Below are 47445 nucleotides of genomic sequence, written 5' to 3'. Positions count from 1 at the left end.
CTTAAAAGCATCTCGTGATCAAGCTATCCGCATTCTGCGCGATAAAACCGATATTTTTGAAGATGGCGGTAATATCATCAAATTGGGTCGCCATCGGTTTAGCGTTAACACGCAAGAGCTAGACCTCACTATCTTGCCTAAAAATAACCAACTCTGGGTATATCTCACGGGTACGGATTTTCAGGAACCGATTGAAAATGAAGAGCTCACACAGTTACAGCCTTATTGGACGGCAACCTTAGAATCTGAGTCAGAGACAGTTTATCGCGCGGAGTACCTTGCTTATTCGATTATTTATTCTGCCGCTAAACGCCAAGACGAACTCAACATGGCGTTGTTAACCAGCGCGTTAACTTCCCCTGAAAAGCTGGAAAAAATCGTGCGCGATTTTGCAGGCCCACGCTACAAAGAAGGCTATGAAAAAGGGATTCACGACCACGATGCCATTGCAATCTTAAAAAAATTAATTCCTGTCGGGGAGAGTGCCGATCTTCTGCGTTATAACCCGACTGCGCGTGCAATTGCAGCGATTTACTGGGAAATAGCCCAAAACGAAGAATTCCCCGCTCTTTGGCCTGAACGTGCTAGAACAGCGATGAACATTCATCAGCTGTTCCATAATGATAATGCCTTACTTGACCTACAAGCGGAAATTGAAGCCAATATCAGTTTGTTTTTACAAGATAATCCTATTCAATGCCAAAGTTATGAGCAAACACAAGCTGCGGAATATCTGAGCTTTGCATTAGCACGAACGCCTATCGAACTGGTCTACAGTAAATATGCAAAAGAACTCGTTCTAGCGTTACAAGAACGCTTAGAAGAAGCCCATATGTGGCTCGATTTCAATCGTTCCCAACAAAATTTAGGTACACGCTACGCCCAACGTTGGTCACTTATTCAAAATTGGCTGCAAGGGCTGTGCTCAACCCCTCAATTCGCACATCTAGTACCTTATATACCTGGTGCAATTGCCATTATTATTTTAGATAAAGTGGCTTCTGCCCGCTACAGCGAAGCTGATCTTTACTTTAAAGTCAGCGGTTTACTGGGGGAACACCCAACCATTGAAAACCAAACGCTATCACTCAGCTTAGATAATTACTTTAGCCGGATGCGCGGGCAGCGAAAACGCTTTATCCCTGAATTCCGCCAATACCAAGCTTTGCGACAACGCATCGTAACAGAGGAACGTAGCCGCTTAAAATTGCATGAGTTTAAAGCTAAGCCATTGAGCTCTTTCGTACGTAACAAACTGATTAATGATGTCTACTTACCCATTATTGGCGATAACATGGCGAAGCAAATCGGCGCACTCGGTGAAGGAAAACGTACCGACTTAATGGGGCTACTGTTAATGATCTCCCCGCCTGGTTACGGTAAAACTACTTTAATGGAATACGCCGCTGATCGCTTGGGGCTGATTTTCATGAAAGTCAATGGCCCTGCACTTGGTCATGATGTGCTTTCACTTGACCCTGCACAAGCACCGAATGCTACCGCGAGGCAAGAGCTAGAAAAACTCAATTTAGCCCTTGAAATGGGAAATAACGTCATGCTGTATGTGGATGACATCCAGCATACACACCCTGAATTCTTACAGAAATTCATTTCCCTGTGTGATGGAACACGGCGTATTGAAGGGGTTTGGAAAAACAAAACCAAAACCTATGATATGCGCGGCAAAAAATTCTGTGTGGTGATGGCAGGGAACCCCTATACCGAATCTGGCGAAGTATTCCGTATCCCAGATATGTTAGCTAACCGTGCCGATATCTATAACCTCGGGGAAGTATTAGGTGGGATGGATGAGGCTTTCGCATTAAGCTATATCGAAAATAGCTTAACCTCGAACCCCGTTTTAGCCCCTCTGGCACTCAGAGATCTCAATGACTTATATCTCCTTGTAGATAAAGCCATGGGGAAATCGGTTTCAACCAATACACTGAGTTACCCTTACTCTGACGCCGAAATAAACGAAATAGTTTTAGTCATCAAACAATTAGTTAAACTTCGCGACATTGTGTTGAAGGTCAATCAGCAATATATTGCCAGCGCAGCTCAATCGGACAAATACCGCACTGAACCTGCATTTCGTTTGCAAGGCAGTTACCGAAATATGAATAAACTCAGTGAAAAAGTCTCTTCTGTTATGAATGATGAAGAGCTGGAGCGGTTATTAGATGACCACTACCTCGGTGAAGCGCAATTGCTCACAACGGGTGCAGAGGAAAATTTATTAAAACTCGCAGAGTTACGAGGAACACTAACCGAAAAAGAAGCCGCACGCTGGCAACAAATCAAGAAAGACTTTATGCGTAATAAAGCCCTTGGTGGTGATAATACTGATATTGGTGACCGAGTGGTTGTCCAACTCGCCTCTTTAGTCGAAAGTGTTCAAGCATTAGGTAAAGCCGAATGAAATACCCCCGCGTGACACTATTAGTCGCTTTAGTTGCCATATTAATTGGCATTCAGTTGATTAATAGCCTAACAGCGGGTGAGCTTATTCATTTTGGTATTGTCCCTCGTACTCTCAGTGGGTTGATAGGGATTTTGCTTGCCCCTTTTATTCACGGAAGATGGGATCACTTATTCAGTAATCTTCCACCGCTGATTATACTCAGTGCCCTATTACTCCATCGCACCATCAAGTTTTATCTCGTTGCTTCACTATTTATTATTGTTGTTGGCGGGCTGATGGTATGGCTAGTAGGCCGTAATGCCGTACATGTTGGCGCGAGCGGTTGGATTTTTGGGTTGTGGGGGTTGTTGATTGCCCAAGGTTTTTTGCGCCGAAAATTCGCGGATATCGCCATCGCATTGTTAGTGTTATTTTATTTTGGTGCAATGGCGAGCGGCTTATTACCCGTTCATCAATATATTTCGACAGAATCCCATATTGCTGGCGCGTTATCGGGTATTTTATTTGCTTGGTTGATCAACAAAAGCGAGAAAAAACGTTAGCGCGCTGAAATACGGTAAACACAGCGCCCAGCGCCCTCTAACAAATACTGTTCACGTTCAATACTTGCCTCGTTGCCTATCACTTCTTGAAAAAGCGCTAACTCTGAGCGGCAAAAATTTTGGCAAGCCGTTGCGGCGGCGCAAATAGGGCAATGGTTCTCAATAAAGAGCCAATCTTCCCCCTCTTGCCTTGCCTTGCCTTACCGTGCCCTGCCCCTGGTCTGCCCCCGGCCCGCCCCGTCCTAGTCCTCCGCCAGGACGATTACCCGGTCGTTCGGCCCCAGCGTCACCATCTCGCCCTTGTCGGGGTTGAGATGTACCCCGAAGTTCGGCGCCACCTGCGCCTGCGCCGCCAGCCGGTACCCGATCGCCGTCTCCCCACGGCGGATCGCGCTCTCCGCGACCGTGTAGAACGTCAGCGGCATGCCCAACCGAACGTAGTACTCCGCCGGCTTCAGGTAGATCTCCGAACCCTCCGGGTCGAACAGATCCGCGAACACCGCCGCCAAGTGCGGGTTCTCCGCGATCTGCGTGAGCATGAGACTGATCAGCTTCTCGCTCACGATGAAGTCGTCGGCCTGCGTGACCTGCGCCAGCCCGCGGTTGCGGTCGTCGGACATCTCGCTGACGACGGGGTATTTGGCGCCGGCCTTCTCGGCCATGTCCCGCAGGTGAAGCAGGGTCACCAGGGTGCGCGAATCCGCGAGCTGGGCCGGCACGTTGTCGCAGCACAACACGATGATGTGGTCGTACACGCCGACGTTGAGCCCTTCGAGGGCGCGGCGGTCGGTGGTGTCGTCGGTCTTGTAGTTCAGCCCGATCACGCGCATCTGGTGGCCCAGCTCCGACAGGTTCGCCGCGGCACCGGGATGGTCGGTGACGACGTCGGCGCTCGATCCCGGTGACACGTAGGCGTCCAGCTGGCGCAGAACGCTTCCGGCGCGCGCGTTCCAGCCCAGGATGAGCGTCCGCTCGGGGCGCGCGGAGTGCTTCCCGCGCGCGACGATGCCCTGCTCCACAATGGCCGGCCGACTGCCGTCGAGGTGCACGGCGCTGTCGTCCTCGGCGATGAGGATGAGCCGGTCGCCGGGATTGACGGGGGTGCGCGCGGGCGGGTTGAGGTGGCACTTGCCGTCGGGCGTCTGAAGGCCGATCACCGCCGACTTGCGGTACGCCAGCTGTGCCTGCGCGAAGGAGGCGCCGGCCAGGCGGGGCTCCTCGGCGAGGTAGATCTCGTCGCCGCCGAAGTCGAGCAGGTCGGTGTAGACCACCGACAGCCCGGACTGGCGGCACGTCTGCACCATCAGCCGCGCGGTGACGTCGTCGGCGTCGATGATCTGCGCCTCGCGCCCCCCGGCGAGCTGCGCGGCCGGCAGGTTGCGGCTCTCGGCGACCGAGGCCACGACGTGGTACGGGTTGCTCCGGTCGGGGTTGCCGTGGGTGACCGCGAGCAGCGACTTGACCAGCTGCGCGTCCGGGTCGGGCTCGTCGGAGGTGAGCAGGATGATCGACTTGGCGGTGTCGGGGTTGACGATCCGGATGTCGTCGGGATCGACGGGGTTTCCGGTGCGGCACACCACTTTCGTCGACTTCGTCGACCCGAGCTTCGCCTTGATCTCGTCCTCCATCTCGACCTTGTCGCGGTCGGCGAGGATGGCGATGCAGGCCCGGCGCTCGGACTCGTTGGCCTCCACGAGTTCGCTGATGACGGTGAAGATCTGGTCCGACCAGCCGAGCACGACGGTGTGTCCGGTCTCCACGACCAGCGAGCGGCCCTTGCGCAGCTCGGTGAGCTTGTCGTCGAGGCCGGTGGTCAGGATGCCGACGAGGCTGGAGACGATGACGATCCCGCCGATCGTCACGGCCATCATGATGATGACGAAGACGCCGGTCGGCTCGTCGCCGGTGACGGTCCCGGGATCGAGCACGTGCAGGAGGCTCGTCCAGAGGCTGTCGAAGAAGCCGAGCCGCTTTCCCTCCTCGTCGGTCTGGGGCGAGACGAGCACGACGAGCGTGCCCGCGACCGCGACCAGCGCGAAGGTGATGAGCACGAGCCACGTCACGAGCGCCGGCGCGCCCTTGGACATGGTGTTGTCGAATCTGTAGCGGAAACGCTGCCGCAGTCTGGGTTTTGGCACGGGGGTCCCTTGTCAAGGTGTCGAAAGGGCGGTCCTCCGGTGAGGGCCGATCAGTGAGTGGGCTGACGGATCATGACCGCTTTAGGTCAACTTACGCAGGTCACGCACGGTGGCGGCATGCCGCACGGTGCGGCAGACTGTGCGCGTGCCTTCCATCGAGCAACTGTCCGGCCGTGTCTGGCTGTACCCGGCCGACCCCGACGGCGCCAGAGTCCAGGGCTCCGTAGCGGTCATCACCGGCGACGACGGCAGCGTCATCGTCGACGCGGGGCACAGCCCCGCGCACGGTTCCCTTGTCCGCCAGGCGATGCGCGACGCGTCGCTGCCCGACCCGCGCTGGCTCGTGTTCACCCACCACCACTGGGACCACACCTGGGGCGCGGGCGCCTGGGACGGTGTGGAGATCATCGGCCACGAGGCCGGCGCGCAGATCCTCGCCGAGGAGGCGAAGCGGCCGTGGAGCGAGGAGTACCTGCGCGCGGGCATGGCCGCCGATCCCCTGCTGGAACCCAGTTACGGCGCCCGGATCCGCGCGATGGCCGGATCCTGGGAGGGCTTCGCGGTCCTGCCGCCGACCCGCGTCTTCACCGACACGCTGACCCTTCCCTACGACGTCGAGGTCCGCCACGTCGGCGGGCAGCACGCGCCCGACTCGACGGTCGTCGTGGTCCCCGACGCCTCGGTGATGCTGCTCGGCGACTCCTTCTACGCTCCGCCCTTCAACGTCCGCAAACCCGACGACACCACGGATCTGGCGATGGTGCGGTCCTTCCTGTCGGAGGGGTACGAGTGGTACGTCGACAGCCACAGCCCACCGCGCAGGCGCGGCGGCTGGTCGGCGGCGGCGGGTCTGATGACCGCGACCGGCCGCTTCCGCCGCAGGCCGAGGGGCGAGCAGGAATGACGGTGCTCCTGGTGGGGGCCAACCCCATCGTGCGGCTCTTCGACGAACAGGGCGCGGTCAGCGCCTTCGCCTCGGTGTGGGTCGCCGACTGGTCGGTGCACGGCGCCGGGGCCGCGCTGGTGTTGTGGCACAAGGGATCGGTGCGTCTGTTCGGCGGCGACCCGGTGCTCACGCGCTGGCTGGAGCGCGACTTCACCAGGCACTTCCCCGAAGTGGCCGGCCTCGACTGGCCGGAGTCCACTGTGGAGGAGATCGAGGTGGACGTGCGGCTGAGCCTGGAGTCCCTGGCGGTCAAGGCCGGCGACGTCGAGGTCTACGCCGACGGCGTGCTCGACCGGCGCACCTTCGCGACCGACTCCTTCGACCTCGACGGAGTGCCGCACGGCCTGTCGCTGGTGCTCGCGCCGGTGCGGCACGGTTCGATCCGGGTCGCGGGCGTGGAACTCGCCGGGGCGGTGAGGGTGGAGGGCCCGCCGGAGCGGCCGTCCTCCTCGGCTTTCCTCACGGCGGCGGAGGTGTGGACCGCGGGCAGGTGATGTGGTTCAGGACCCCGGGATCCGGTGCCCGGCCGCCGCCAGGTGCGCCTCGATCAGTGCGGTGAGCCTTGCCAGGGCGGGTTTCTGGTCCTCGCCGTAGTGGTAGAGCAGGTCGAAGCGGGCGGCGCCGTCGGTACGGAAGTCCAGGCCGCTGAGGGTGGGGATCAGGTCGGGGTTGGCGGTCAGGTGTGCGCTCATGTCGGCGGCGAGCTCGTCGACGCGGGGGTCGTCGGGGTCGAGTTCGGCGACGTGGCCGGAGCGCTGGAGGAGCGCCATGTAGCCGGGGTCGGCGATGACGCGCTCGCCGTGGGCGAGGTAGTCGTCGAAGTCGTCGGGCGCGAGGGCCCGGACCAGGACGAGGCTTTCGCGGACGAGGGCGGTGTCGTCGGCGCTGAATCCCTTTTCGGAGGCCAGATCCAGCAGGGCGGTGGCTCTGGCGGGGAGTAGGGCGCGGTCGCCGTCGGCGAGGCGGCGGAGGGTGTCGCGTCGTTCGACGAGGTCGTCGATGCGGTCGGTGAGGCGCTGTTCGACCTCGGCGAGGGTGGTGGCGAACGCGCCGGGTTCGGCTTCGAGCATGTCGCCGATGCCCGCGAGGGGAACGCCGGCGGCGGCGAGAGTGCGGACCTGGACGAGCCGCAGCAGGTCCGCCGACGTGTAGCGGCGGTACCCGGACTTGTCGCGGGCGGGTTCGCCGATCAGGCGGAGGCGGTGGTAGTGCCGCACGGTCTTGACCGTGATGCCCGCGTACGCCGCCGCCTGGCCGATGGTGAGTCCGTCCGTCATGGCATCAGCGAACCACATCGACGGTGGCGGCGACCTCGCGAGTCGCGGCGGCGATGGCGGCGAAGTCCTTGCGCAGGATCGAGCCGTGGTCGCCCGCGACCTTCGCGCTCACCTTGAGGTGAAGGTTGCGGGAGAGCACGGGGTTGATGGTCAGGCGCATGTCCTCCTGCTCGGTTCCCTTGCTGCCCAAGGCTTCTCCGGAGGCTACGACGTAGCGGAAGGGGACCCGGATGGAGTCGAGGACGGGTTCGAGGGCGGCGTGGAGGAGGTGGGACTCGATGGCCGACTCGGCGTGCTGCGCGGCCGTCATGCGGGCGGCGAGGCCGAGGGGCCGGACGAAGGGCATCATCCAGCGCATGCGGGCGAAGAGCTTGCGGATGCGCTCGTGGCCGGCTTCGTCGGTCCAGCCGGCGGGGTAGGGGCCGTCGGCGCCGACGGCTCCGGTGAGGCGGTCGGGGTGGCGGGCGGCCCAGTGGGCGGCGATGAGGGCGCCGTAGGACCAGCCGACCAGGATCGGCCGGGCGACGCGGCGGGCGGTGAGGACGGCGTCGAGGTCGCGGATGCAGCCTTCGAAAGAGTAGTCGGCGGAGCGTTTCGACTTGCCGCGGGCCCGCTCGTCGAAGGTGATGTGGCGGAAACCGTCGCCGAGGGCGGCGATGACGGGTTTCCAGTGGCGGGAGCCGGCGAAGGCCCCGTTGAGGTAGACGACGGGTGTGCCGGGGCCGCCGGTGTCGCTGACGGCGAGGGCGGTGTCCTCGATGGGGAGCATGCCGGTCCAGGGGGTGGCGGGAGCGGCGGAGGGAACGGGCGCGTTGGTCATTGTGGTGTCGTTCATGACGTCAGCTTGCGGCTTGACCTCGGGTCAAGGTCAAGCGCGGATTTCGGTGGGCTGGGTCACAGGGGTGGAACGGTGCCGCTCCACCCGGTCGGCGGAACCTCACGAGGACAGTCGGAGCTCTCGGGCGCGTCGGCGGATTTCGCGATCAGGCACCAGTCAGGGCCGATGTGAAGAGCCCCCATGCCCCACCCCTGTCTCCACCGCGGACCCGAGCCGACGGAGGCGCGACGATGAACTGGCCGTGGGGCTGTGTGGCGACCACCGTCATCCTCGCCTGGTGCACCTTCTGCGCCGTGGACGGCGTCGAGGCCTTCACCGCCTGGGTCTTGGGCGGTGCCGAGGAGCGCGCTGCCAACTCGGCCCGTTAGCCCGGCCGAGCGCCGAAGGCCCGGCTGTCCTGCCCGGCCTTCGGCGCCTACCCTTCCCCGTCCCCCACGATCCCCGCCTCGTACGCGATGATCGCCGCCCGCACCCGGTTCGGGGCGCCCAGCTTCGCGAGGATCGCGCTGACGTGCGCCTTCACCGTCCCCTCGACCAGGAACAGCCTCCGCCCGATCTCGGCGTTGGGCAGGCCCCGGCCCAGCAGCCCCAGCACGTCGCGCTCGCGGTCGGTCAGACCGCTCACCAGCTCCAGGGCCCGCTCGGTCCGCTCCAGCCGCTCCGGGCCGACTCGGCTGATGACGCGTTTGGCGATGGTCGGCGAGAAGTACGCCCCGCCCTCCGCGACCGCCTTCACCCCGGCGATCAGCTCGCGCGGATCCCCCGACTTCAGCAGGAACCCCGCCACGCCCTCGGCCAGCGCCTTGGCGATGTAGGCGTCCTCACCGAAGGTCGTGAGCATGACCACCGCCGTCTCCGGCACGGCCTTGCGCAGCTCGGCGGCGGCCCCCAGGCCGTCCAGCCGGGGCATGCGAATGTCCAGCAGCGCCAGGTCGGGACGGTGGAGGCGAGCCGACTCCACGGCCTCGTGCCCGTCACCGGCCTCGGCGACGACCTCGATCCCCGCGTCGGTGGCGAGGACGGCCTTCACGCCGGCCCGGATCATCAGCTCGTCGTCGGCGAGCAGTAGGCGGATCACGATGACTCCTCCATCGGGAGAACGGCGGTGACGCGAAAGTCGCCGCCGGCGGGGCCGGCTTCGAAGGTGCCGCCGGCGAGCCGGACGCGCTCGGCGAGGCCGATGAGACCTTGGCCGCCGCCTGCGCCTTGTCGGGCCTCGGGCACCAGGGGACTGCGGACGAGTACGTGCGTCCCGTCGGCGGTATGGGTGACACGGACCCGCACGCGTGCTCCCGGTGCGTGTTTGGCGGCGTTGGTCAGGGATTCCTGAACGACGCGGTGAAGGGCGCGGTCGGCGAGGGTGCCCGACGGCGGCACACCGGCGTCCCGGTCGAGCGTCACATCCAGTCCGGCGGCGCGGGCGCGTTCGACCAGGTCCTCGACACTCTCGTCGGCGGGGATCACCGACGGCTCGGCGTCCTCCCGCAGCAGGCCGATCGTCTGCCGCAACCGCTCGGTCGCGCTCCCCGCCGCTGCCCGCAACTCCCCGACGGCCCGCGACTGCTCCTCGCCGAGCCCGGGCGTCAACTCCAGCAACCCCGCGCGCAGCGCGATCAGCGCCAGCTCATGCCCTAGTGAGTCGTGCATGTCGGCCGCGATCCGCTCGCGCTCGCGCCGCCGGGCGTCGGCGGCGATCAGGGCCTGCTCGCGTTCCAGCGCCTCGACACGTTCCCGGCCCGCCGCGATCAACTCCACCTGCTGGCGCCGGAACCGTCCCGCGAACCAGGGCAGGACGATCCCCAGCACGAAGGCGACCGACCCGGTGAACCAGTCCCACGGATCGGCGAAGGCGAACCCCACGCCGGCGACCGCCGCGACCAGCAGCGCCCACCCGTCGCGGGCGACCGAGAACCGTCGCCCGAGCACATACGCGAGCACTCCCAGCACGATCGCCAGGAGCACCCGCCATACGTCGCCGCTCACGGCGAGCTCGACCCCGTTCCACAGGGCCAGGCCCGCCGTGAGCAGCAGCGCGATGGTGATCTTCACGATGCGAAGGCTATCGGGCGACACGAGCCGCACGGACCCTGGCGACCCGGGCGGTGATCACCGCGACCCCCGCCGCCGCACCCGCCACCAGGAGGATCAGCACCGACGGCGCCCGGTACCAGCACTGCTCCCAGGTGATGTCGCGGCGGTAGAGCAGCGCCACGAGCGAGGGGTAGGCCGCCAGGAGCAGCACCGGCAGCGCGAGAGGGCTCAGCCGCAGCGCGAACCGCCAGACCGGGTGCCCCGACCGCCGCTGCGCCCAGCGCCGGGCCCGCACCACTCCCAGAACCCCCAGCCCGATCGCGGCCAGGACCGCTACGCCGATGCCCAGCTCGACCGTCCACAGGGTGCCGACCTCACCGGCGGCGCGGCCCTGGGACATGTCGACCAGGCCGGTGAGCACGTCGTAGGACTCGTCGTAGAGCGCCGAGGACGGGGTCATCACGGCGAAGCCGTAGCCGGTCTCGGGGATGATGACCTGGTTGGCGGTGTAGGTGAACAGGTTCCCGGCGTGGGCGAGCCTGGCCGGGCCGCCGTCCCCGGGCTGTTCGACGCCCCAGCCCATGGCGTACTCGTCGACCGCCGACGAACTGTGCATCGTGGACAGTGACTCGGGTCCGACCAGTTGCGGACCGAAGCCGTTCTGAGTGATGAGCCACCGGCCCATGTCCTCGGCGTTCGACACCACGTTCCCGGAGCCGCCGACCAGTGGGCCGTCGTCGATCTCGGCGGCGGTCGCCCAGACGCCGAAGCCCTCGATGTACCCCTCGGGTGCCTCGCCGAGGGAGGTGCCGGTCATGCCGAGGGCGTCGAAGACCTCGCGGTCCAGGTACTCGGCGAAGGGCTCGCCCGAGGCGGCCTCGACGAGGGCGGCGGCCAGGTCGTAGTTGGCGTTGCAGTACTCGTAGTCGGCGCCCGGGTCGCGCATGAGCTCGCCGTCGGCGAGGCTGGAGGCGACGGCGGCGAGGTCGGGCGAGCCGGTCACGGCTTCGGCGTCGAGGCCGCGGTCGGACAGGCCGGAGGTCTGGTTGAGCAGGTGGCGGACGGTGATCTCGGCGAAGCGGGGGTCGGCCATGGTGAAGCCGGGAAGTTGAGAGGCGACGGTGGCGTCGAGCCGGATCTTCCCCGCCTCGACGAGTTTCATGACGGCCATCGCGGTGAAGGACTTGCTGAGCGAGGCCACGCGCATCGGGGTCAGCGCGGTGACGGCGGCGCCGTCGGTGCCTTCGCCGTAGCCGTGGGCGTAGAGCACTCGGTCGTCCTTGGTGACCACAAGGGACAGTGCGGGCAGGCCGCTGTCGTCGAAGGCCTTCTCGGCGTAGGCGGCGATGGACTCGGGGGTCATCTCGGTGGGCGACTCGGCGAAGGCGGGGGCGGCCGGGGCGACGGCGATACCGGCGACGGCCAGGCCCGTGAGCAGGCGCTTGATCTTCATGTCGGTGAATCTATGGAGTTTCGCGAGGCGTTCCATGGGGCCGAAGCAAGCGGCCACCCCCGACGAAAGTCAGGGGTGGCCGGCGCTCAGCCGAGCTGCCCGAGGACGGTCGCGAGGGCCGAGACGCCCACGATCAGACCGATCCAGCGCGCCACCGTGCCCGCCCGGGGCGCCGGTCCCGACCGACATGCCTTGAGCCCCAAGGGAACCAGCGCGACCGCCAGCCCGCCCACCGCGACCAGCGAGAACACCGTCGCACCCTTGAGCACGCCCAGCGGCAGCGCCGACATCAGCCCGAGCCCCACCGCCCCGACCCAGCCGAGGGCGCCCGACAGCCGCGCGCCGATCGCCAGCACGATCCAGCCGAACATGATCGCCACCGAGAAGGACCGGAAGACGTGGAAGGCGCCGTAGGTGTCGCCGACGACGTCCCCGGCGGCCTGAACGCCGAGCACGTCGGCGAACTGGAACGCCAGGTAGTCGGCACCGGCGTGGAAGGTCCGCGTGAACAGGCCGAGGACCACCAGCGCGCCGCCCCACAGCGCCCAGCCCCGCCGGGTCGCGCCGATCCGGCGGGCCAGTCCGAGGACGGCGGGCAGCAGCAACACCGTCCCGAGCGCGAAAAGCGTGTAGGACACGGTCATTCGGCCCGGCGACTCGGCGTGCGCGGCGAGCTGGGCGGTGAACAGCAGGCCGGCGTCGAAGCGGGTCAGCACGGCGGCGAGCAGCGTCGGCGGGGCCAGGACCATGGCGGTACCGGCGATCCAGCGGTCGAAGGCGTCTTCGGCGACGGGGAAGGCGCGGGCGGGGGAGTCGGTCATGGAAGCCAGTCTGTTGACAACGCGGCGATCGGGCGTCGGACCAGGGGCCCGACTATCCCTACGGCTCCGGTCTGACCAGGACGCCGGGCATCAGACCGTGGTCGGACCCGCCACGGGCTCTCGACGTCCCGCGCGCGCCGCCCCCGCGGCCGCGACCGTCACCAGGCCGACCCCCACGACCTGCCACAACGCCGGAACCTGGTGCAGCGCCACGAATCCCACCACCAGAGCGATCGCCGGCTCCAGGCTCAGCAGCGTCCCGAACGCGCCGACCGCCATCCGCCGCAGCGCCAGCATCTCCATCGCGTAAGGCAGGGCCGGAACCAGCAGCGCGAGGCCGGCGCCGAGCACGAGGTCGCGCGAGTCCATCCGCGCCAGGGCATGCGAAGCGCCGAACACCGCCGCCACCAAGGCCGACACCGTCATCGACATCGCGAGTCCCGACAGCCCCGGCACCCGGTCGGCGACCCGCTGTGTCAGCAGCATGTAGCCCGCCCAGCAGAAGGCGTTGGCGATCGCGAAGGCCAGCCCGGGCGCGTTCACCGAGCCGTGCCAGGGCTCGGTCACCAGCAGGATCCCCGCGAAGGCCACCGGCGGCCACAGCAGCCCCAGCCTCCCGGCCCGGCGCGCCACGGCGACCCCGAGCGGGCCGAGGAAACCGATCGCCACCGCCGTCGACAGCGGCAGCCGCGAGGCGGCCTCGGCGAACAGCAGCGTCATTCCCGCGCTCACCGCGCCCAGCACGGCCACGCCGCCGAGGTCGCGCGGCGAGTACCGCCACGGCTTCGGCCGCACCACGATCAGCAGGAGCACCGCCGCCCACGACAGCCGCAGCCACGTCGTCCCCGCCGGACTCAGGCGCTCGAAGAAACCGGTCGAGGCGGCCAGGCCGATCTGGACCAGCGACATGGACCCGAGGGTGAGCGCGGTCGGCACGAGTGGGCCCGCCGTGCGCGGGGGAGCGGGCGTCAAGACGGTCATGGGCCCATCCGATCCGATCACGACCGTCCACGTCCAGCGAGAAGTTCTGGACCAACTGTTCAGAATATGTGAACATTGGCGCCATGGACCTTCACTTGCTGCGCGTCCTCGTCGAACTGCACCGGCAGGGCACGATGCGCGCTGTGGCGAAGGCCACCGGCTACGGGACCTCGACGGTCTCCGTTCAGCTCGCGACTCTCGAAAAGCAGGTCGGCGCGACGCTGCTGGAACGCGTCGGCCGGACCGTCCGCTTCACCCCCGCCGGGCGCCGCCTCGTCGAGCACGCCGAGCAGATCCTCGCCGCCGTCGAGATCGCCCGCGCCGACATCGGCCCCTCCGGCGAACCCGGCGGGCTCCTTCGGATCGCCGCGCCGGCCAGCGTCCTGTCGGACGACCTGATCTCGATCGCCGCCCGCCTGCGCCGGACGCACCCAGCGTTGCGCCTGGAGATGCAGGAACGCGAACCCGCCGAGGTCGCCGAACTCCTCGACGCCGACGAGGTCGACCTCGGCTTCGTCTACGACTACAACGTCGTCCCCCGCTTCGCCGACAACGGCACCACCGTGCGCCGGATCTGCTCCGTGCCGGTCCTGCTCGCCGTCCCGGCGGGCGAGTTCGGTCCGGTGACGCGCGTCGAGGACCTGCGAATGCTGCAAGACGAGCCGTGGGTGGCCAACTCGCGCGGGATCGACGACACCGAACTGGTCGAGTTCATGTGCGGGATGGCCGGGTTCACGCCGACGGTCGCCCACCGCGCCGACTCGCTCGGCCTGGCCGTCGACTTCGTCGCCGCCGGGCTGGGCGTGGCCTTCGTCCCGGCCTTCGTGCCGGTGCGCGAGGGGGTCGAGATGATCCCGCTGCCCGGTGAGATCGCCTGCCGGCGCATGTTCGCCGTGACCCGGCCGGGCCGCCACATGTGGCCGGCGGTCGCGCTCGTCGTCGACGAGGTCGCCGCGTACCGCGGCTGAGACGCGTCTCGGGGCAAGGTTCGCGCAAGAGAATCGCCGCGCGAGTAGCGCGCTCGCCGGTGAACTCGCCCCTTGAGGCGAAGCGAGGTCCGTAGCCGGCGGTCGGGGGCCCGGCGATCGCCTCGCCGCCTTGGGGGCGGGGTTCTCGTCGAGCTGCCGTCTGATCCGGCTCGTTGCGTTCCTCGCCCCGAGACGGCCTGGCCTTTACGTGGCCAAGGCCGTCTCGTCGTGGACGGTGCTTTCAGCCGCCTTCGGTGCGGCCATCCTCACCACGGGGCCTTGTCCACCGCAGGCGCGGTCAGCGACGGGTGGCCTCGCGCTCGCCGCGAACATCCGGTGAGACGCGGGCCACTCCACACCCCTTCACCAGCGCCGACGCCGCCGTCGGGGCCATTCGGCACACCTTACTGGCATCTCGCACGGTCATGTGTGTTGACGTTAGTGTGCGGCGCACAGTAAAGTGTTTCTCGTGGGCACCGAAGAAACGATTCTCAACCTCGCGCAGGAACTGCGCCGCGGCACCGTGGTGCTGGCCTGCCTGGCCATGCTCGACGAGCCGCAGTACGGCTATGCGCTCCTGGAAACCCTCAACGGCGCCGGAATCACCGTCGACGGCAACACCCTCTACCCGCTTCTGCGCCGCCTTGAGAAGCAGGGACTGCTGACCAGCGAATGGAACACCGAGGAGTCGCGGCCCCGGAAGTTCTACCGAGCCTCCGACGAGGGCTCCCGGGTGCGCGCCGGACTGACGCGTGAATGGCAGGAACTCGCCGCGTCCATCGCCCGACTGACCACGGAGACGACGAAATGACGACCCCCACCCTCACCGAACGCTACGTGGACGCCGTCGTCCGCCGCATCCCCGCCGACCAGCGCAAGGACGTCGCCGACGAACTGCGCGCCACCATCGCCGACACCGTCGAGGGCCGCGACGAGGCCACCCCCGAGGAGGCCGAGCGCGCGGTCATCATCGAGATGGGCGACCCGATCCGCCTCGCCGCCCAGTACGCCGACCGGCCCCTCGCGCTGATCGGACCCGACTTCTACCCGACCTACATCCGGCTGCTGAAGATGCTGCTGACGACGGCGCTGCCGATCGTCGTGGTCGTCGTGCTCGTCATCGACCTGCTCGACCACAAGAACGCCGGCCAGCTCATCGGCACGGGGATCGGCGCGATCCTCACCGTCGGCGGCCAGATGATCGCGTGGCTGACGGTGATCTTCGCGCTCATCGACCGCGTGAAGCGACAGGACGCGGTCACCAAGTCGGTCGAGTGGACGCCCGACATGCTCCCCTACCCGCGCACACCGGACAAGGGCGGCGCCGCGGCCTGGGCGACCATCGGCTGGTACACCTTCCTGGTCCTCGCGATCATGTTCCAGACCACCGCCCCCTACACCGCCGACGACGGCCGCGAGCTGGAGATCCTCAACCCGCAGCTGTGGAACGGCTGGATCTGGCCGATCATCGCCGGACTGATCGCGATGTCGGTCATCGAGGGCTTCCGGATCGTCATGCGCGGCTGGAACCTGACCCTGGTCCTGGTCTACACGGCCGCCGAGGCGCTGTTCGCGCTGCCGCTGGCCTGGATCGTCTACAAGCAGATGATCCTCAACCCCGAGTTCGTCGACGACGTCAACGGCGACTGGACCACGCCCGCGGCCGTCTACTCCGGTGCGGCCCTGATCATCCTCGCGGTGAGCGTCACCGAGGTGTTCAAGCGCTTCCGGGCCCTGCCCGCCGACCGCTGACGAGCACCACGAAGGCCCCGGGAGCGCACCCGCGTTCCCGGGGCCTTTCCCGTGCGGTAAATATCGGCTTGCCAGGATCGGCGCCGTCGTTAAGATCATCGACGATCCCGACTTCAAGGAAGCGATTACTTGACTGACATTCGCACCGCCCGCGCCGCCGAACTCCCCCGACTGACCACATTGGACGGTCAGGGGGAGCGAAACGACGCGACCGCCGCATATCTCACCGATCTCCTCGCAAAAGGCTGCACCCGCCCCGAATGGTGTTTCGTCGCCGAAGACGGCGACGGGAAACTCATCGGCAACATCGTTCTGTGGTCGCGTCCCGGTGGCGAAGTGCCCAGTGACTTCGTCCTCTTCGAGGCGCCCTGGAACGACCGCGAACTCGCGCTGCGCATTCTCCGGCACGGCTTCGCCGCCGCCAAGGGATTGGGCGCCGAGAAGATCGGGCACGTCCTCGACGGCCCCGCCCAGGGCCCGCAGTGGCAGTTCGAGCCCGAGACGCGCGTATCCCTCTACACCGAGGCGGGCCTGCGCCCGGCCCGCGACGGCCGCCGTTTCCAGTGGCTCGCCGGCTCCGAGCTTCCCGCCCAGGACCCGCGGCTGACGTGGCGCTCCCTCAGTGAACTCGGCGAGAAGCCCTTCGTCGACCTTCTTGAGCGGATCCTCGCCGACACCGCCGACTCCCTTCTCCTCGAAGACGTCGCCGAGCTGGGCCTGCGCGGCGCGGCCGAACTGATCCTGAAGGACATGTCCGACATGGAGCACGAACCGGAATGGTTCGAGCTCGGCTACGACGAGTCCGGAGACGTCGCGGTGGTGAGCCTTCCCGCGCGCAATCCGAGTTATCCGGTGATCGGATTCGTCGGCGTCTCACCCGGCCACCGCGGCAAGGGATACTCCGCCTCCGTTGTGGCACGCGGCACACAGATCCTGATCGCCAACGGCGCCACCGAGATCCGCGGCGACTGCGACGCCGGGAATGTGGCGATGTACAAGGGTTTCGAGAGCGCGGGTTACGTCAATTTCGCTTCGCGACGCGAGTTCTCCGGCGCCATTTGACACGCGGCGCTTAACTTGAAAGACCGGTGGGCCGATCGGTTGCCCTTGCCGTGGAAGCGTCCACCGGTCTGACAAGGAGAGTTGCCGTGGTCTTCAAGAAGATGATGCGCGCACTGGGCGTCGGTGGCCCGAGTGTCGACACAGTCCTCGATCGCGCCGACACCGTTCCCGGTGCGGTCCTCACCGGCCAGGTGCACATCGCCGGCGGCGACCACCCGGTCGACATCGAGCACGTCGCCCTCGGCCTGGTCACCCGGGTCGAGGTGGAATCGGGCGACAACGAGTACGACACGACCATCGAGTTCCAGCGCGCGATGGCCGGCGGCCGCTTCCAGGTGGGCGCCGGACAGAACTACAGCCTCCCGTTCCAGCTCCAGGTCCCCTGGGAGACCCCGCTCACCGCGGTCTTCGGACAGCACCTGCACGGCATGACCCTCGGGGTGCGCACCGAGCTGTCGGTGGCCAAGGCCGTCGACAAGGGCGACCTGGACGGCATCGCGGTCCTTCCGCTGCCCTCGCAGGAGCGCGTCCTCCAGGGCTTCGGGAGCCTCGGCTTCCACTTCAAGCGCGCCGATCTGGAGCGCGGCCAGATCCGCGGTGTGCGGCAGACCCTGCCGTTCTACCAGGAGATCGAGTTCCACCCGCCGCAGCAGCTCTACGGCCGCGTCAACGAGGTCGAGTTGACCTTCGTGACCAGCCCGGGCGGCATGTCGGTGATCATCGAGGCCGACAAGCGCGGCGGGGTCTTCCACTCCGGGCACGACGCGATCGGCCGCTTCGACGTCACCCACGAGCAGGCCGAGAAGATGGACTGGGCCGCCCAGATCAGCAGCTGGATCGGGCGCTTCTAGCCGAGCCGAAGCCGGGTCGTCCCTTGTGGACGGCCCGGCTCTCCGCGTTCGGGGGACGTCAGACCAGGTCGGCCCAGGGCACCTCGGGGTCGGCGAGGAACTTCGCCTCGACCTCGCCGCGCTCGCGGATGATCCGCTGCACGGGGGCGATGCCCTCGTCCCACTGGTTCACGTGCATCCCCGCCACGACCACGCGACCGTTGAGCCACAGGGCATAGAACTCGCGCGAGGCCGGGTCGCCGCGGATCACCAGCGAGTCCGCGCCGCCCTTGGGGTACCAGCCGGCGTACTCCACGCCCAGGTCGTACTGGTCGGTGAAGAAGAACGGCACCGGGTCCATCTCGAACTCCCGGCCGAGGATCCCGCGCGCGGCGGCCGGACCGCCGTCGAGCGCGTTCGCCCAGTGCTCGACGCGCACATGCGTCTCGTAGAACGGCTTGTAGACCCGCGCGACATCACCGGCGGCGAAGATGTCGGGGTCGTCGGTGCGGAAGTGCTGGTCGACCAGCACCCCGTCGTCGACGGCCAGGCCCGCCTCGACGGCCAGCTCGGTGTTGGGGATCGCACCGATTCCGACGATGACGTTGGCCGTCTCGATCAGCGTCCCGTCGGAGGTCACCACACCGTGGAGACGCCCGGGGTCGGCGACGAAACGCTCAACGCTTTGCCCCAGCAGCATTCTCACGCCGTTGTCGCGGTGCACCTGCGCGAAGAACTCGCCCATCCGCTGCCCCAGCACCGCGTGCAGCGGCGTCGGCTGCGGCTCGATGACCGTCACCTCGGCGCCGTAACCGCGCGCGGCCGAAGCCACTTCGAGGCCGATCCAGCCGCCCCCGACGATCACGACCGGCCCGCCGCCGCCCTCGCGAAGGGCGGAGCGCAGCACGTCCGACTCGAAGAAGTCGCGCAGGTAGAAGACACCGGCCAGACTGCCGCCCGGCACGTCGAGCCGGCGCGGCGAGGCGCCCGTCGCCAGCAGCAGCTTGCGGTAGCCGATGTGCTCGCCGTCGGCCAGTTCGACACGATGGCCCGCGCGGTCGATGCCGGTCACCGGGCGGGCGAGCAGCAGTTCCACGTCGTTGGCGCTGTACCAGTCCTCGGCGTGGACGTAGATCTCGTCTTCGGGCGTCTCGCCCTTGAGGAAGCCCTTCGACAGCGGAGGACGCTCGTAGGGCCGCCGGGTTTCGGCCCCGATCAGCACGATTCGGCCGGTCAGTCCCTCTTCCCGCAGGGTCTGGGCGGCCTTCGCGCCGGCCAGCCCGGCGCCGACGATGACGACTTCGGCGGTGTCCATACGGCCTCCTCGATGAGGGGCGGATTCGTGGATTCGCCGTTGAGCCTATCGACTTTCGGGAGGCGGGGGAGGGATGTCGGCACCCCCGGCCGTTGCTCAGGCGCGTCGCCCGGCGAAGGCGTCAAGGATGGCGGCGCACCGGCGGGGGTCCTCGGTGAAGCCGGCGGCCAGGCCCCACAGGAGGTAGTCGGCGCAGCGGACGACGGTCCAGGCGCGGGCGAGGTCGGGGGACAGGCCGGCGGCGTCGACGAGAGCGTGGAAGTGGCGGAGGAGCTCGGCGGGGCCGTCCATCTCGTCGAGGCGGGTCCACAGGAGCTGGGCCGTCTGGTACTCCGGGTCGCCGGCGAGGACCTTCGGGTCGACGGCGAGCCAGGGTTCGCGGTCGGCGGCCAGGACGTTGTCGTAGTGGAGGTCGTGGTCGACGAGGAGCGGGTCGCCACCGGTGGGGGCGGCGAGGTCGCGGGCGAGGCCGTGGGCGAGTTCGAGGCGGCGCCTGGGGAAGGGGCGGCCGAGTTCTCTCCAGCGGCCGGGGAGGCCGGCGGCGAGTTCGGCGGCGAGGTCGGTGAGGTGCCGAAGACCCGGCGGCGCGGGGACGGCAAGGCGGCGCAGGAGTACGCCGGCCGCGGGGACGGCGTCGGCGAGTACGACCTCGCGCAGTGGCGTGCGGTCGTGTGCGCGTTCGAGGAGGAGGGCGCCTTCGGCGGGTGAGTGGGCCAGGAGCCGCACCGCGCCGCGGCCGTCCCAGGCCGCCAAGGCCAGCGCCTCGTGGCAGTCGGCGGCCTCCTGTGGCCAGGACACCTTGAGGACGAGCGGTTCCCGGTCGCGGCGGACCGGCAGTGCCATGCCGTTGTAGCCGTTCATGGCCTCGCCGTCGGGGACAAGGCCCCAGCGCGTCAGCAGGCCGCCGACGGTCGTCGGCAGCGCGCGAATCCAGTCGCGTCCCGCCCGGCCTTCGCGCTGCCAGCGCCCGAAGGCCAGAAGTGCGGGCGGTACGTCGATCACGGCATCCTCCACCCTTGTCGCATCACCGGTGTACAACCTCGGTACACGGGCGCCCCGCCGTCTTCCCCGCGCCCGCACCCCGACAGGAGCGTGCCATGACCGTCGACCTCGAAGCCCTGCGCGAACGGCTGCTGGCCAACCGCGCCGAACGGCGGGCGCGGTCCGCGCGGGAGGTCGCCGAGACCGCCGCGATGGAGGGCTTCCGCGCCGCTGCGGCCTCCGAGGACGCCGCCGCCCTCGCCGACCAGTTCATCATCGCCATCGAGGCCCCCGGCGACGACTTCTCCTGGCAGCGGCGCCGCAAGGAGATCGCCGCGCTGCCCGACGAGCTCGGCGCCCGGTTCGTCCACGCCCTCAACGAACGGGTCGCCGCGCTCGGCGAGCAGGAGTTCGCCGAGACGGTCCGCGCCGCCACCGGCGAACTCGTCGCCCGGCTCAAGCCCTCGCTGAACACCGCGCGGGCCGTGTTCGGCCGTGTCGCGCTGGAGTGGAAGTACTACCCCTTCGACCCGCTGCCCAAGCTGGCGATGCTGCTGGCCGCCGCGGGCGAACTGACCGGCCCGATGATCGCCGGGATGCGCCGCTCGGGCATCTGGTCGGGCTCCACCGTCCTCAACGACCTCCCCGCGATCTTCGACACCATGCCCCTCAACCCCGGCGAGACCTGGAGCGACACGATCCTCGACCGGCTCCCGGCACTCGGCGCGGGCTGGCGGGACTTCCTGCTGCACATGAACACCGCGACCACCGCCAGGCCCAGCGCGAAGTGGACCGCCCGGACCCGCGAGCTGCTCGCCGAGCTCGGCGAGGACGAGGTGACCTCGTCCATAGTGGACTGGCTCGCGCTCGCCGGCCGGCCGCGCACCTTCCGCATGGTCGACAGCGTCTACGGCCCGGAGATCAACCAGGCTCTGGATCCCTTCAACGCCACCGCGATGCGGGGCATGGTCTGGACCCTCGGGATCGCCGCGTCGAACGCCGAGAGCGCCCGGGCGGCGGCCGGCGTGGTCGAGTACGCGCTGAAGAAGGTCGCCGGGATCGGCCCGCACACGCCGAAGGTCGCCAACGCGGCCGTGCACGCGCTGTCGATGATGGACAGCCCTGAGGCGCTGGCGCAGCTGGCCCGCCTCGCCACCCGGGTGACGTACAAGGGAACCCTCAAACTCGTCGAGGCCGCCCTCGACGCCCGCGCCGAGGCGCTGGGGCTCAGCCGCGACGAGGTCGAGGAGATGGCCGTCCCCGCCTACGGCCTCACCGAGGTCGGGCGCGGCGCCGAGCGGCTGGGCGACGTCACCGCCGAACTGCTCGTCGACGGCGGTGTCCGGCTCCAGTGGACGAACGCCGCCGGAAAGGCCGTGAAATCGGTGCCCGCCGCCGTGAAGCGCGACCACGCCGAGCGGCTGGCCGAGCTGAAAGGCGCGGTCAAGGACGTCGGCACGATGCTCACCGCCCAGACCGAGCGCCTCGACAAGCTCTTCCTCGCCCAGCGCGAATGGCGCCTCGACGTCTGGCGCGAGCGCTACCTCGACCACCCGCTGGTCGGCACGCTCGCCCGGCGTCTGCTGTGGACGGTCGGCGACGTGACCGCCGGTTTCGCCGACGGTGAGCTGCGGGGAGTCGGCGACGAGGTCGTCGAGGCCGCGCCCGACGCGGTCGTGCGCCTGTGGCACCCGATCTCACGGGACGTCGCCGAGATCCTGTCCTGGCGCGAATGGCTGGAGCGCCACGAGATCACCCAGCCCTTCAAACAGGCGCACCGCGAGGTCTACCCGCTCACCGCCGCCGAGGAGAACACCCGCGTCTACTCCAACCGCTTCGCCGCGCACATCCTCCGCCAGCACCAGTACCACTCCCTCGCCGCGATCAGGGGATGGAAGAACAGGCTGCGGCTGATGGTCGACGACGAGTACCCGCCGACCACCCGCGAACTGCCGCGCTGGAACCTGCGCGCGGAGTTCTGGGTCGAGGGCATCGGCGACGACTACGGCGTGGACACCACCGACTCGGGCAGCTACCTGCGGCTGGTCACCGACCAGGTCCGCTTCTACCCGCTCGACGCGCCCGCTTCCTCCGCGCACGCCTCCGGCGGCGGATACGGGCAGCGTCTCTACGGCGCCGATCCCGCCGAACCGCTGCCGCTGGCCGACATCCCGCCGCTGGTGCTCAGCGAGGTGCTGCGCGACGTCGACCTGTTCGTCGGCGTCGCCAGCGTCGGCAACGACCCGACCTGGCAGGACGGCGGCCCCGAAGGACGCTTCCGCGACTACTGGTCCGACTACAGCTTCGGCGAGCTGTCGGCGACCGCGCAGACCCGCCGCGAGATCCTGGAACGCCTCGTTCCGCGCCTCGCGATCGCCGACGTCGCGAAAGTCGAGGGGCGCTTCCTGGTGGTACAGGGACGAAGGCGCGGTTACAAGATCCACCTCGGTTCGGGCAACATCCTCATGACGCCGGGCGACAAGTACCTGTGCATCGTGCCCGGGCAGGGCGCGGCGAAGGGGCCCGAGCGGCTCTTCCTGCCCTTCGAAGGCGACCGGACCCTCGCCATCATCCTGAGCAAGGCGATGATGCTGACCAAGGACGACGAGATCACCGACCCGACGATCACGCGGCAGATGCGCTAGCGGTGCGAGCGCCGTCCACAAGGGACGGCGCTCGTCCGTCAGATCTCCACGACGACCTTGCCGAAGGCGCGGCCGGTCCGGTAGTACGCGAAGGCCTCGGCGGCCTCGTCGAAGCCGAAGACCCGGTCCACGACCGGCCGGATCGCGGCGGACTCCACGACCTTGCCGAGGTCCTCCAGATCGCCGCGGCTGCCGACGAAGACGCGCCGGATCCCGGCCATCGTCTGCGCCCAGTCGGCGCCGGCGACGGTGATGTCGGCGGCGGTGTCGGAGTAGGTCGTCAGCAGCACGACCTGCCCGTACAGCGAGGACGCCCGAATTGACTCGTTGACCGTCTCGGGGCCCATCGTGTCGACGACGAGGTCGGCGCCGAGTCCGCCGGTGAGCCGGCGAACCGCCGCACTCCATGTCGGCGTCTCGCGATAGTCGACGACCGCGTCGGCGCCCAGTCCTCTTACCCGCTCGGCCTTCTCGGGACTCGACGTCGTCGCGATCACGCGGTACCCGAGGGCCTTGGCGAGCTGCACGGCGTACAGCGAGACCCCGCCGGTCCCCAAGGTCAGCACGGTGGCGCCGGCGGGAAGCTCGGGGCCGCCGGTGATCGACGTCCATGCCGTCACGCCCGCGCAGGGCAGCGTCGCCGCCTCCGCCCACGTCAGGTGAGCCGGCACGGGCGCGGCGGCCCCCTCGTCGAGCAGCGCGTACTCGGTGAGCATCCCGTCGTGGGTGCAACCGAGCTGATCGAGCATGGAGGCGTCCAGTCTCCCGTCGTGCCAGCGGTTCCAGTAGCTTCCGGCGACCCGGTCGCCGACGCCGAAGCGCGTGACGCCCTCGCCGGCCGCGGCCACCTCGCCGGCCCCGTCGCTGAGCGCGACCACGCCCGGCCGGGGCGGCAGCGGATAGCGGCCGCGCGCGATCAGGTCGTCCCGCTTGTTGAAGGTGGCCGCCTTGACCCGCACCAGGAGCTGTCCCGGACCGGGCTCGGGCACGTCGTGCTCGTGCGAGACGAGACCGGTGCCGTCGAAGGAATCGAAGTGATAGGAGCGCACGGTCAGTTCGTCTTCGTGTAGCCGACGGCGTGGTAGACGCGGCCGTCGCGGATCTTGAGCAGGTTGGCGCCCCTGGTGAAGCCGCCCTCGTAGCGGAAGGTCCAGGTGAGCACGGCCAGCTCGCCGGCCACGATCTCGTCCTCGATGTCGAACTCGCCGCCGGTGTCGGTGGCGATCGCGGTCCACAGTTCGAGCGCGGCGGCGTGGCCGTCGGCGGTGCCGCCCTGTGCGCGTTCGACGACGATGTCCTTGGCCAGGATGCCGGCCAGGCCGCTGGGGTCGTGGGTGGAGAAGGCGTCCTTGTAGGTCTTCAGCACGGTGTGGATGTCGGTCATGGCACGATCCTGTGCCCGCCGCGTCGGCTCGGCAATTCCCTCGAAGGAATGGCGGTGACATGATCGAATGGGCTACAACTGGGCCATGACCACGGTGAACGCGCGCTTCGGGCCGGCGCTCCAGCACTGGCGCGGCATGCGCCGCATCAGCCAGCTCGAACTGGCCGCGCGGGCCGGTACGACGCAGCGGCACCTGAGCTTCGTCGAGAGCGGACGGTCGCGGCCCGGGCGCGCGATGGTGCTGCGGCTGGCCGAGTCGCTGCAACTGACCCTGCGGGAGCGCAACGACCTGCTGCTCACCGCCGGATACGCGCCCGTCTACCCCGAGAGCGGCCTCGACGAGCCGGCGCTGCGCCCGGTCCGCGACGCCCTGCACCGCATCATCGAGGGCCACATGCCCTACCCGGCCGTGATCGTGCGCGCCTACGGCGACGTGGTCGCGGCGAACCCGGCGATGTCGGTGCTCACCGAGGGTTCGGCGCCCTGGCTGCTCAAACCGCCCGTGAACATCCTGCGGGTCGCCCTGCACCCCGAAGGGCTGGCGCCCCGCGTCGTCAACATCGAGGCGTGGGGCCGCCACATCATCGACTCCCTCGTGCGGCTGCGGGCGCTGCGCGGCGACACCGCCGAGCTCGACGACTTCATCGCCGAACTGGAGTCCTATGTTCCGCAGAGCCCGCCCGGCCCCGACCACCTCGGCTTCGCCGTTCCCCTGCGGCTTCGCCACGGCGACGGCGAACTGAGCCTGCTGACCACGCTGACCTCTTTCGCGACGGCCGTCGACGTGACCCTCGCCGAGCTGCACCTGGAGGCCTTCCTGCCGGCCGACGACGCGACCGCCGACGAGCTCCGCCGGCGGGCGGGCCAGCCGGTGCCTGGGTAGTCGCGGCCTGGCGGCCACCGGCGCAGAAAGCCTCCCCGGGCGCACACCGACCACAAGCGACCGCACTCGCCGCGGTCGATCCCAGGCGTGCCTGAAACGCCGTCGCCGTCGGCCGTCCCGACGAGCCGGCCACGACCGGTCGACGGTCATCGACCGGTGACGCGGCGCGGTTTCACTGCCTCCCGCCTGCCGGTGTCCTGCCTTGTGACGCTCGCTCCATGCCTGCAAGCTGAGCTGGTCCGGGCGAGCCTGACGGCATCGTCCACCGTGCTTCCTACGAGGTCTGTGAGGGATGAATCATGGCGTTATCGCGTCGCAAACTTTTCGGAGCGGCCGGTGCTGCCGCACTCGGGCTCAGCGGGGTGGGGGCGGCGTTCCCGCAACAGGCGTTCGCCCTCGATCCCGACGGGATGGAGAGCAAGATGCTCTTCGGCGACGCCCGAGCGGGCGGGGCGGCCATTCCCAAGCCGAGCGGCAGCGGCTTCTACCACTCGGTCCGGATGGGCGCGATCTTCGCGATCCCGGGTTCGAGCGTCGTCGTGGCGATCGCACAGGGCCGCCCGGACGGAGTCGCCGACGAAAGCGGGAACCACAACCTGCTGATGCGCCGGTCGACCGACTCCGGGCTGACCTGGAGCCCGGTGACCGGATTCGCCGGGGCGACCCTCTACAGCTGGGCGAACTCCACGCTGGTCCACGACCGGACCACGGGTCGGCTCTACTGCTTCATGCTGCGCCGGCAACCCGGGTCGCTCCAGGACGTGGACCCCAAGGTCTACCTCACCACGTCCGACGACAACGGGGCGACGTGGGCGGACCCGGTCGTGCGCAACGACCTGAACCGGCGGTCCGACGACGGCCGTCCGGCGAACGACTTCATCGGGCCCGGCAACGGGATCCAGCGCGCCGACGGAAGCCTCGTGGTCCCGGCGAGGGGGCGCCTGATCATCAAGGAGCCGGGCGGCGACTGGATCGGTCACCGCGTCCCCAACGGACTGGCGGGACTGCCGTACGGGGAGGGAACCGTCGCGGAGCGGTCGGACGGGCAGCTGATCTTGAACTACCGTGCGCTGAACCACGAGATCAAGGGGGGAGGGACCTACCCCCACGCCCGTCGGGTCGCCATCGGGAACCCGGGCGAATGGCAGATGTTCGGCGACGAGCACTGGCGCGCCCAGATCATCGACCCCGGCTGCCACGGCGCCCAGATCTCGCACTCGATCAACGGCGACCCGTACCTGATCCACCTCAACTCCGCGAGCCACACCCTCGACAACCGCTACGAGATGACATTGCGCGCGAGTCCCGACGACGGCGAAACGTGGTCCGAGTACCGCAGGCCGCTGAGCGAGGACCCGCTGGCGAGCGAGGGGAACCTCGCCGGAAACCTGCGTGAGGGCGGCTACTCGGCCCTGACCTCGACCGGGACCGGGATCATTCTCGCGCTGGTCGAGGCCCGCAGGGTCCTCAGCGACAACCCGTCGCAGTACGACCTGAACTACAACTCGCCGTGCGCCGTGGTGCTCCGCCGGTGCACTCCGAGCTGGATCGTGCCCGGCTGACGTGTACGGCGCGCCCGAGCCGTACGACCCGCTTGACCCGCGGGCGCGTGCGAAGCGTCCCGGCCCGGAACGTGAACTGCGGGCGGGGGCGTTCACCGATGCGTGCGGTGCCCGATCGCGCCCGGCAGGTCTTCCACGGGCAATGGTGTTGAGGCGGATCACGCCACGGCGCACCGCCAGACCGCCACATCTGCAGGGGCACGCCCTATTCGCCCTCGCCCGTCACCTCCGCGGCCGTCGCGAGCAGCTCCGGGACCGTGCCGGCGAAGTCCGGCAGCATCCGCAGCGCCATGAGCAGCGCCTCCGACGTGAGCTCGCGGCCGCCGATGGCCTCCCGCAGGCCGGGCAGCCAGCGGTCGGCGCCGTCCGCGCCCGCGGCGGCGAGGATGTGGGCCGCCGGGCGGCCGTGGGCGAACAACTCGGCCCAGTCGACGAGTCCGGCATCGATCGCCCGGAGCATCCAGTCGCGCGTGTACGAGAAGTCGGTCCGCGAAATGTCGGGGAAGGCCGCCGCGCAGGTCGCGCCGCTTTCGAGCGCGGCGAGTTCGGGGCGGTCCGGCGGCGGCTCCAAGGCCTCGCCACCGGGAGCCGAGCGCACTCCTTCGACGTAGTAGATCGGCTTCTCGGCGTGCGCGGCGGCGATCTCGGGCCAGAACCAGTCGTGACTCTCATGTGTGGAGAAGTCCGGGTCGCGCAGGCGCGCGATCTGCCACGCGGGAGTCTCCCGCTCGGCGAGATAGGCGCGCAGCCGCTCCTTCTCGGCCTCCTCGTCCTCGGCGGCGGCCGTCTCTCGGACCCGCTCGACGACGCCGAGCTGGAACTCCGCGCTGGTGTACTTCAGCGGCTCAAGGTCCTCGTCCACAAGGGACAGCATGGTGTCGCGGCCGTGCCGCTCCCACACGTCGAGCAGCAGCCGCAGTTGCGGGACCTTCCCACGAACCCGCACGTGCCGCAGGATGTGGCGCTGCACCACCGGATCGGCACAGGTGATGGCGTGCCGGGCATGCCACCCGCCCGTCGTGGCCAGGAAACGCGCCCGCAACTCGGCGGGGAAGACCTCGCCGTCGGCGGTGTGACCGGCGAAGGCACGGCCGGACATGACGTGGGCGATCTGCGCGGCCGTCATCGGCCTGCGCAGCGCGATCGCGGCGGTCAGATCGGGATCGCCGAGGTCGAGCATCCGCTGGACCTGTTCGACGGCAAGGGTTCCGCGCGTGCGCGCGAAGGCCAGTCGCAGGCCCGGCGAGCCGTTCTCCATGACATGGCCGAACCACTCGCGGCGCCAGACCCCGTGCACGAACAGGTCGGCGGCGGTCCGCTCGTCGAGGTGCGGCAGCAGGGCCAGCTGCGTCTCGGCCCCGGCGGCGTCGAGCAGGACGACGAAAGCCTTGCGGGCACCGGTGAAGCCGCTCTTGACGTCCAGGGCGGGCAGTGCTTCGGCCTCCGGCCAGGGGCCGTGGTCGTCGGGAGCGGCGGCGGCCATCTCGCACAGCTGCCCGACGGTTCCCTTGTGGGCCTTGAGAAGCCGCCGCAGCGTTCGCCACGCGCCGACGTCGGACCGGACCGTCGCCGCCAGGACGCGGCCGAGGACGGCGTGCACCGGTCGCAGCCGCCAGACCGTGGGTTCGAGCGAGTCGGCGCGGCGCGCCGACTCCAGCACCGCCGAGGCCGGTCGCGCGTGCTCCACGAGTTCGGCGATCCGGCCGTCGTCGAGGAAGCGCCCGGTGAGCGTGCGGAGCGCTTTGGCACGGCCGGATCCCTTGAGCGGCAACGAGAACAGCTCGACCGGCGGAGACGGGAAGGTCTCGGCGACGGCCGCCGGGTGCGCGGTGAACAGCGCCGTCCGCAGGTCGGCGGGGCAGTCGTCGCGGGCGCACAGGCTCGCCGCGGCCGCCGCGCCGAAGGGCTCGGCCGCGTGCGCGCCGGCGATCAGCGACCAGTCCAGGTCGGCACGCTCGCGGGCGTGGGCCTCGGCCCTTTCGTCGGGCGCGGACCGCAGTTCGGCGATCGCGGTCTCCGTGCGGTCCAGCTCGGCGGCGAGCGCTTCGAGACCCTCGCCGGCGAGGGCTTTCAGGGCACGTGTCCCGGCCGAGAGGTCGAAGCGGCCGATGACGGCGGCGACCTCGCCGTCGCCCGAGTGGCGCTGGGCGTTGACGAGGGTGCGCACCTGCTCGCGGGTCGTCAGCCGGTCTGCGGAGAGCCGGAGGGCGACCTCGTTGTGGCTGCGGATCGGGGACAGCGCGAGCACCGTCGGCAGACCATGGGGGATGTCGCGGGCCCCGCCCCCCTCAAGGCGCGCCCGCCCATCGGGTGTCGCGGGGTCGTGGCGGGCGAGCAGCCGTTCCCAGTCGCGGTAGGTCCAGTGCCGTCCTTTCGCCATCGTGTCCCACGCGATCGAGAGGCCGGCGGTGGTCGCGAAGCGCTCGCGCGCGGCCGGGTCGAACCGGGCGAGGGGGTTGCCGGCGAGGGCCCGCAGCAGTTCCGCGTCGTCGCCGGCCAGGACGAGCCGGACGAGTCCGCTCGGCGGCGAGCCCGCCGACAGGCACGCGGCGACCGCCTGCCGCGCGCCCGAGATCAGCCTCGGCCAGTCGGAGGAGTCGATGGTGGCGAGCAGCGCGACGGCGGCCGTCTGGTCGGGGTGCACGGGCGTCCTCTCCGGGGTGGTGATCGACCACCCTAGAGGGCGCCGGCGACACGGGCCGCCGGTGCCGCCCGGTCAGCAGTGCGGGAAGAACTTCCCGTCAGGGGTGGAGTCCCAGGCGTAGACCGGCACGACCCACTTGGCCTATCCGTCGGTCTGGCTGAGGCTGCCGTTGCAGTGCGGTTCCGTGCGCGGATTCCTCTCAGGGTGAAAACGCTGGTGGAACCGCCGACATGGGCCTAGCTTCGCAACATGCGCGAAGTGATCACCGGCGATGGCCGGACCCTTGCCGTCGAGGAGTGGGGCGTCGAGGACGGCACGCCGGTCGTGTACGCCGCCGGCAGTCCCATGAGCCGGCTCGCCCGGTACCCCGATCCGGCGCTGTTCACCGAGCTGGGCGTCCGGCTCATCACCTACGACCGGCCGGGGGTGGGCCGCTCGGACGCCAGGCCGGGTCGGGTCGTCGCCGACGCCGCCGATGACATCGAGGCGATCGCCGACCATCTCGGCCTCGGGCGTTTCCCGCTGTTCGGGGTCTCCGGCGGCGGGCCGCACGCGCTGGCCTTCGCCGCCGCCCACCCGACCCGGGTTTCCCGCGTGGCGACGCTCGCCGCGATCGCCCCGCGCGACGCCGACGGTCTCGACTGGACCGCCGGGATGATGGAGGGAAACGTCCTCAGCGCCAAGGCCGCGCTGCTCGGGCGCGAGGCCGTCGAGGAGCTCCTGCTGGCGGCGGGGACGGCCGCGCCGCCGCAGTTGCCGCCCGTCGAGGCGGAGGTGCTGGCCCGGCCGGAGGTGCGCGAGATGATCGGCGCGGCCTTCGCCGAGGGCGTGCGGCCGGGGGTCGGCGGATGGGTCGACGACGTGATGGCGCTCTTCGGGAAACCCTGGGGCTTCGATCCGGGGATGGTCATGGTGCCGGTGCTGCTGTGGCACGGAGGCGTCGACTCGACCGTACCGGTCACGCATGCGCACTGGCTGGCGGAACGCATGCCGGGCGCGGACGTGCGCATCGATCCCACCGCCGGGCACGCCGGGCACTTCGACGCGACGCCCGAGATCCTGCGCTGGCTGCTGCGCCGCGAGGACCAGGGAAACTGAAAGTATTCTTGCCTGTACCGGTAAGGCATGGCAGACTCTCGTCCAATGTGGACCCACGCATGTGAGGGAGTCATCGTCATGAAACTCTTCCGCAACTTAAGCGACCGCATCATCGACCGTCTCGTCGGCCACACCAGCGCGTCGGCCGACATCGGGCTCAACTTCTACCGCTGTGTTCCGCCGCACCTGTCGATCTGCGGGCCTTTCACCCGCGTCCGCCAGAGCTGCGGGGGCACACCGACCAACCCCACCGGCTGTAGCTCGGTCGGCTGCTGCACCTGATCGAAGATCCGCCGGGTTCCGCGTTCTCGTCGGAGCCCGGCGGTACCTTGCGGGTATGGCCCCAGTCCCGCCGGCCCGGCACCTTCTTCGCGCCAGGGACCTCGCCGACGCGCGCTACGCCGACGGGCTCACCGTCGCCGGCCTCGCCCGCGCCGCCGGCCTGTCGCGGGCTCATTTCAGTCAGGAGTTCCGCCGCGCCTTCGGCGAGACGCCCCACGCCTACCTCCTCACCCGTCGCCTCGAACGGGCCGCCGCCCTCCTGCGGCACACCGACCGGACCGTCGCGCGGATCTGCTGCGACGTGGGCCTGAGCAGCGTCGGATCCTTCACGACCAGCTTCACGCGCATGTTCGGCAAGCCCCCGACGGCCTACCGCGAGAGTTTCCCGCCCGCCGCCGCCTACGCGATGATCCCGTCGTGCGTCCTGAAGGTCTACGGGCGGCCGGTACTCCGGACGTTTCGAGAAGACAGCGCCCACCAGCCGAAATAGCGTGGTCGTGACAGGCAACGACGACGCCGGAGGGCGCAATGATCACCATCGGTTCAACGCAGCTGTGGGTCCACGACCAGGACGCCGCGCTCGATTTCTACGTCGGCAAGCTCGGCTTCGAGGTACGCCAGGACGTCACGATGGCCGAGATGGGGGACTTTCGCTGGCTGACCGTCGCCCCGCCCGGGCAGAAGGACTTCACGCTCGTGCTCATGGCGATCCCGGGCGCGCCGGTGATGGACGAGGCGACCGCCGAGCGGGTCCGGGAGCTGATGGCGAAGGGGTTCGCCGGGACGCTGTTCCTGTCGACCCCCGACTGCCACGCCAGCTACCGGGAACTGCGCGAGCGGGGCGTGGAGTTCAACGAGGAGCCCAACGACACGCCCTACGGGATCGACGCCGGGCTGCGCGACCCGTCGGGAAACAGCATCAGGCTGACGCAGCCGCGCTGAGCGGTGCGGGGGAAGGACCGCCTGGCGGATGCCGGGGTTGCCGGGTGGTCCTTCCTGCGCCGACGGCTCGCGGGCGCCGTCGGCCTTACGTGCGGGGTGCGTGATTACGGGGGTTCACGCGGGTCGGGTGCGGGTCGCGGGGTTACCAGCACCAGCCGGGGACGAGTTCACAGACGTGCTCGCCGGTCTCGCAGGAAATGACGCACTTGATCTTCGGGCCGCCGTCGCACTGGTAGTACGTGCCGCAGGACGCGTCGGCCGCCGCCTTGGGGGCGAGACGGTTGAGCAGACGGTCGGCGATTGCGGTGATCTTGGGCATTCGTGCCTCCTTGGGAAGATCGGACTTGAGGCAGGAGCTTAGTGATCGGGAACGGAAAGTCAAGGGGCGAGTGGGGAGAGTGGTCGTTACACGGGGAGTGTTCGAGTTCGCCCTGATCTGTATGAGCTGGCAGAGTTTGGGCTGGTGGGGGCGGGTCTGTGTGATCGGGCCAGGTGCTCACTCCGGGCGCAGGTCGGTGACGGTGACGCCGTGCTCGGCGCGCAGTCGCGCGGCGACCCCTCTGTGCGCCGCCCGTGCCGTTTTCCGCGGCACGGGCGGCGATGCGCTACGCGACGGCGGTGCCTTCGAGCTCGACGAGCTGGCCCGGGATCGCCAGGCGTGTCACCCCGAGCATCGTGGTGGCCGGCGCGACGCGGGCGGCGCCCAGTCGCGAGGCGAGCCCGCCGTAGTGCTGGAAGAGCAGGTCGACGTCGGTGGTGTAGACGTTGAGGCGGATCAGGTTCGCCAGCGACATCCCCGCCTCGGCCAGCACGGCCTCCAGGTTGTCGACGCTCAACGCCAGCTGCGCCGCCATGTCGCCCTCGTGCTGCGGCTTGCCGTCGGCGTCCATGGCGGTCTGCCCGGAGCAGTACAGGGTCCGGGTGTGGCCGGAGACGACCTCGCCCTGGTTGAATCCCATCTCCACCGACCACGTCACCGGGTTGACCGCGGTTCGTTCCATCGTCACGTCAGATCCATTCGTCTCATCGGGTTCGGCGCGCCCTTGCGGACGTCCTGCGATGAGCCTCCCAAGCAATCACGACACCTCCTGTCGTGTATTGCTGGCACAATTTCGGCATGCGCGCCGACCGCCTGGTCTCCCTGGTGCTCCTGCTGCGGCAGCACGGCCGGCTGTCGGCGACCGCCCTGGCCCGCGAGCTGGAGGTGTCCACCCGCACCGTGCTCCGCGACGTCGAGGCACTGTCGGCGGCGGGCGTCCCCGTCTACGCCGAACGCGGCCGGCACGGCGGATTCGCGCTGCTGCCCGGCTTCCGGACCGAACTCACCGGGCTCAACCACGACGAGGCGCTCGCCCTGCTGGTCGCCGGCTCACGCAGGGGCGCGCAGGTGTTCGGCCTCGGCTCGGCGCTCGCTTCGGCGATGCTGAAGGTCGTCGACGCGCTGCCCGACAGCTACCGCGACGCCGCCGCCGGAGTCGCCGAGCGGCTGCTCATCGAGCCCGAGACCGACCTGCTCGCCCGCCGGCAGGCAGGCGAGGAAGTGCCCGACTCGACGATGATCGAGGTCCGGCGCGCGGTGTTCGCCGGGCACAAGCTGCGCATCCGCTACGAGGCCGTCGGCAAGGCGCCGCAGTGGCGAACGGTCGACCCGATCGGCCTGGTCACCGTGCGAGGGCAGGGCTACCTGCTCGCGGCGAGGGACGGCGAGGACCGCACCTACCGGCTGTCGCGGATCCGCGCCGCCGAGGAACTCGCCGAGGCCGCCGAGCGCTCCGACCGCGTCGACCTCGGCCGCGCCTGGCAGGAGCGCAGTACGCGGTTTCGGACCGGCGGGGAGCAGGTCGCCGTGCTCGTGCGGCTGGACCCCGCGCGGCGCGAGGAGCTGGTCGGCACCGCCCTGGCGGTTCTCGCGGAGGACACCGACGCCGACGGGTGGCTGCGGATGGAGGTGACGTTCCAGGACGCGCGGCACGCGGTGTGGGCGCTGTGGCAGCTCTCGACGGGCGGGGAGGCGCTGGCGCCGCAGTGGCTGCGCGATGCGTTGCGGGAGCGGGGGGAGGGGATGGTGGAGAGGTATGTGGGGCCTCGGCGTGGGGATTAGCCCGGTGGGGGCGGCTGCCGCACGGCGGTCCACCAGGTGCGCAGTGTTGTGTCGACGCTGGACAAGGCCAGGGTCGCGCCGAGAACCGCCAGACCGACACCGATCCCCGTGACGCCGCCCAAGTGCCTGCCGGTCAGGAAATAGGCGAACCCGGCGCAGAGAGTCGCGCTTGCGGCGATGACCCCGGTGAGGAAAGTGAGCCTGCGGCTGCGGGACAGGTGGCCAAGACCAATACCGATCGCGGCGGCGCCGATGCCGAGATAGGCCAGCTCGTCGAGGACCCTCAAGTGCCGCGCGCTCGACACCGCGTGGGTGCCACCCCAGATGATCGCCGCACCGGCGCCCATGGCCATGATGCCGGTGAGCGGTCGCCAGCCGCGCATGAACCCGATCCCGACCGCACACGCCGCGGTTCCGATCGCGAAACCCGTCAGGGCGGCCACCGGGGAAATGCCCTGCTGGATGTACACGACCGCCCCGATGATGCTCCCCGCTCCGGCGGCGATTCCGCTCAGGCCCAGCGGTAAAGGGCTGTCCCGGAGGTAGCCTGCGGCCGCCAGCAAGCCCGCGGCCCCAAGACACAGGCCGATCAGGGGCGCGAGCGCACCGTCTGCCCGAAAAACCGACGCCATCGCCGAACTCAACGCGACGACACCGATTCCGGCGGCGCTCGCGGCCGCCAGGACCGTGGTCGCGACGATCCGGTCGGTGGGCAGGAGCACGGCGGTCATGGTCGCCAGCGAGGCGGCGATCAGGCCCCCGGCAGACCATCCCCCGGTAGTCCAGGCAGCCATCCCGATGCCGGCGACGGTGACCGCGAACAGCGCCCACCGCGCGAACCGGCGCAGCGCCGCCTCCGGGTGCAGCCCTCGGAGGAAGACCACCGACCCCGTGAGGGCCGCGACGGCGATCGCGATCACGGTTCCGGGACGGCCGAAGTCGGTGTGAAGCTGGTTGACGCTCAGCCCGGCCGCTCCACTCGCCGCAGCCGTGGCGAGCAGAACGCGCCAGTCGCGGGCATTTCGATGGTCCGGCGGATTCCGGGCCGACGTTGCGGCCCCGGTCGGTAAAGGCATGTCGTCAACATTGCCAAGATCTCCGCTGTTCCCCGCGCAAGCGCGCCGCACCCTGGGCGCAAACCAGCCCCGAGACACGAAAAACCGCCCCCCGGCAAGCGGAGGGCGGTCCGTCTGGCGCGCCCGAAGGGATTCGAACCCCTAACCTTCTGATCCGTAGTCAGATGCTCTATCCGTTGAGCTACGGGCGCAGCTTCACCGCCCAGCGGCGGCGACCGGCTAATACTAACCGGTCCCCGCAGCGCCCCGCGAGCGGGTTAAGCACTGTGCCCCACCGCACGTCAGTCGCTCAGGATCTTCTCCACGAACCCCGCGTACAGCTCGGCCTGCCCGGCGGCCCCGGAGGTGTTCCAGATCCCGTGCTCCAGTTCGGCGACCTCAGCGCTCAGCCCGAAGTGCTCCACCCACTCGTACCGGCGCGTCCGCCCCGGCCAGTAGCGCTGGTGGGAGGCGAACCACGCGACGTAGGCGCGGTGCAGGGCCTCGTCGAGGAGGTGGGCGCGCGCCCAGCCGTCGGTGCACTCCGCCAGCTCGGCGGCGACGGCCGCCGCCTCGGCCGACAGCGCCGCCTCGGTGCGGTCGGTGAGCAGGTAGGGGAACACCGACACGCGTCCGCGCGCCTTCGTCCCCGCGCCGGAGCGGTCGGAGAGCATCACGCCGTAGGCGAAGCCCGCGACGGTCTTGACGGGCGAGTCGAGCCCACGCCACCCGTCGCCCTCCTCAAGGGCGTCGACGGCGGCGGCGAAGTCGCTCTCCCGCAGGTAGTTGATGGGAACGTCGCCGACGGCGGGCGGTGTGGGGAGCTCGTCGCGGTCCCACACCGCCACGAGTTCGGCGTCCCCTCCGGGCAGCGAGAGCCCGGGCGCGTACACGAAGGACAGGCCCGCCTCCCCCCTGTGCGCGGAGATCAGCTTGGCCGAGGCTCGGATGATGTGGGGAGGCAATGACATGGCACAAGTGTTGCCAGGCCAGACCCGGATTGTCCACCGGTGAGACGAAGCCCGCTTGACGGGCTTGGGACACTACGCTGGTGACCTCCTCCTCTCAGTACGCGGCCATCGGTGTGCACGATTCGATCTGGACGGGGCGGCGGGTCCGCCTTCGCGGTCTCGAACCGAAGGAATGGCAGCGTTTCCGCGACAACGACCTCAACACCACCAGCCAGCGCCTAGGCGACCGCGTCCACCCGCCGCGCTCCAACGCCGGCTACGAGAAGTGGGCCCTCGAACAGTCGACCCGCCCGTCCTCCGACGAGATGTGGCTCGTCATCGCCGACATCAACGACGACCGGCCGGTCGGCTCGATCTGCACCAACCGCCTCGACCCGACCTCGGGGGTGTTCTGGTACGGCGTCGGGATCTTCCGGGAGGAGCAGCGGCGCGGCTACGCCACCGAGGCCATCCGCATCGTCCAGCGCTACATGTTCGGCGAGCGCCGCTACACCAAGTGCCAGGCCGAGGTCCACGGCGACAACGCACCCTCCCTGGGCCTCCACCAGAGCCTCGGCTTCGTCATGGAGGGCCGCCTGCGCAAGGCCGTCTTCCACGAGAGCGGCCACCAGGACCTCATCATCTTCGGGATGACCGTCGACGAGTTCCGCAACCTCCGCTAGGGCGTGTTTGCAAAGGTGGGTAGCCATTGGTGGATGGCGGCGAGGGTGATTGCTGCCTGGTAGGACTGGCTGGTCTTGTCGTATCGGGTGGCGATGCCGCGCCATTGCTTCAGCTGGTTGAAGCAGCGTTCGACGACGTTGCGTTTCTTGTAGAGCTGCTGGTCGAAGGCTGGCGGCCTGCCTCCGCGGCTGCCTCGGCGGGCGCGGTTGGTCTTGTGGTCGGCGCGTTCGGGGATCGTGCAGGAGATGCCGCGTCTGCGCAGGTGGGTGCGGATGGCGCGGGTCGAGTAGCCCTTGTCGGTGATGACGTGGTCGGGTCGGGTGCGGGGCCGCCCCGGTCCGATGCGGGCGATGCTGACCGAGTCCATGACCTGTTCGAAGCGGGTGCAGTCATTGACGTTGCCCGCCGAGAGCACAAAGGACAGGACACGCCCGTTCCCGTCAGCAGCCAGGTGGATCTTCGTGGTTAATCCACCACGGGATCGTCCGATGGCGTGAACCGATTCGCCCGAATCACTCCGCCCCCTTTAGCGCCAGCCGCGTGCTGATGAGCACGCGTGATCGTCGAATCGATGCTCACCAGCCAGTCGAGGTCACCACGCGCATCAGCCCGCGCCTGCAACCCCGCAAGCAGCCGCTGAAACGTCCCATCCAGCGCCCACCTGCGAAAACGCGCATAGATACTGCGCCAAGGGCCATAACGATCAGGGACATCCCGCCACGGAGCACCCGAACGGATCTTCCACACGATCCCGTTCAACACCCGCCGATCATCCAGGCGAGGCCGACCACCCTGCATCACCGGCGGCAACAGCCCGGCCAGCACATCCCACTCAGCATCCGACAACTCATACCGACGAATCACCCACCCATCATCCCACCCCTTTGCAAACACGCCCTAGACCGCACCCCCCGGCATCCACGACGACGCCGCCGCCCGGGAAGGGGCGGCGGCGTCGCGTGCGTCAGGCGGGAAACCCTAGATCCGCTCCATCGCCTTGCGGAACGGGTCGAGACCCAGCGCGCCGAGGTTGAGCGCGTCGGTGTGGAACTGCTTGAGGTCGAAGCCGGCGCCCTTGCGGGCCCGGGCGTCCTCGCGGGCCTGGAGCCAGATGCGCTCGCCGACCTTGTACGACGGCGCCTGACCCGGCCACCCGAGGTAGCGCGACAGCTCGAAGCGCAGCATGGGGTCGTCGATGCGGCAGTGGCCGCGCATGAAGTCCCAGCCGAGGTCGGCGTTCCAGCGCGCGCCCGGGTTGAAGCCGAAGGGGTTGTCCTTCGGGATCTCCAGTTCGAGGTGCATGCCGATGTCGACGATGACGCGCGCGGCGCGGAAGGCCTGCGCGTCGAGCATGCCGAGCTTGGCGCCAGGGTCGTCGAAGTAGCCCAGCTCGTCCATGAGGCGCTCGGAGTAGAGGGCCCAGCCCTCGCCGTGCCCGGAGCACCACAGCATCAGCCGCTGGTAGCGGTTGAGCAGTTCGGCGCGGTAGGCGGTCTGCCCGACCTGGAGGTGGTGCCCGGGGACGCCCTCGTGGTAGACGGTGGTCACCTCGCGCCAGGTGGAGAAGCCCTCGTCCTCGTTGGGGACCGACCACCACATGCGGCCGGGACGGGTGAAGTCCTCCGACGGGCCGGTGTAGTAGATCGCGCCGTCGGCGGTCGGCGCGATGCAGCACTCGATGCGCCGGATCGGTTCGGGGATGTCGAAGTGGGTGCCGGCCAGTTCGCTGACGGTGCGGTCGGCGAGCTCCTGCATCCAGTCGCGGAACTCCTCCTTGCCGGCGATGTGGCGGGAGGGGTCGGCGTCGAGGGCGGCGACGGCCTCGTCGACGGAGCCGCCGGAGACGATCTTGTCGGCGACGCGGCGCATCTCCGACTCGATGCGGTGGAGCTCGGCGAAGCCCCACTCGTAGGTCTCCTGGAGGTCGACGGCCGCGCCGAGGAAGTAGCGGGAGGCGCGCGCGTAGCGCTCGGCTCCGGCGGCGTCGCTCTCGGGCGCCTGCGGGGCGAGCTCGTCGCGCAGGAAGGAACCGAACTCCGCGACACCACGTCGGGCGGCCTCCGCGCCGGCCGCGAGGTCGCCGGCGAGGGCGCCCATGGGCGCCGACCCGTCGACGTTGACGCGCGAGACGAGCCCGGCCCAGAAGTCGTCGCCGCCGGCGCCGTTCCAGTTGTCGCACTGGTCGGCGCACTCCCGGACCTGCCGGAGGGCGGCGACGCGACCGGAGGCGGCGGCCTCACGGAGGGTCTCGCGGTAGCCGTCGAGGGCTTCGGGGACCTTGCCGAGGCGGGCGGCGATGTTGGCGGCCTGCTCCTCGCTGCCGATCGTCATCAGGTCGAAGATCTGGCGGATGCCCTGGAGAGGGCTGGCGATGACGTTGAGGTCGGCCGCGTCGCCGGCGTCGTGGCGTTCGAGCGACAGGGCGAGGCGCTCGACCATGCCGTCCTTGGCGACCTGCTCGCGCTCGTCGACGGGGGTCGCGGCGTCGAGGTCGGCAAGGGTGCGGCGGGTCAGATCGGCCTCGGCGGCCAGCCCGGCGGGGGAGAAGTCGTCCAGTTCGTGGTCTTGGCCGGACACGCCCTGGTACGTCGCGGTGATCGGGCTGAGCGCGATCGACTCCTCAACGTATTTGTCGGCGATCTCATCAACACGTCTCATGGCGGCGACACTACGGCACCTTGGCGGCGGGGCGCATCACCGTAATATGACGATCGTCTTCGATGGAATGTACCCATCCACCGGCGCGACCGAGCGCCAGCAGCCGTTCGCGGTCGACGGCCATCGTGAGGGTCGGACCGGGCGCGGGGGGCCAGTTGCGGCGGCTCTCCCACGCGGGGGTGAACCACTCGCCGACGGCGGCGCGGGGGTCGTCGGCGTCGAGGGCGTCACGGGCGCCTTCGAGCGCGGCGAGGGTCCGGTCGAGGGCCTCGCGGACGGCCGCGGCGTTGCCTCCGGCCATCGCGCCGACCAGTTCGGGTCGTGTCAGTGCCACGCGGGTGCCGTCGCGGAAGGAGCTGGCGGCCAGCGCGCGCGGGAGGGGGCCGGCGGCTGCCTCGACGAGCGCGGCGGCCAGCAGGTGCGGGACGTGGCTGATCGCCGCGACGGCCGCGTCGTGCTCGGCGGCGGTGGTCGGCACGACCCGCGCGCCGAGTTCGAGGAAGAGGCCGGCGAGGGTGAGCCAGTCGGCGAGCCGGGTCTCCTCGTCGAGGCACAGCGCCCACACGCGGTGTGCGAACAGGTCGACGTCGGAGTGCTCGAAGCCGCTGGTCTCCTTGCCAGCCATGGGATGGCCGCCGACGAAGCGCGCGCCGGCGAGGCGCTCGCGCATGGGCTGCTTGACCGACACGACGTCGGTGATGAGCCCGTCGTAGTCCTTGAGCCGGGCGAGGACCGCCTCGACGGCGGGCAGCGGGACGGCCAGCACGGTCACGTCGGGGCGCCAGCCGTCGAGAGTGTCGACGGTTCGCAGGCCGCTGGCGACGGCCGCGAGGCGCGTCGTGCGGTCGCTGTCGTATCCCGTCGCCTCGTGACCGGCGGCGTTGAGCGCCCGCAACAGTGATCCGCCGATGAGCCCGAGTCCGATGACGCCGATACGCATCGACACAGGCTCTCATATCCCCTCCGGCGAGCACTTGCCGTGACACACTCGTGACTTCCGGTGCGTGAGGAGCTGACGTGGCGCGCGGCAAATGGTCGATCTTCTTCTTGGTTCTCGTCGTCGCCCTCGGCGTCGCGCCTGTGCCGGCGTTCGCCGCCGTGCAGTCGGTGCCGGTGCAGGGTGGGGCCTCCTTCAACGGTCCGGTCCGGGCGGTGGCCTTCATGGGCGACACGGTCTACCTGGGCGGTGACTTCAGCATCGCCAACGCCGACGGCAAGCGCTACTACCGCGACCATCTGGCCGCCGTGAACGCGCGCACCGGTGCTCTGCTCCCCTTCGCGCCGGAGGTCGACGGGAGCGTGCACGCCCTGGCCGTCAGCGGGTCGCAGCTCTACGCCGGCGGGTACTTCGGGACCGTCGACGGCGCCAAGCGCCGCCGCGTCGCGCGCTTCACCTCCGGTGAGCTCGACTCCTGGCGCCACGTCGTGTCCGGCAACGTCCGGACTCTCGCGGTCAGCGACGGCGTGCTCTACGCCGGTGGCAGCTTCAGCACCGTCGACAGCCAGTCGCGGACCAACCTCGCCGCCTGGAACCTGTCGACCGACACGCTCAGCGCCTTCGCGCCCGTTCCCGACGGCACGGTCCGCTCGGTCACGCCAGGCGCCAAGCGCCTCTACATCTCCGGGACCTTCGCCAGCGTCAACGGCGCCACGGCCCGCAAGCTCGCCGCCGTCTCGAAGTCCACCGGCGCGCTCGACACGTCCTTCGCGCCCGGCATGACCTCGATCGTCTACGACGTGCACCTCGCCCACGACCGCGTCTACGCCGCCGTCGGCGGGCAGGGCGGGCGCCTGATCGCCTTCGACTACGACGGGAGCAAACGCTGGGAGACCACCACCGACGGCGACGTCCAGACCGTCACCTCGATCGGCGGCACCCTCTACGCCGGCGGGCACTTCGAGCACGTCTGCTCCAGTCCCAACACCGGCGACTTCGGCGCGTGCCTCGACGGCGACAAGGCGCAGCGCCTGAAGTTCCTCGCCGTCGACTCGAACGGGAAACTCACCGGCTGGGACCCGTGGAGCGACTCCGCGGTCGGCGTGTGGACCCTTGCGGCCTCCGGGGAGACCCTCGCCGCCGGTGGGGAGTTCCTCACCTTCGCCAACCGCACGGTCAAGCAGCGGTCCTTCGCCCTGTTCCGGCCGTAGGCGCTCGCCGAGCCTGGTTACGATTCCCTACATGGCCGCCCACGACGCTCCGACACCCGCCGGTGCCGGCTGGACGCCGCCCGACAGGTCCGGCTCCAACGGCAACCGGGCACCCGTGCCCGCCGTCGACGTGCGGCCCGTGTCCTGGGGCCCGGACCGCACCACCGGGCGGATCGGGCCCACGACCTGGCCGGGTGGCGTCGAACCGAAGCGCCCGCCGCTGACGCCGTCGTTCACCTGGACGCCGGAGCCGCCGCGTCCGCAGTACCGCGAGTCGCTGCGCGTCGGGCCGGCCGGAATCTGGTCGGGAGCGGGTGTCGCGTGCCTGTGGTTCCTCATCACCGGGTTGCTCGCGACGACGCTGCCGGTGTACGTGTGGGTGACAGCGGTCGCAGCACTCGTCGCCTGGCTGGCGGCTTTTCTGTTGGCTCGGTACGGTGACCGTGGCGCCGCAGCCGGGGTGGCCGCTGTCAGCGGCATGGCCCTCGGGGTCGCGGGGCTCGTCGTGGAGCTGAATGCGCTCCAGGGCGATTGGATCCTCTGGTGAACTCGTGTCGGCGCGCCTTTCCGGGTGCCCGCCGGTGCGGGTGATAAGCATCCCGTCGGGGGTGGGTGAATGACTTACTTTGCTGTCGCGGCGGTCCGCACTGGTACTAAGTGGACCGCTCACGAACTTGATTTCGACGGTGTCGAGGACATCGACGAGGTGGCCGACCGGTTGCGCGACGTCGCCGACGACGCGGACGTGTCGCTCGCCTTCGTCGAGGCCGACGACGAGTACCTGACGGTGCTGCGTCTCGACGACGGCGAGGACCTGCGCCTGTTCTCCTCGGACGCCGAGTTCGCCGACTCGTCGCGGCTCGGCGGGATCCTCCTCGCCGACGTGACCGACGGCGAGCCGGTGGAGATGGACGCCGACCCGGTCGGCGAGTCCGACCTGCTGGCCGACCTCGGCGTGTCCTCCGACGCGCTGCTCGCGCTGTGCGCGAAGGACGGGATGCTCCCGTCCGACGTCACCGCGGAGGTCGCCTCGGGGCTCGGCATCGTCGACGACATCGAGGAACTGCGCGAGCCTTAGGTTCGCCGCCCGGATATTTGCGAAGGCACGGCACCGCCCCGGTGTGGGAGTGGTGCCGTGCCTTCGCGTGCTCTCACAGGGCCGCGAGGACGGCGGCGGCGACGTAGAGGACCTGCTCGGCGGTGCGCCGGGGGAGCGGTGTGGCGGGGCGGCCGCCGAAGTCGAGTTCACGCCGGGCGGCCGAGACGTTGGCCGGGAACATGAGCACGAGCAGCAGGGCGAGGCCGATGGCCGCGAAGCGGGCCGTCGCGGGGATGAGCAGGCCGATCGCGCCGAGGATTTCGAGGACGCCGGTGACGTTGACCAGCAGGGTGGGGTTCGGCAGTCGCGGCGGGACCATGCGGATCATGTCGGCGCGCAGTTTCCCGACGAAGTGCGCGACGCCGGTCATGAAGAACATGAGGGCGAGGCCGCCGCGGACGGCGGGCTGCCAGCCGTCGAGGGCGTCGACGCCGGCGAGGCCGAGGACGCGGAGGACGGCGAAGCCGCCGATGAGAGCGATGAGGGGCGCCATGGTCACTCCGAGCTAATCTAGTCATTGGCAAGTTGAATGCCGACCATAACGCGGTATCTTGTCAGTGTCAAGTTGTCCGGATCGAGGAGTGATCACCATCAGCAGCACCCGCGGGTACCACCACGGCGACCTTCGCCGCACCATCCTCGACGCCGCCGCCGAGGCCATCACCGAGTCCGGGCCCGCCGGCTGGAGCCTGCGCGAACTCGCCCGCCGCGCCGGCGTCTCCCACGCCGCGCCCGCACACCACTTCGGCGACAAGGCCGGACTGCTGACCGCCCTGGCCACCGAGGGCTTCCAGCTGCTGGCCGACGAGCTCAACTCCGTTCCCGACGACTTCCTCGAAGCCGGCGTCGCCTACGTTCGCTTCGCCACCGGCCACCGCGCCCACTTCGAGGTCATGTTCCAGCCGGCCCTCCTGCGGTCGGACGACCCCGAGCTGCAGGCCGCCGAGAACCGCGCGTCGACGGCACTGGAGGAAGGGCTGCGGAAGGCCGTGCCGCCCGAGCGCGCGTCGGGCGACATGCGGCTGGCGGCGTGGTCGATCGCGCACGGCTTCGCCGCGCTGTGGCTGAGCGGCGCGATCGCTGACCGGGTCGGGGAGGACGCGGTCGAGGCGGCGCGGCCGGTGCTGAGGAATCTGTTGCGGGGGTGAGGTGGGGCGGAGGGCTGGGTTGCGGGCGCTCGGTGGGGCTGGGGCGCGGCGTGCGGTCGTGGTCGGTGCGTCGGGCGCGCGGTCGCGGTCCGGTCGCCGGATGGTGCGCGGGCGTAGGCGAGGACGGCGCTCGCCGTTGTCCACAACCGGTCAGTTATCCACAGGCTGGACGAGCTTGCCCTTTACACCCACGCCTGGCGCCCCCCTACTGTCAGAAGTGGGAGGCGGCATGGGCGGCCCCACGGTTCCGAAGCGGCGCCGGGCGGAGGTCGCAGGTACCACCCCCGCCCCTCAGTCCCCCACCCAAGCCTCCACGCTGAGCCACCGCGAGCGCGCCGGCGCCGGACGCGTGTCGGGAACCTCGCGGCACTCGTCGGAGTCGACCACGACGTGGAACTCGCTCCCGTCGGGGAACACCAGCTGGTGCGGCGCGCCGAGGAACAAGAGGAACTCGAACTCCTCCCCATCCCCGCGGCGGCGCAGCACCGCGTCCCACCCCTCCGGCGTCTCCGTGACCCGCAGGTCGACGGGCACGCCCGGCCGGAAGTGGGCGTTGGCGTACCAGCACAGCTCGGCGGGTCCTGTGTAGGCGGTCATCGCGGGAGCGTTTCCACACCCGCTGCCCTTGCGGCCGTGCCGATCGGGCAGACCTCGCCCGAATCCTTGCCGGGCGCGCCGGCGGGGGGTTTTGATTGCCCTGCCCCACGCCCGCCGCCAGGAAGGCCGCGAACATGCCCGCTGCCCGCACCACCGCCGCCGCACTGCTGGCCGCTTCACTCGCCACCGCCGCCGGTCTCGTCGCCCCCACCCCGGCCCACGCGGCGTCCTGCGCGAGCGCCGCCGACAACGACTTCGACGGCGACGGCCTGCGCGACCTCGCCGTCGGCAGCCCCTTCGCCACCGGCGGCGGCCGCGTCACGGTCGCCTACAGCTCCGGCGCGACGGTCGTCATCGACCAGCAGACGGCCGGCGTCCCCGGCTCGGGCGCCGACGGCGACTTCTTCGGCTTCGCGCTGGCCTCCTACGACCGCGACCTCGACGGCTGCGACGACCTGGTCGTCGGCGGCCCCGGAAAACTCGCCGGCGGTCAGCCCCACGCGGGGATGGTGTGGGTCATCCCCGGCGCGGCGGGCGGCCTCAACCCCGCGGCGACGGCGATCCTCACGCAGAACTCCACGGGTTTCCCGGGCAGTCCCGAGGCGGAGGACCAGTTCGGCTACTCCGTCGCGGCGGGAAACTTCGGCGCGCAGCCCTACCTCGCCATCGGCTCGCCGGGCGAGACCCACGCAGCCGGGACCAACAACGCCGGCATGGTGCACTACCAGCGCGGCAGCACGATCGTCGGCGTCAGCCAGAACACCGCCGGCGTCCCGGGGGTGCCGGAGTTCGGTGACCGCTTCGCCGAAACCCTCGCGACCACGCCGACCCACATCGTCGTCGGCGCTCCCGGCGAGGACGGCTCCCAAGGCACCACCCAGGTCTTCGACCACCGCCTCACCGACGGCCACCTCACCCACCGCCTGACCGTCGACCAGGACACCGACCGCATCACCGGCGCCGGCGAGCCCGGCGACCGCTACGGCGGCCAGCTCTCGGCGATTGCGTACCGGCCGGCGGGCGGCAGCACCGGCACGCTCATGGCCGTGTCGGTCACCGGCGAGGACGTCCGGAGCAACACGGTCGCCGACGCGGGCATGGTCCACGCGATCTACGTCGCTCCCGACGGCGGCTACCGCCAGATCGCCGAGTACTCCCAAGACGCCTCGGGCGTCGAGGGCGAGCCCGGCGCCGACGACGAGTTCGGCCGCACCGTCCTGCTCACCAACACCGGCACCGCGACCTACGGGACCCCGTCGGCGACGACGCTCACGGTCGCTGCGAGGGGTTCGGAGAGCCCTGACCCGCGCATGGGCACGCTCCAGGTCTTCCGGCTCGCCGGGACTCCCGGCGACGGCGACCTGTGGATCGCGCCCGGCACGCACGGTCTTCCCGCCAACGCCATCGGCGGCAACACCCGCATCGGCTCATCGCGTGAGTACCTCCTCGTCGAAGGCCACCTCCCCGACGGCGTCGCGCCTGCCGTGCACGGCGTTCGCTGGAGCGACCTGCTGGCGGGGCGGTCGCCGGCGGCGCGGACCTGGCCGCTGCCGGGCCCCGGAGCGCTGATCTGGTCCATCGCCTGAGCCGACCCGGCCCGCAACGCGATCCTCCGGCCGCGTGCACACGGCGTTAGCGCCGCCGACGTGTGCGCGGCCGACACTTCGGACATGAACCGCGTAACGGCTCTCATCCTCTCCGCGGCCTTAACCTTCACGATGGTCGGTGCCCCGGCACCGGCGACCGCCCACGCGGCGGCCTGTGTCCCCGGCGCCGAGAACGACTTCGACGGCGACGGCCTGCGCGACCTCGCCGTCGGTACCCCCTTGGGCGCCGACGGCGGCCGCGTCCTGGTCACCTACACCTCCACCGGCTCGACCGTGACGATCGGCCAGCAGACCTCCGGCGTGCCCGGTTCGGGCGCCGACGGCGACCTCTTCGGCTTCGCGCTGGCCTCCTACGACCGCGACGCCGACGGCTGCGACGAACTCGTCGTCGGCGGTCCCGGGAAACTCGCCGGCGGCGCGCCCGGCGCCGGGATGGTGTGGATCCTGCCCGGCGCCCGCGGTGGCCTGAACACCGCCGCGACCGAGATCCTCACCCAGAACAGCACCGGCTTCCCCGGTGTCCCCGAGTCCGGCGACCTGTTCGGCCACTCGCTCGCCGCCGGCCTCACCGGAACGCAGCCCTACCTCGCGATCGGCTCGCCCGGTGAGAACCTCAACGACGGCCCCGACGAGGGGCACGTCTACTACCTGCGCGCCGGCGAGGTCGTGACGCTGCACCAGGACAAGCCGAACGTCGCCGACGAGTCCGAGCCCGGCGACTGGTTCGGCGAGACCGTGGTCGCCACGCCGACGCACGTGATCGTGAGCGTGTCGGGCGAGAACAGCGCGGGCGCCGACGGGTCGGGGGCCGTGGCCGTCTTCGCCCACCGCTTCGCCGGCGCGAGCCTCGCACCGCTGGCGACCGTCGGGCAGGACAGTGCGGGAGTCTCCGACGCTCCCGAGCCCGGCGACGCCTTCGGCGGCGGCCTCTCGGCGATCCCCTACCGGCCTGAAGGCGCCGGCGAGACCGGGACGCTGCTGGCGGTCTCGGCCGTCGGCGAGGACCTGGCCGGGCTCGCCGACGCCGGGATGGCGCAGACGTTGTTCGTGTCACCGGCCGGGCTGGTGAGCCAGGTCGGGGAGTACACGCAGGCCGGCGAAGGCGTCGAGGGCGAGCCGGAGGCCGACGACATGTTCGGCACCGCCGTGCGCCTCACCGGCACCGACGGTGCCGCCTACGCGACCCCCGCGACGGCGACGCTCACCCTCACCTCGGCCGGCGGCGAGGACGTCCACCCCGGGTACGGCGCCGTGCAGGTCTTCGCCCTCGACGGTGTGCCCGGTGACGGTGACCTGTGGATCGCGCCCGGCCGTGCCGGACTGCCGCCCGGCGCGTGGGGCGACCACAGCGTCGTCGGGTCCACCCCGGACTGGCTCTGCCTGCCCGGATGGTCCGACGAGGGCGCGGTCGTCTTCGGCCTGCGCTGGAGCGACCTGCGCACGGGCGGGCCCGCCGCCGCGAGCGCGTGGCCGGCCGGCGACGACCTCAACGTCTTCGCCATCGCCTAGATCGTTGATGTGGAATTAGTGGGCATGACGAAGGGCGTCAGGATCGGTGTGTGAAGACTGATCTGGACGCCCTTCTGACTGCACTGTAC

46 protein-coding genes, 1 tRNA gene and 1 pseudogene are annotated in these 47445 nt (G+C 69.5%); 25 read left to right on the top strand and 23 right to left on the bottom strand.

Features of this window, described 5'->3' with window-relative positions:
- Together AB0I28_RS38510 and AB0I28_RS38505 are read left to right on the top strand one after the other, a co-directional pair.
- Positions 1–2422 (top strand): AAA family ATPase (locus tag AB0I28_RS38510; RefSeq protein ID WP_357501075.1); only part of this gene is annotated, 2422 nt, incomplete at its 5' end.
- Positions 2419–2967, top strand: a complete 549-nt coding sequence (locus AB0I28_RS38505) for a rhomboid family intramembrane serine protease (RefSeq protein WP_357501074.1) — start codon at positions 2419–2421, stop codon at positions 2965–2967. The genes AB0I28_RS38510 and AB0I28_RS38505, both read left to right, overlap by 4 nt.
- Positions 2968–3209: 242 nt before the next feature.
- On the opposite strand, the gene AB0I28_RS38500 is transcribed toward AB0I28_RS38505, so the two are convergent.
- Positions 3210–5105 (bottom strand): hypothetical protein, encoded by a 1896-nt coding sequence (locus AB0I28_RS38500; protein ID WP_357501073.1) that lies wholly within the window; start codon positions 5103–5105, stop codon positions 3210–3212.
- A gap of 145 nt (positions 5106–5250) precedes the next feature.
- Between AB0I28_RS38500 and AB0I28_RS38495 the strand changes: the two genes are divergently transcribed.
- Positions 5251–6009 carry an MBL fold metallo-hydrolase gene (locus AB0I28_RS38495; protein WP_357501072.1) on the top strand — a complete coding sequence of 253 codons (759 nt, stop codon included), beginning with the start codon at positions 5251–5253 and terminating at the stop codon, positions 6007–6009.
- Positions 6006–6545, top strand: coding sequence for a hypothetical protein (locus AB0I28_RS38490; protein WP_357501071.1), 540 nt, complete (start codon positions 6006–6008; stop codon positions 6543–6545). The genes AB0I28_RS38495 and AB0I28_RS38490 overlap by 4 nt, the downstream gene beginning before the upstream one ends.
- A gap of 6 nt (positions 6546–6551) precedes the next feature.
- On the opposite strand, the gene AB0I28_RS38485 is transcribed toward AB0I28_RS38490, so the two are convergent.
- Both AB0I28_RS38485 and AB0I28_RS38480 read right to left on the bottom strand, forming a co-directional pair.
- Positions 6552–7328 (bottom strand): MerR family transcriptional regulator, encoded by a 777-nt coding sequence (locus AB0I28_RS38485; protein ID WP_357501070.1) that lies wholly within the window; start codon positions 7326–7328, stop codon positions 6552–6554.
- Between the two features lie 4 nt (positions 7329–7332).
- On the bottom strand, positions 7333–8163 hold the full coding sequence (locus AB0I28_RS38480; RefSeq protein ID WP_357501069.1) for an alpha/beta hydrolase: 831 nt from the start codon (positions 8161–8163) through the stop codon (positions 7333–7335).
- A gap of 233 nt (positions 8164–8396) precedes the next feature.
- Here AB0I28_RS38480 and AB0I28_RS38475 point away from each other — a divergent pair, with 233 nt between their 5' ends.
- Entirely contained in the window at positions 8397–8534 is a 138-nt protein-coding gene (locus AB0I28_RS38475) for a hypothetical protein (protein ID WP_357501068.1), read from the top strand.
- 47 nt (positions 8535–8581) lie between these two features.
- Here AB0I28_RS38475 and AB0I28_RS38470 read toward each other — a convergent pair whose 3' ends face one another.
- The 5 genes from AB0I28_RS38470 to AB0I28_RS38450 all read right to left on the bottom strand — a co-directional run bounded on the left by AB0I28_RS38470 (position 8582) and on the right by AB0I28_RS38450 (position 13452).
- Positions 8582–9247, bottom strand: a complete 666-nt coding sequence (locus AB0I28_RS38470; RefSeq protein WP_357501078.1) for a response regulator transcription factor — start codon at positions 9245–9247, stop codon at positions 8582–8584.
- Entirely contained in the window at positions 9241–10215 is a 975-nt protein-coding gene (locus AB0I28_RS38465; protein ID WP_357501067.1) for a histidine kinase, read from the bottom strand. The genes AB0I28_RS38470 and AB0I28_RS38465 overlap by 7 nt, the downstream gene beginning before the upstream one ends.
- A gap of 10 nt (positions 10216–10225) precedes the next feature.
- Positions 10226–11650 (bottom strand): serine hydrolase domain-containing protein, encoded by a 1425-nt coding sequence (locus AB0I28_RS38460; protein ID WP_357501066.1) that lies wholly within the window; start codon positions 11648–11650, stop codon positions 10226–10228.
- 86 nt (positions 11651–11736) lie between these two features.
- Complete coding sequence (locus AB0I28_RS38455) at positions 11737–12471, bottom strand: hypothetical protein (RefSeq protein WP_357501065.1); 735 nt, start codon at positions 12469–12471, stop codon at positions 11737–11739.
- Between the two features lie 90 nt (positions 12472–12561).
- The gene (locus AB0I28_RS38450; protein ID WP_357501064.1) at positions 12562–13452 is read right to left on the bottom strand and encodes an EamA family transporter; all 891 of its coding nucleotides are present in this window, start codon (positions 13450–13452) and stop codon (positions 12562–12564) included.
- Positions 13453–13535: 83 nt separating this feature from the next.
- On the opposite strand from AB0I28_RS38450, the gene AB0I28_RS38445 reads away from it, so the two are divergent.
- The 5 genes from AB0I28_RS38445 to AB0I28_RS38425 all read left to right on the top strand — a co-directional run bounded on the left by AB0I28_RS38445 (position 13536) and on the right by AB0I28_RS38425 (position 18085).
- The gene (locus AB0I28_RS38445; protein WP_357501063.1) at positions 13536–14420 is read left to right on the top strand and encodes a LysR family transcriptional regulator; all 885 of its coding nucleotides are present in this window, start codon (positions 13536–13538) and stop codon (positions 14418–14420) included.
- Between the two features lie 469 nt (positions 14421–14889).
- Positions 14890–15231 (top strand): PadR family transcriptional regulator, encoded by a 342-nt coding sequence (locus tag AB0I28_RS38440; protein WP_357501062.1) that lies wholly within the window; start codon positions 14890–14892, stop codon positions 15229–15231.
- Positions 15228–16172 carry a permease prefix domain 1-containing protein gene (locus AB0I28_RS38435; protein WP_357501061.1) on the top strand — a complete coding sequence of 315 codons (945 nt, stop codon included), beginning with the start codon at positions 15228–15230 and terminating at the stop codon, positions 16170–16172. Before AB0I28_RS38440 ends, AB0I28_RS38435 begins: the two co-directional genes overlap by 4 nt.
- Before the next feature lie 129 nt (positions 16173–16301).
- Positions 16302–17234: a mycothiol acetyltransferase gene (locus tag AB0I28_RS38430; RefSeq protein WP_357501060.1), complete on the top strand. Its 933-nt coding sequence runs from the start codon at positions 16302–16304 to the stop codon at positions 17232–17234.
- 86 nt (positions 17235–17320) lie between these two features.
- Entirely contained in the window at positions 17321–18085 is a 765-nt protein-coding gene (locus tag AB0I28_RS38425; RefSeq protein WP_357501059.1) for a sporulation protein, read from the top strand.
- Positions 18086–18143: 58 nt separating this feature from the next.
- Here AB0I28_RS38425 and AB0I28_RS38420 read toward each other — a convergent pair whose 3' ends face one another.
- Together AB0I28_RS38420 and AB0I28_RS38415 are read right to left on the bottom strand one after the other, a co-directional pair.
- The gene (locus AB0I28_RS38420) at positions 18144–19379 is read right to left on the bottom strand and encodes an FAD-dependent oxidoreductase (RefSeq protein ID WP_357501058.1); all 1236 of its coding nucleotides are present in this window, start codon (positions 19377–19379) and stop codon (positions 18144–18146) included.
- A gap of 96 nt (positions 19380–19475) precedes the next feature.
- Positions 19476–20381 (bottom strand): aminoglycoside phosphotransferase family protein, encoded by a 906-nt coding sequence (locus tag AB0I28_RS38415; protein ID WP_357501057.1) that lies wholly within the window; start codon positions 20379–20381, stop codon positions 19476–19478.
- 95 nt (positions 20382–20476) lie between these two features.
- Between AB0I28_RS38415 and AB0I28_RS38410 the strand changes: the two genes are divergently transcribed.
- A complete protein-coding gene (locus AB0I28_RS38410) occupies positions 20477–23005 on the top strand; it encodes a DUF4132 domain-containing protein (RefSeq protein ID WP_357501056.1) in 2529 nt (842 codons plus the stop codon).
- Between the two features lie 38 nt (positions 23006–23043).
- Here AB0I28_RS38410 and AB0I28_RS38405 read toward each other — a convergent pair whose 3' ends face one another.
- Positions 23044–24054, bottom strand: coding sequence for an NAD(P)-dependent alcohol dehydrogenase (locus tag AB0I28_RS38405; protein WP_357501055.1), 1011 nt, complete (start codon positions 24052–24054; stop codon positions 23044–23046).
- 2 nt (positions 24055–24056) lie between these two features.
- Complete coding sequence (locus AB0I28_RS38400) at positions 24057–24389, bottom strand: nuclear transport factor 2 family protein (RefSeq protein WP_357501054.1); 333 nt, start codon at positions 24387–24389, stop codon at positions 24057–24059.
- An 85-nt stretch (positions 24390–24474) separates the two neighbouring features.
- On the opposite strand from AB0I28_RS38400, the gene AB0I28_RS38395 reads away from it, so the two are divergent.
- Both AB0I28_RS38395 and AB0I28_RS38390 read left to right on the top strand, forming a co-directional pair.
- The gene (locus AB0I28_RS38395; protein ID WP_357501053.1) at positions 24475–25272 is read left to right on the top strand and encodes a helix-turn-helix transcriptional regulator; all 798 of its coding nucleotides are present in this window, start codon (positions 24475–24477) and stop codon (positions 25270–25272) included.
- Between the two features lie 299 nt (positions 25273–25571).
- The gene (locus AB0I28_RS38390; RefSeq protein ID WP_357501052.1) at positions 25572–26834 is read left to right on the top strand and encodes a sialidase family protein; all 1263 of its coding nucleotides are present in this window, start codon (positions 25572–25574) and stop codon (positions 26832–26834) included.
- A 205-nt stretch (positions 26835–27039) separates the two neighbouring features.
- On the opposite strand, the gene AB0I28_RS38385 is transcribed toward AB0I28_RS38390, so the two are convergent.
- The gene (locus tag AB0I28_RS38385; protein ID WP_357501051.1) at positions 27040–29478 is read right to left on the bottom strand and encodes a hypothetical protein; all 2439 of its coding nucleotides are present in this window, start codon (positions 29476–29478) and stop codon (positions 27040–27042) included.
- Positions 29479–29727: 249 nt separating this feature from the next.
- Between AB0I28_RS38385 and AB0I28_RS38380 the strand changes: the two genes are divergently transcribed.
- The 4 genes from AB0I28_RS38380 (at position 29728) to AB0I28_RS38365 (ending at position 31800) form a co-directional block, all read left to right on the top strand.
- Complete coding sequence (locus AB0I28_RS38380) at positions 29728–30576, top strand: alpha/beta hydrolase (RefSeq protein WP_357501050.1); 849 nt, start codon at positions 29728–29730, stop codon at positions 30574–30576.
- Positions 30577–30654: 78 nt separating this feature from the next.
- The gene (locus tag AB0I28_RS38375; protein ID WP_357501049.1) at positions 30655–30858 is read left to right on the top strand and encodes a hypothetical protein; all 204 of its coding nucleotides are present in this window, start codon (positions 30655–30657) and stop codon (positions 30856–30858) included.
- A gap of 55 nt (positions 30859–30913) precedes the next feature.
- A complete protein-coding gene (locus AB0I28_RS38370) occupies positions 30914–31348 on the top strand; it encodes a helix-turn-helix transcriptional regulator (RefSeq protein ID WP_357501048.1) in 435 nt (144 codons plus the stop codon).
- A gap of 38 nt (positions 31349–31386) precedes the next feature.
- Positions 31387–31800, top strand: coding sequence for a VOC family protein (locus AB0I28_RS38365; protein WP_357501047.1), 414 nt, complete (start codon positions 31387–31389; stop codon positions 31798–31800).
- 142 nt (positions 31801–31942) lie between these two features.
- On the opposite strand, the gene AB0I28_RS38360 is transcribed toward AB0I28_RS38365, so the two are convergent.
- Complete coding sequence (locus tag AB0I28_RS38360) at positions 31943–32119, bottom strand: hypothetical protein (RefSeq protein WP_357501046.1); 177 nt, start codon at positions 32117–32119, stop codon at positions 31943–31945.
- 286 nt (positions 32120–32405) lie between these two features.
- The gene (locus tag AB0I28_RS38355; RefSeq protein ID WP_357501077.1) at positions 32406–32801 is read right to left on the bottom strand and encodes a RidA family protein; all 396 of its coding nucleotides are present in this window, start codon (positions 32799–32801) and stop codon (positions 32406–32408) included.
- Between the two features lie 116 nt (positions 32802–32917).
- Between AB0I28_RS38355 and AB0I28_RS38350 the strand changes: the two genes are divergently transcribed.
- Entirely contained in the window at positions 32918–33901 is a 984-nt protein-coding gene (locus AB0I28_RS38350) for a WYL domain-containing protein (RefSeq protein WP_357501045.1), read from the top strand.
- Here the strand turns inward: AB0I28_RS38350 and AB0I28_RS38345 are convergent.
- The 3 genes from AB0I28_RS38345 to AB0I28_RS38335 form a co-directional block, all read right to left on the bottom strand.
- Positions 33898–34977: a hypothetical protein gene (locus AB0I28_RS38345; protein WP_357501044.1), complete on the bottom strand. Its 1080-nt coding sequence runs from the start codon at positions 34975–34977 to the stop codon at positions 33898–33900. The two genes, AB0I28_RS38350 and AB0I28_RS38345, sit on opposite strands and share 4 nt — an antisense overlap.
- A gap of 115 nt (positions 34978–35092) precedes the next feature.
- Positions 35093–35168: transfer RNA gene (locus AB0I28_RS38340), tRNA-Arg, on the bottom strand.
- Between the two features lie 90 nt (positions 35169–35258).
- Positions 35259–35927: a hypothetical protein gene (locus AB0I28_RS38335; RefSeq protein ID WP_357501043.1), complete on the bottom strand. Its 669-nt coding sequence runs from the start codon at positions 35925–35927 to the stop codon at positions 35259–35261.
- Positions 35928–36007: 80 nt separating this feature from the next.
- Here AB0I28_RS38335 and AB0I28_RS38330 point away from each other — a divergent pair, with 80 nt between their 5' ends.
- Positions 36008–36589: a GNAT family protein gene (locus tag AB0I28_RS38330; RefSeq protein WP_357501042.1), complete on the top strand. Its 582-nt coding sequence runs from the start codon at positions 36008–36010 to the stop codon at positions 36587–36589.
- Here AB0I28_RS38330 and AB0I28_RS38325 read toward each other — a convergent pair.
- The 3 genes and pseudogenes from AB0I28_RS38325 to AB0I28_RS38315 form a co-directional block, all read right to left on the bottom strand.
- A pseudogene (locus AB0I28_RS38325) lies at positions 36586–37451 on the bottom strand (IS5 family transposase). The gene AB0I28_RS38330 and the pseudogene AB0I28_RS38325 overlap by 4 nt on opposite strands.
- Before the next feature lie 117 nt (positions 37452–37568).
- Entirely contained in the window at positions 37569–39248 is a 1680-nt protein-coding gene (locus AB0I28_RS38320) for a DUF885 domain-containing protein (RefSeq protein WP_357501041.1), read from the bottom strand.
- A 10-nt stretch (positions 39249–39258) separates the two neighbouring features.
- Complete coding sequence (locus AB0I28_RS38315) at positions 39259–40188, bottom strand: prephenate dehydrogenase/arogenate dehydrogenase family protein (protein ID WP_357501040.1); 930 nt, start codon at positions 40186–40188, stop codon at positions 39259–39261.
- Between the two features lie 77 nt (positions 40189–40265).
- Between AB0I28_RS38315 and AB0I28_RS38310 the strand changes: the two genes are divergently transcribed.
- From AB0I28_RS38310 to AB0I28_RS38300, 3 genes are all read left to right on the top strand, one after another.
- On the top strand, positions 40266–41396 hold the full coding sequence (locus tag AB0I28_RS38310) for a hypothetical protein (protein WP_357501039.1): 1131 nt from the start codon (positions 40266–40268) through the stop codon (positions 41394–41396).
- A gap of 31 nt (positions 41397–41427) precedes the next feature.
- Complete coding sequence (locus AB0I28_RS38305; RefSeq protein ID WP_357501038.1) at positions 41428–41943, top strand: hypothetical protein; 516 nt, start codon at positions 41428–41430, stop codon at positions 41941–41943.
- 69 nt (positions 41944–42012) lie between these two features.
- Positions 42013–42474, top strand: coding sequence for a tRNA adenosine deaminase-associated protein (locus AB0I28_RS38300; protein WP_357501037.1), 462 nt, complete (start codon positions 42013–42015; stop codon positions 42472–42474).
- A gap of 73 nt (positions 42475–42547) precedes the next feature.
- Here the strand turns inward: AB0I28_RS38300 and AB0I28_RS38295 are convergent, their stop codons facing one another.
- Positions 42548–42988 carry a DoxX family membrane protein gene (locus AB0I28_RS38295; RefSeq protein ID WP_357501036.1) on the bottom strand — a complete coding sequence of 147 codons (441 nt, stop codon included), beginning with the start codon at positions 42986–42988 and terminating at the stop codon, positions 42548–42550.
- A gap of 97 nt (positions 42989–43085) precedes the next feature.
- Here AB0I28_RS38295 and AB0I28_RS38290 point away from each other — a divergent pair, with 97 nt between their 5' ends.
- Complete coding sequence (locus AB0I28_RS38290; RefSeq protein WP_357501076.1) at positions 43086–43643, top strand: TetR/AcrR family transcriptional regulator; 558 nt, start codon at positions 43086–43088, stop codon at positions 43641–43643.
- Positions 43644–43934: 291 nt separating this feature from the next.
- Here the strand turns inward: AB0I28_RS38290 and AB0I28_RS38285 are convergent, their stop codons facing one another.
- Positions 43935–44240 carry a hypothetical protein gene (locus tag AB0I28_RS38285; RefSeq protein ID WP_357501035.1) on the bottom strand — a complete coding sequence of 102 codons (306 nt, stop codon included), beginning with the start codon at positions 44238–44240 and terminating at the stop codon, positions 43935–43937.
- Positions 44241–44374: 134 nt separating this feature from the next.
- Here AB0I28_RS38285 and AB0I28_RS38280 point away from each other — a divergent pair, with 134 nt between their 5' ends.
- Positions 44375–45826: an integrin alpha gene (locus tag AB0I28_RS38280; RefSeq protein WP_357501034.1), complete on the top strand. Its 1452-nt coding sequence runs from the start codon at positions 44375–44377 to the stop codon at positions 45824–45826.
- A gap of 84 nt (positions 45827–45910) precedes the next feature.
- The gene (locus AB0I28_RS38275) at positions 45911–47356 is read left to right on the top strand and encodes a hypothetical protein (RefSeq protein WP_357501033.1); all 1446 of its coding nucleotides are present in this window, start codon (positions 45911–45913) and stop codon (positions 47354–47356) included.
- Positions 47357–47445: the final 89 nt, after the last annotated feature.

Source organism: Phytomonospora sp. NPDC050363 (genome assembly GCF_040655735.1).
GTDB lineage: Bacteria > Actinomycetota > Actinomycetes > Mycobacteriales > Micromonosporaceae > Phytomonospora.
Note: the sequence above shows the minus strand (reverse complement) of the source record. Positions and strands in the feature narration are given on the sequence as shown.

Coding starts and splice junctions, on each gene's coding strand:
- AB0I28_RS38505 (WP_357501074.1), top strand. CDS start 2,419: ATGAAATACCCCCGCGTGACACTATTAGTCGCTTTAGTTGCCATATTA.
- AB0I28_RS38490 (WP_357501071.1), top strand. CDS start 6,006: ATGACGGTGCTCCTGGTGGGGGCCAACCCCATCGTGCGGCTCTTCGAC.
- AB0I28_RS38485 (WP_357501070.1), bottom strand. CDS start 7,328: ATGACGGACGGACTCACCATCGGCCAGGCGGCGGCGTACGCGGGCATC.
- AB0I28_RS38480 (WP_357501069.1), bottom strand. CDS start 8,163: ATGAACGACACCACAATGACCAACGCGCCCGTTCCCTCCGCCGCTCCC.
- AB0I28_RS38475 (WP_357501068.1), top strand. CDS start 8,397: ATGAACTGGCCGTGGGGCTGTGTGGCGACCACCGTCATCCTCGCCTGG.
- AB0I28_RS38460 (WP_357501066.1), bottom strand. CDS start 11,650: ATGAAGATCAAGCGCCTGCTCACGGGCCTGGCCGTCGCCGGTATCGCC.
- AB0I28_RS38455 (WP_357501065.1), bottom strand. CDS start 12,471: ATGACCGACTCCCCCGCCCGCGCCTTCCCCGTCGCCGAAGACGCCTTC.
- AB0I28_RS38450 (WP_357501064.1), bottom strand. CDS start 13,452: ATGACCGTCTTGACGCCCGCTCCCCCGCGCACGGCGGGCCCACTCGTG.
- AB0I28_RS38445 (WP_357501063.1), top strand. CDS start 13,536: ATGGACCTTCACTTGCTGCGCGTCCTCGTCGAACTGCACCGGCAGGGC.
- AB0I28_RS38435 (WP_357501061.1), top strand. CDS start 15,228: ATGACGACCCCCACCCTCACCGAACGCTACGTGGACGCCGTCGTCCGC.
- AB0I28_RS38420 (WP_357501058.1), bottom strand. CDS start 19,379: ATGGACACCGCCGAAGTCGTCATCGTCGGCGCCGGGCTGGCCGGCGCG.
- AB0I28_RS38410 (WP_357501056.1), top strand. CDS start 20,477: ATGACCGTCGACCTCGAAGCCCTGCGCGAACGGCTGCTGGCCAACCGC.
- AB0I28_RS38400 (WP_357501054.1), bottom strand. CDS start 24,389: ATGACCGACATCCACACCGTGCTGAAGACCTACAAGGACGCCTTCTCC.
- AB0I28_RS38395 (WP_357501053.1), top strand. CDS start 24,475: ATGACCACGGTGAACGCGCGCTTCGGGCCGGCGCTCCAGCACTGGCGC.
- AB0I28_RS38390 (WP_357501052.1), top strand. CDS start 25,572: ATGGCGTTATCGCGTCGCAAACTTTTCGGAGCGGCCGGTGCTGCCGCA.
- AB0I28_RS38380 (WP_357501050.1), top strand. CDS start 29,728: ATGCGCGAAGTGATCACCGGCGATGGCCGGACCCTTGCCGTCGAGGAG.
- AB0I28_RS38375 (WP_357501049.1), top strand. CDS start 30,655: ATGAAACTCTTCCGCAACTTAAGCGACCGCATCATCGACCGTCTCGTC.
- AB0I28_RS38370 (WP_357501048.1), top strand. CDS start 30,914: ATGGCCCCAGTCCCGCCGGCCCGGCACCTTCTTCGCGCCAGGGACCTC.
- AB0I28_RS38365 (WP_357501047.1), top strand. CDS start 31,387: ATGATCACCATCGGTTCAACGCAGCTGTGGGTCCACGACCAGGACGCC.
- AB0I28_RS38360 (WP_357501046.1), bottom strand. CDS start 32,119: ATGCCCAAGATCACCGCAATCGCCGACCGTCTGCTCAACCGTCTCGCC.
- AB0I28_RS38355 (WP_357501077.1), bottom strand. CDS start 32,801: ATGGAACGAACCGCGGTCAACCCGGTGACGTGGTCGGTGGAGATGGGA.
- AB0I28_RS38350 (WP_357501045.1), top strand. CDS start 32,918: ATGCGCGCCGACCGCCTGGTCTCCCTGGTGCTCCTGCTGCGGCAGCAC.
- AB0I28_RS38345 (WP_357501044.1), bottom strand. CDS start 34,977: ATGCCTTTACCGACCGGGGCCGCAACGTCGGCCCGGAATCCGCCGGAC.
- AB0I28_RS38335 (WP_357501043.1), bottom strand. CDS start 35,927: ATGTCATTGCCTCCCCACATCATCCGAGCCTCGGCCAAGCTGATCTCC.
- AB0I28_RS38320 (WP_357501041.1), bottom strand. CDS start 39,248: ATGAGACGTGTTGATGAGATCGCCGACAAATACGTTGAGGAGTCGATC.
- AB0I28_RS38315 (WP_357501040.1), bottom strand. CDS start 40,188: ATGCGTATCGGCGTCATCGGACTCGGGCTCATCGGCGGATCACTGTTG.
- AB0I28_RS38305 (WP_357501038.1), top strand. CDS start 41,428: ATGGCCGCCCACGACGCTCCGACACCCGCCGGTGCCGGCTGGACGCCG.
- AB0I28_RS38300 (WP_357501037.1), top strand. CDS start 42,013: ATGACTTACTTTGCTGTCGCGGCGGTCCGCACTGGTACTAAGTGGACC.
- AB0I28_RS38295 (WP_357501036.1), bottom strand. CDS start 42,988: ATGGCGCCCCTCATCGCTCTCATCGGCGGCTTCGCCGTCCTCCGCGTC.
- AB0I28_RS38285 (WP_357501035.1), bottom strand. CDS start 44,240: ATGACCGCCTACACAGGACCCGCCGAGCTGTGCTGGTACGCCAACGCC.
- AB0I28_RS38280 (WP_357501034.1), top strand. CDS start 44,375: ATGCCCGCTGCCCGCACCACCGCCGCCGCACTGCTGGCCGCTTCACTC.
- AB0I28_RS38275 (WP_357501033.1), top strand. CDS start 45,911: ATGAACCGCGTAACGGCTCTCATCCTCTCCGCGGCCTTAACCTTCACG.